The organism is Microbacterium aurantiacum, assembly GCF_031625015.1.
GTDB classification, from domain to species: domain Bacteria; phylum Actinomycetota; class Actinomycetes; order Actinomycetales; family Microbacteriaceae; genus Microbacterium; species Microbacterium aurantiacum.
This window is the reverse complement of sequence record NZ_JAHWXH010000003.1, coordinates 168072-222945: the sequence shown is the minus strand read 5'-3', so window position 1 is coordinate 222945 and position 54874 is coordinate 168072. Positions and strand designations below refer to the sequence as shown.

Below are 54874 nucleotides of genomic sequence, written 5' to 3'. Positions count from 1 at the left end.
CTCGCCCCGCGCGATGTCGTCGCCCGCGCGATCGCTCGCCGAATGGCGGAACAGGACGGCAGGCCCGTCCGCCTCGACGCCGCCCCGGTGCACCCCGGCGACCCCGCCGCACGCGCCGTGCACCTCGCACGGCGCTTCCCCACGATCGACGCGGCGGTCCGAGAGCGCGGACTCGACTGGGCGCGGGAGCCGATCCCGGTGACCCCGGCGGCGCACTACCTGATGGGCGGGATCGCGACCGACCTCTTCGGCCGCTCGAGCCTCCCGGGGCTCTACGCCGTCGGGGAGACCGCGCGCACCGGTGTCCACGGCGCGAATCGACTCGCGTCGAACTCTCTGCTGGAAGGCGCCGTCTTCGGCGCGCGGGCCGGGGACGTGATCCGCACCGATGCCGTCGCCGGCACGTGGGTCGGACCCGCCGTCGAGGCGGGGGCCTCCGCGGCCCCGGCAGCCGACGTCCCCGTGACCACGCCGCTCGACCCCGTCCCGGTCTTCTCCCGCCGGCGACTCCAGGAGGTGATGTGGCAGGGTGCGGGACTCATCCGCGACGAGGACGGCCTCTCGCACACGGAGGCGCTCATCGCGGCGTGGCGCGCGCACACACGGACGCCACGCCGCGAGAAGGAGTACGAGGACGAGAACCTGCTCCTCGTCGCCGCCCACCTCGTCGCGGCGGCGCGGGCGCGCACCCTCTCGGTCGGAGCGCATTATCGTCGCGACACCGCGCCCACGCCCCGATCGCCCGCACCGGACCTCGTCGTGGAAGGAAGCAGCTGATGCTCACCCGATCGGTCATCGACCGCGCCGTCGCCCTCGCCTTGGAGGAGGACGCCCCCTGGGGCGACACCACGAGCGCGTTCCTGATCCCGGCGGACGCGACCGCGACCGCCGAGCTCGTCGCACGGGAAGGAGGCGTCTTCTCGGGTGGAGAAGTCTTCCGCGCCGCCTTCGCCCTGACCGATCCGCGCGTGACGGTCGACCTCCACATCTCGGACGGCGAGGCGTTCGAGGCCGGCGCTCACTTGGCGACCGTGACCGGCCCCGCGCGCGGGATCCTCACCGCCGAGCGCGTCGCGCTCAACTTCACCCAGCGGATGAGCGGCATCGCCACCCTCACTGCGCAGTACGTCGCCGAGACCGCGCTCACCGGCGCGCGGATCGCGGACACACGCAAGACCACTCCGGGCCTGCGGGCATTCGAACGTCACGCGGTGTCGTGCGGCGGCGGCCACAATCACCGCAGGACCCTCTCGGACGCGGTGATGGCCAAGGACAACCACGTCGCCGTCCTCCTCGCGGAGGGCCTGTCGGTCACCCAGGCGCTGCAGCAGATGATCGCCCGCCTGCCGCACACCACGCACGTGGAGGTGGAGGTGGACAGTCTGGATCAGATCGAGGCGGTGCTCGCCGCCGGGATCGGCACGATCATGCTCGACAACTTCTCTCTGGACGACCTCCGTCGGGGGGTCGAGATCGTCGGCGGCCGCGCGACCGTCGACGCGAGCGGCGGCGTGACCCTGGAGACGGTGCGGGCGATCGCCGAGACGGGCGTCGACGTGATCTCGGTGGGGGCGCTCACGCATTCCGCCCGCGCCCTCGACCTCGGGTTGGACGTCCGGGTCGATCGCGCCCCGGAACCGGTCTGAGGTGCTCTACCTCGACAACGCCGCGACGGCTCCCGTCCGCCGTGAGGTGCTCGAGGCGATGCTCCCCCACCTCGCCCACGGATTCGGGAACCCCTCCAGCCATCACACCGTCGGCGAGCGCGCCGCCGGTGTGCTCGCCGACGCCCGCGCGCGGGTGGCCGGGGTACTGGGCGTCCGCGCCGGCGACATCGTGTTCACCTCCGGCGGCACCGAGGCGAACAACCTCGCGGTGAAGGGGATCTCACTCGCCGCCCTCGCGCACCGCGAGCGCCGCCATCTGATCACCACGACGATCGAGCACGAGTCGGTGCTCGCCTCCGCGGATCACCTGCGACGCTTCCACGGATTCGACGTCACCTCCGTCACCGTGGGGGCCGACGGTCGCGTGGATCCTGATGCCGTCCTCGCGGCCGTCCGGGCGGACACGGCGCTGGTCACCCTCGGGTACGCCAACAACGAGATCGGCACCGTGCAGGACGTCCCGTCCGTAGCGTCGGCGTTGGCGGCGCGCGGCATCCCCCTCCATGTGGATGCCGTCCAGGCTGCCGGGTGGCTGCCGATCGACCGCCCGACGACCGGAGCGGACGCCCTGTCGCTGTCGGGCCACAAGATCGGCGCCCCCCAGGGGACCGGGGTCCTGGCGGTCCGCGGGCGTATTCCGCTCGAGCCCGTGCTGCACGGCGGAGGCCAGGAGCGCGGCCGCAGGAGCGGAACGGAGAACGTCGCGGGCGCCGTGGCGATCGCGACCGCCCTGGAGCTCGCCGAACACGACAGGGCGACGGATGCCGCGCGGGTGGGTGCCGCCCGGGACGCCCTCATCGCCGGTGTGCTCGACACCGTGCCGGCCGCGCGCCTCACCGGCCACCCGCACCACCGTCTGCCGGGCACGGCGAGCTTCGTGTTCCCCGGGACGAGCGGGGAGGCGGTCCTGCTCGAATTGGAGCGGCGCGGCATCGTCTCCTCCAGCGGATCCGCGTGCGCGGCCGGCAGCGACGAGCCGTCCCACGTCCTCACCGCGATCGGTGTGGACGCCGATGTCGCCCGTACGGCCGTCCGCATCACCCTGCCGCACGGATTCACCGCCGCGATCCCCCCGATCGTGGATGCGGTGGCGGCGTCGGTGACGGCCGTACAATCGGGCGCGTGAGCCGCCCTCTCGTCACCGTCGTCGTCCCCGGATTCGACGTCGCCGACTTCGCCGCGGAGGCGGTGGCCTCTCTCGAGGCCCAGGAGATGCCCGCCTGGCGTGCGATCCTCGTGGACGACGCCTCCCGCGACGCGACCGGGGCGATCTTCGATGAGGCCGCCGCGCGCGATGCGCGGTTCACCGTGATCCGCCACGCGAGGCGACAGGGCCTGGGTGCGGCGCGCAACGCCGGGATCGACGCGGTGCGCACGCCCTTCCTCGCCTTCCTCGACGCCGACGACCGGATGACCCCGTCCGCCCTCCGCCGGTGGATCGAGACGCTCGAGCGCACCGGCAGCGATCTCGTCGTGGGGGCCTACGTGCGCCTGCGCCCCACCGCCGCCGGCGGATATACGCCGGGCACGGTGCAGCCGTGGGTCGCACGATCGACTGTGCCCGCGCGCGAGGCTGTCAGCCTGCGCGAGCACCCGGACGTCTCGGGCAACATCGTGGCCTGGTCCAAGGCGAGCCGGACGGAATTGTGGCACCGCACCGGCATCCGTTTCCCCGTCGGACGGGCCTACGAAGACCAGGTGGTCGCCCAGCAGCTCTACACGCGCGCGCGGACGATCGATGCGATCCCGGACGTCGTGGTGGAGTGGCGCGAGCGCGCCGACGGGAGTTCCATCACGCAGCGCAAGGACGCCCTGCCGATCCTGCGCGACTACCTCGACGCCCTCGGAGGCGGGCTCGACGTCCTCGCGTCCGCGGGCCAGACGGCGGCGATCCGCGCCCGCGTCGACCTGATCCGGGAGCTCGATCTGCCCCCGCTGATCGAGATTGCGCGCATTCACCCCGATGACGCCTACCGACGGCACCTCGGAACGTTCGTCCGCGCCCTCGATGACCGGATGGCGGTACCGCGGAGCACGGATGCCGCACGCGAGCGCGCCCTCGACGCAGCGCGCCTGTGGTGAGACGCAGACGCGGGAGACGACGAGCGACTCAGGCGCCGGGAACCGCCGGCGGAACCCACGCCGGCTCGGGACCATCCGCCGCGACGGACTCCGGCGCCGGGCGCTCATCGATCGGGCCCTCCGGAGGGCGGTCCGCACGACGGTCCGGATGGTCTGCCGGCGCCTCCGCCTCCTCCGCCGCGAGGATGCGGGATGCGGCGAGCTGTTCCGCGGCGAGCTCGGCATAGAGCCCTCCTGCCGCGATCAGCGACGCGTGCGTTCCCGACTCGACGATCCGTCCCGCCTCGACCACGTGGATCACGTCGGCACCGATCACGGTGGACAGCCGATGCGCGATCGACAGCGTCGTCCGCCCGCGGGCGGCGGCGTCCAACGCCTCCTGGACGACCCGCTCGCTCACCGTGTCCAGCGCCGAGGTGGCCTCGTCGAGGAGCAGCACCGGCGGGTCCTTCAGCAGCACCCGCGCGATCGCGATCCGCTGCTTCTCGCCACCGGACAGCCGGTATCCGCGCTCGCCGACCACCGTGTCGTACCCGTCGGCGAAGCCCGAGATGACGTGGTCGATGTTGGCCGCACGACAGGCCCGGACGAGCTCGTCGTCGGTGGCGTCGGGCTTGGCGTACCGGAGGTTCTCGCGGATCGTGGCGTGGAAGAGGTACGTCTCCTGCGAGACGATGCCGACACTGTCGATGATCGACTCCTGCCGCAGCGCACGGACGTCCATCCCCGCGAAGAGGACCGCGCCCGCAGACGCCTCGTACATGCGGGGCGTGAGGTAGAGGATCGTGGTCTTGCCCGCGCCCGACGGGCCGACGAAGGCGACGTGCTGGCCCGGTTCGGCGACGAAGTCGATGCCCTGGAGCGTCGGGCGCGCGTCGGGAGCGGCATCCGGATAGCGGAAGACGACGTCGCGGAACTCGATACGCCCCACCGGCCCCGGCGCCTCGGCGACGTCACGGGCCTGCGGGGCGTCCCGGATCGCGGGGACGAGGTCGAGATACTCGAAGATCCGGGCGAAGAGCGCGGCCGAGGTCTGGAGGTCCAGCGCCACCCGCATGAGGCCCATCAGCGGCTGGAGCAGGCGGGCCTGCACGGTCGTGAAGGCGACGATCGTACCCGCCGTGATCGTGTCGTCGACGGAACCGGTGACGAGATACCCGGCCACCAGGTAGACCACGGCCGGGACGCTCGCCATCAGCACCTGCACGACCGCGAAGAAGCCCTGGCCGCTCATGGCGCGCCGTACCTGCAGGCGCACCTGGTTGCGGTTCTCCTCGGTGTAGCGCGCCGACTCGGTGCGCTGACGGTTGAAGGACTTCGACAGGAGGATGCCGGACACGCTCAGCGTCTCCTGCGTGATCGCGGTCAGCTCCGACAGCGATTCCTGCGTCTCGGCGGCGATCCGTGCCCGCACCTGTCCGACACGACGCTGGACGATCACGAGGAAGGGCATCAGGACGACGGCGATGATCGTGAGTCGCCAGTCGATGATGATCATCGCCACGAGGGAGGCGATCACGGTGACGACGTTGCCGAGGATGCTGGTGACGGTGTTGGTGAGGACGCCGGACACCCCGCCGACGTCGTTCTGCAGGCGCGACTGGATCACGCCGGTCTTGGTGCGGGTGAAGAAGCCGAGCTCCATCGCCTGGAGATGCTCGAACAGCCGCACCCGCAGGTCTCCGGTCACCCGATTGCCCACGGTCGAGGTCAGCCAGGTCTGCACGACGCCGAGCGCCGCCGACAGCAGGAACATCCCGACCATGATCAGGACCAGCCGCCACAGCAGCGGCACATCGGGTCCGCCGCCGGCGACCGGGAAGAGGGCATCGTCGAAGATCCGCTGCACGATGAGCGGCGGGACGACGGCGATCGCCGCGCCCACGATGACCAGCACTCCGGTGAACAGGATGCTCCACCGGTACGGGCGGAAGAGGGCCACCACGCGCCGGCCGAGGTCGGGGATCTTCGGCGCCTGCGCGTTCGCCCTGCGCTGCGCGTCGGTGTCGATCGGCCGGAAACCCGGTCCGCCGCCCCGCATACCCATACTCACGGCGTCAGCCTAGTCACCGCGGGATCACCCGAGGTCGAGGACGAGATTCACCACCGTTCCGATGATGACCGCGCCGAACATGTACGCCAGCAGCGCCTGCGGGATGACCAGCCGCCGGATCTCGTTCGACCGGACACTCGTGTCCCCCACCTGGTAGCCCATCCCGACCCCCAGCGAGAAATAGGCGAAGTCCGAGTAGGCCGGATCCTCGCTCTGGTTGAAGTCGATGCCCCCCACCGGATCCGAGTAGTAGAGGTGGGCGACGCGCAGCATGTAGTCCGTCTGGATCAGCAGCCACGACGCCGCCACGCTCAGGAGGGCGATCGCCGCGAGGATCCACGAGGTCACCTCCCCCGCGCGATCGGTCTGCACGAGCACGACGGCGACCGCACCGAGACTGGCCACGCTTCCGACGAGGGCGGCGACCCGGGCCACCGACCGACCGGGATCCTCGGTCGTCGCGTGCGCGCGCGTCGCCGCGGCATCCATCGGCCACACGACCAGCACGACCCAGACGACGGCGGTGGCCGCCAGCGCCGCCCACCCGGCGAGGAGCGCGGCGGCGATCCCCAGCACGGGGACGAGGGCGACCGTGATCAGGATGCCGATCCCCGCGGCGGTCGACAGCCGGAGCACCACGGTGTGATGCGGGCGCAGATCGCTCATGGTTCGCATCGTTCCACGGATCCGGGAATGCCGTGTCGGAGCACGCCGTTATCCTGGGGGCTTGCCATCTCCGGGTGGCCCCGACGATCTCGAGGAGTTCCCGATGGCCGCACCCGCGACCGCCCCCGTCGCCGCGCCCGCGTCGGGTGCGACGATCACCCGTGAAGAGTCGCGCGTCATCTGGCTGCTGCTGGCGGCGGCGTTCGTCGCCATCCTCAACGAGACCACGATGGGGGTGGCGATCCCCCACCTGATCGACGACTTCGGGATCACCGCCGTGGCCGCGCAGTGGCTCACGACCGCGTTCATGCTGACGATGGCCGTGATCATCCCCATCACAGGCTTCCTGCTGCGGCGTTTCCCCACGCGGGTGATGTTCATCGCGGCGATGAGCCTGTTCTCCCTCGGCACCCTCATCGCCTTCCTCGCGCCCGGCTTCCCGCTCCTGCTCATCGCGCGCGTCGTCCAGGCCTCGGGCACCGCGATCATGATGCCCCTGCTCATGACGACGATCATGAACGTCGTGCCCGCCCACTCCCGCGGCCGCATGATGGGGCGAGTCAGCATCGTGATCTCGCTGGCGCCCGCCATCGGTCCGACCATGGCGGGGCTCGTCCTCGACACCGTCGGATGGCGCTGGATCTTCGGCATCGTCCTGCCGATCGCCCTCCTGGCGCTGGCGGCCGGAGCGATGTGGATCCGGAACCTGGGCGAGACCACGCGCGTCGCCATCGACATCCCCTCGGTCATCCTCTCCGGCTTCGGCTTCGGCGGTCTCGTCTACGGCCTCAGCCTGCTCGGGGGAGGCGGACACGGCGGAGCGGAAACGGCCGAGAGCGCCGCCGCCGACGCCACGACCGCGTCACTCACCCTCGCCGCAGCCCTCGGAGTCGGCATCCTCTCGCTTGCCGCGTTCGTCTGGCGGCAGATCCGCCTGCAGCGGACCGACGATGCCCTGCTCGATCTACGGGTGTTCCGCTCGCTCAACTTCTCCCTGTCGATCACGCAGATGGCGATCATGTCCCTGGCATTCTTCGGGGCGATCACCGTTCTGCCCCTCTACCTCCAGCGCGTCGTCGGGATCTCCGCCCTCGAGACCGGCCTCATCGTGCTCCCCGGCGCCCTGGCCATGGGCCTCGCCGGGCCGATCATCGGGCGGATATACGACCGCTTCGGCACGCGGATCCTGCTCGTACCGGGGGCCGTCATCACGAGCGCGATGCTGTGGACCTACACGACGTACACCGAGACCACCCCGGTATGGTTCATCGCGGTCGCCCAGACGGTGCTGTCGCTGGGCCTCGCGCTGTCCTTCACGCCGCTGTTCACCGCCTCCCTCGGCTCGCTGCCGCGACGGTTCTACTCCTACGGCTCGGCGATCGTCGGCACCATCCAGCAGGTGGCGGGAGCGGCCGGAATCGCCCTCCTCATCGGGATCATGTCCGCCGTCACCGCCACAGGCGTGTCCGCCGGACTCGAGGAAGCGGCCGCAGGCGCCGCGGGCACGCGCGCGGCGTTCCTCGTGGCGGCGGTGCTCTCGCTCCCGCTTCTCGTCGGCGCATTCCTCATCCGCAAACCCGCGGACGAGATCGCGGAGGACGCCCCCGTCATCGCCACGCACTGATCCGGTCTTCGCCGGCCCGGCGGATCGCGCCGGCCGGGGATCAGTGATGGATGATCGCCTTCAAGAGGATGATCGCGCCACCGAAGCCCGCTGTGATGGTCGCGCTCAGAAGACGCGTGTACCAGTGGTGGGTCCATTTGGCCACCGCGAGCCATCCCAGGATGCCGAGGATCACGGCGCACATCACGAGTGCCGTCCAGATGGCCAAGGTGTCATCGATCACTTCGGTGACACCCAGCAGAAGCACCACGAGCGGTCCCGCGGATGCGACCAGCATCCCCGCTGACTGTCGCGCCGCGGCTCGCAGGCTCCGGCGCATTCCGGAACGTCCGTCGGTCGCGGCGAGCCGTCCCAGCGTCCCCGCGTACACGTGGGCGATGTAGAAGACGACGACCGTCACGGCGACGGTGAGGAAGGCGTTCACCGAGGTTCCGATCACCGACCCGCTGACGACGATCATCCCGGAGACGAGGATCAGTCCGTAGATGGCCTCCTCCGACATCAGAACGCGCGCGAGGCGCGGAGTGATCTGCAGCTGCGCGTCGGTCATCGCCGGAAGGCGGAGAAGGTCAGTCGCCGCTGGTGCCGCAGGCGCTTCCGCCGCAGCATCCGCCGCCGCCGGAGATGACGGCGAGGGGGGTCTTTTCATCCGCGTCGGTCGACGGGACGGAGGTGGTGGGGGTGGTGTCAGCACGCATCCCGCCATGCTACCCGCGGTCCCGGCGATCTGCATCCGTACCCCTTGATGTGGTCTGACCACAGGAGTAGCCTCCGATCAGGACGGCATCCGACCGTCGGAGGATGTGGGTGAAATGGCCACCATGACGCCCCTGACACCCCGCGCCGAGCGAGGGGTGCACCCCCTGGGCACGATGCGCGCCGCCGTGGTCGTGGCACTGGACGCACCACTGGAGATCCGCGATGTGCCGATCCCCCGGCCCGGACCCGGCGAGGCGCTCGTCCGGGTCCTGACAAGCGGCGTCTGCCACACCGACCTCCACGCCGCGCGCGGAGACTGGCCCGTCGCCCCGAAGGCCGACCTGATCCCCGGACATGAGGGGTGCGGCATCGTCGTCGAGCTCGGCGACGATGTCGACAGCATGCGCGTGGGCGACCGTGTCGGCAACGCGTGGTTGTGGAGCGCGTGCGGCGCGTGCGAGTTCTGCCGGACGGGAAGGGAGACCCTCTGCCCGCACCAGCGCAACGGCGGCTACTCGGTGGACGGGAGCTTCGGCGAGTACATGCTCGTCGATGAGCGGTTCGCAGCGAGGATTCCCGACGGCGTCGACAGCGCCGATGTGGCGCCGATCCTGTGCGCCGGTGTCACGGTGTACAAGGGACTGAAGATGACCGACACCGCGCCGGGCCAGTGGGTGGTCATCTCGGGGATCGGTGGACTCGGACACATCGCCGTGCAGTACGCCCGTGCGATGGGGTTGCGCGTCGCCGCCGTCGACGTCGACGAGGCGAAACTGACCCTCGCGCGACACCACGGCGCCGAGGTCACCGTCGATGCCCGCCACACGGATCCGGTCACAGCGATTCAGCAACAGACGGGTGGAGCGCACGGAATCCTCGTGACCGCCGTGCACCCCGGCGCGTTCGCTCAGGCGACAGGGATGGCGCGCCGTGGCGGGACGGTCGTCTTCGTCGGACTTCCTCCGGGTGATTTCCCCGCGGACATCTTCGATACGGTGCTGCGCGCCATCACGATCCGCGGATCGATCGTCGGAACGCGCCAGGACATGGTCGAGGCACTGGACTTCTTCGCGCGCGGCGAGATCCACCCGACCGTGAAGACCGAGCACCTGGAAGACGTCAACGACATCTTCGCGCGCATGGAACGCGGTGCGATCGACGGGCGGGTGGTGATGCGCTACGCCGAGGACCGACCCCGAGCATTCAGCCCTGCCGCCCCTTGAACCGGGGATTCAGCTTGTTGATGACGAAGACGCGACCCCGGCGGCGCACGACCTGCGCCCCGGGTTGTGCCTTCACGGGAGGCGAGACGCATGCCGTGGCAGACGATCACGGTGATCGGGGTGTGTGCTGCGGAGCGGCGCGCCTACGCGAGCGAGCTGGCCGCCGCGACGGCCAGACGAGCCGTGACGATCGAGGCGCACGACGGAGCCGAGATCACACGCGCCGTCGACCGGGGCGAAGCGCTGGTCCTCGACCTCGAGACCGACGTGGACCCCGCACCGATCCTCGACATAGCGGGCGATCGCGTGGTGTGCGTGGTCGACGCCCGTCACATGTTCGACGATCTCAGCGACCTCGCGCCCGTGTACGAGCGTGCACTCCCCGGCGACCCTCGCGGAGACATCGGAGCGCGAGCCCGCCGCGCGGTACGCGCGCTCGAATGCGCGCACCTGATCATCCTGGTCGAGTGGCGGCGGTCCTCGACGACGGAGCTGTCGATGATGATGGCCCTGGCCTCGCACCTCAATCCGGGCGCTCGTATACGACTCTCGCGCGGAGCCCTGGCGGATCTCCGGGCGAGCGGTGTCGACGAACCCGTCGGACCGTGGCGGGATCGCGCCGGATGGGTGCTCGCCCTCAACGGCGAACACGATCCCTACATGACCGACCCGCGCGTGCGCACTCTGCGCTACGAGCAGCTGCGTCCGTTCCACCCGACGCGGCTCGTACGCGCCCTGGACGATCTCGAGAGCGGACGGCACGGTGTCCTCCTGCGATCCGCCGGGCTGTGCCGGCTCGCGACGCGGCCAGGCGTCCTCGCACGCTGGGAGCAGGTCGGGTCGGCGATGTGGATCGACCCGCTCGAGGAAGACGAGGGCTGGTTGACGACCGGACAGGAGCTCGCCCTCATCGGCGTCGATCTGCACGGCACACGGATCTTCTCCGCACTGGATGACGCGGCACTCACCGACGACGAACTGGCGGCAGGTCCGCGCGCGTGGGAGGGCTACGACGACCCGCTGCCGGTCTGGCCGGCCCGCGTCGACGAGCGTTGATCCGACATGAGCCCAGGCCGTCGGGAAGACTCTAGGCTGAAGCCGGGCGCCGCCGGACAGGTGACGCTCGTTCCGATGACGGGAGAACGACGATGCGCGCAACGATGAACGGTGTCGTCCTGGCGGACGCGCCCGAGGACCGGCTCCTCAAGATCGAGGGCAACTGGTACTTCCCGCCGGACACCGTGGATTTCTCCCTCCTCGCCGAGAGTCCGACGCCGTACACGTGCGCGTGGAAGGGCGAGTGCCAGTACTACTCGATCGTCCACGGCGACGACGTCCTCGCCGACAAGGCGTGGGCCTACCCGCATCCGTACCCGAGCGCGTTCGACCGCGTCGGGACCGACTTCTCCGGCTACGTCGCCTTCGACCGGAGCGTGTCCGTCTCCGAGTGAGTCATCCCGACGCATCGTCGGCGGTGCCGGAGCGCACGTCGCCGTCGAGGTAGTACCAGCGGCCGGCTTCACGGACGAACCGCGAGCGCTCGTGGAGGACCCCGACGCGCCCCGCCTCGAGATAGGTGGCGCGGAACTCCACGATCCCTTCGTGGTCGTCCGCGCGCCCGCCCACCGTGTCGACGATCTGCAGACCGCGCCACCGCGGATTGCCATCGAGGTCGAGGGACGCGGGCCTCGTGGAGGGATGCCAGGTCCGCAGCAGCCAAGGCACGTCGCCGGCGTGGAATGCGGCGAAGCGCGAGCGCATCAGCGCCTCCGCCGTCGTAGGCTCCTCCTCGTCCACACGACCACTCTCGCACGTTCGCCTTACACGTTCTGCCGCTCGGGCGCATCCCGTTGACCCTGCCGGATCAGGGTGGTGGTCTGGTCGGGACAGAGGCGTCCACGCGTGCGACGTCCGGAGAAGGAGCTTCCATGCCAGACCTGCCCCGCCCCGCGGACGACGAGACCGTGGCGACCGCCCCGTCCGCCGAAGCCGCCCTCGGTTCCACGACGGACACCGGAGCACCGGCGCCGAGCGACCGCAACAGCCTCACCGTCGGAGCCGACGGCCCGATCGTCCTGCACGACGTCCACTTCCTCAACCAGATGGCGCACTTCAACCGCGAGCGCATTCCCGAGCGGAACGTCCACGCGAAGGGATCCGGCGCCTTCGGCACGTTCGAGACGACCGAGGACGTCAGCGCCTACACGAAAGCAGGGCTGTTCCAGCCGGGCGCGACGACGGACATGCTCGCGCGCTTCTCCACCGTCGCCGGGGAGCAGGGCTCCCCCGACACATGGCGCGACCCCCGAGGCTTCGCCCTCAAGTTCTACACCGACGAGGGCAACTACGACCTCGTCGGCAACAACACCCCGGTGTTCTTCATCCGCGACACGATGAAGTTCCCGCACTTCATCCGCTCGCAGAAGCGACGCGGGGGCAACGGCCTCCGCGACAACAACATGCAGTGGGATTTCTGGAGCCTCAACCCCGAGTCCGCGCACCAGGTCACCTACCTCATGGGCGACCGCGGCATCCCCGCCTCCTACCGCCACATGAACGGATACGGCTCGCACACCTACATGTGGGTCAACGCCGCCGGAGAACGGTTCTGGGTCAAGTACCACTTCCACACCGCGCAGGGGGTGAAGGGGCTGACGGATGCCGATGCGACGAAGATCGCCGGAGAGGATGCCGACTTCCATCGTCGGGACCTGTTCGAAGCGATCGAGCGTGGAGACTTCCCGTCGTGGCGCCTGTCGGTGCAGGTCATGCCGTACGAGGAAGCCGCCGGCTACCGGATCAATCCCTTCGATCTCACCAAGGTGTGGCCGCACGCGGACTACCCGCTCATCCCCGTCGGCACGATGACGCTGAACCGCAACCCGGAGAACTTCTTCGCCCAGATCGAGCAGGCCGCATTCGAGCCTTCGGCACTGGTTCCGGGCATCGGCTTCTCGCCCGACAAGATGCTCCTCGGGCGCGCCTTCGCCTACGCCGACACCCACCGCCATCGCATCGGCGCGAACTACCTGCAACTACCGGTCAACCGGCCGCGCGTGGAGCTGAACTCCTACACGCAAGACGGCCCCATGGCCTACGAGCACCGCGGAGACGACCCGGTGTACGCGCCGAACTCCTTCGGTCGCGGCTACGCCGACAACGTCGGCGTCGTGGATCCCGGGTGGGAGTCCGACGGCCCGATGGTCCGGGCCGCCTACACGCCCCGTTCCGACGACGACGACTTCTCCCAGGCCGGCGCCCTCGTCCGCGACGTGTGGGACGACGCGCAGCGGCAGACGTTCGTCCGCACGGTCGCGGGCCACCTCCTCGGCGGTGTGAAGGGCGACGTCCTTCAGCGGGCGTTCGCGTACTGGAAGGCCGTCGACGAGAAGACGGGTGCCGAGATCGAACGCCTCGTGCGCGCGGATGCGGACCTCGGCGGTCCCGGCGGCCAGGACGATGCCGCGAAAGCGGACGCCGCGGCCCCCGTCGTCGAGCACGATACGCACGCGCGCGACTGATTCGAGCACGGCACTGCGCGCGGATCCGCCGTGAACGGTCCCCGGCGGGTCCACGCGCGCCTACCATCGGGCTGTGGGCATCGATGCGCGGGACGAACTCGCGGTGCTGCGTGCACGGGCGTACGGACCGGATGCGGACATCGCAGAGGACCCGGAGGCGCTCGCCCGGCTTCGCGAGCTCGAAGACGGTCGCGTCGGCCCTGCGGCGCCACCGACCTCACCCGAGCACGCATCCTCCGACCGGGAGCCCCCTCCGGATGCGGACGTCCCGCGGCCGGAGGGGACGACCGAGCACGACGACCCCCACGAGCTCGGTCCAGGCGTCCGCGCGGTCCCCGAGGAAGAACCTTCGACGGAGGAGGGCCACCCGCGCACGCGTCGGCGCCGCGTCGCCCTGATGTGGACGGCATCCGTCATCGTGGCGGCGATGGTCTCCGCTGCCGTCGCCGTCTTCGCCACGAGGCAGTTCCAGGACGACACCGGCGGCGTCGCGACCCTCGGCGCGGACACCGAGTTCGTCTGGCCGCGGGCGTTCGGCGGCCCCGAACGCGCCGGCGATGCGTACGAGGTGTTCCACGGCATCCGTCCCCTCACCACGGACGACGCGCGGCGCACCGGCGCGAGCGACGAGTGCTTGTTCCTCCTGAGCGACGATCTGATCGACGACTCGGACTACTACTCCGGATCGATCTGGGGTTCAGGGTGCGGTGCCGGCGCCTTCCCCGCCGTGGTCGCCATGAAGGTCACCGCCGGCATGCCGGAGGAACTTCGGGCCCGATTCCCCATCGGCACGTCCCTGCAGTTCACTCTCCTCGATGGCGAGATCTCGGTGCAGCGGGCCTGGGGTCCGGTGTCCTACTTCGGCGACCCGGATCCCGCCGAGACCCGCTGAACGGTCACCCGTTGTCCGACGACCCCGAGGACCTGTCGGGCAGGTACGGCTCGATCGCCGCGGCGAGCTTCGCCGGCGTCATGGACTGCAACCACACGTGACCGGGACCGTGCAGCTGCGCAAGGAAGAGCGAGTCGCCGAAGACCCGGAGTTCGCGGATCGTGCCGGGCAGCTGTGCGGCGAACGCGACGAATCCGCCGCCCGCACCGGCGGTGTACTGCGTGAGGAAGAGCTGACCGCCGCCGACAATGCGTTTGAGCCCGCTCAGGAACCCGCCTCGCCCCCGGATCCGAATCCCGTCGAGGTTTCGATGTCGAGGCCGGGGGTGAGCCAGGCGACGTCGCCACGCCGATCTGCGGACGACATCACGACGGGTCGGGATCATCCCCTCTCGACCACGCGATGGCGATCAGGCGACGGAGGACGTCGAGGTCGATGTCGTCGAGTCGTCGGACGTAGACGCACCCGGCGCCCTCGGTGTATCGGCCGAGGGCGGGCAGGAGCCGCTCACCGTCCGGGAGATCCTTCAGCCCGTAGAGGGAGAGACTCGCCTTACGGGGCGAGAACGCGACCTTCGGCCAGACTCCACGGGTGCGCGGGTTGACGGGCGAGCGATAGGCGAAGCTCCCGAAACCGATCATCGACGGTCCCCACATCACCGGAGCGACGCCGGTCACCTCGGCGAAGATCTCCACGAGCTTCTCGCCGTCCTCGCGTCTGCGCACGGGGGTGACACGTCGGAGGAAGTCATCGACAGGTTCGTCGGTCGGTTGCGTCGGCATGCCTCGACAGTAGAGGCTCCGGCCGACACTCCCCCTCCCTTCCGACTAGCCTGGGAGAGCCCGCCCGGGCGACCACGACGACGGCAGGACGGCATCCGTGAAGCTCACCGATCTTCGACGATTCGTCGCTGTCGCCGAGACGCTGCACTTCCCGCGGGCGGCCGAGAGTCTCGGCGTCGGACTCCCCGCGGTCTACTCGGCCGTGGACCGGCTCGAGGAGGAGATCGGGCATCCGCTCTTCGAACGGAACGTCACGCCGACGCGGTTGACGGCGGCGGGGGAAGCGCTGTTTCCGGAGGCACGCGCTCGAATCGCGGCGGCGCCGACGGCTCCATCGACACCTGCTCCCGCGGGAGGGAAGGCGAAGGCCTCGAAGGGCAAGGGGCGCGCGCCGATCGTCAAGGGCCAGCCGAAGCCGTACAAGAAGCGCCAGGGCCGCTGAGTCGGTTTCCCGAGGGGCCCCGCGACGCCGCCCCTCCGCTGAAGCCCGAGCGATTCGTCGCGTTCCTCCGCAACGTCAACCAGGGACAACGTGGGCAGCCCACGACCGACGACATCCGCGGCGCATTCGACGACGCCGGATGCCGCGACATCCGCACCTTCCAGAGCAATGGAACCGTCCTGTTCGACGCGGACGATCCGGCGAGCGTCGCGCAGGTCGCCGAGGTCGCCGTCGCAGAGCGGTCGGGTCACGCGCGCGAGATCTTCTGGATCCCGCTCGCGCGGCTCGCCGAGATCGCCGAGATTCCGCATGCCGATACGCCCGGGCTCTACGAGGTGACCCTCCACGACGGTGGGACCATCACCGCGGACTCGGGCGAGATCGCCGATCAGGCCGGGCGACGTCGATGCGCCCTCGTCGCCAGCGGTGACGGGTGGGCGCTCGTCCGCAACGACGTCGCTCAGCAGGGGAACGCGACACCGCTCATCGAGACGCTCACGGGCGGACGGGCGTCCTCGCGCGGGCTGCCGACGGTCATCCGTCTCATCGACCGCTTCGCCCGGTGAATCCGCTCGGCAGTCCGCTCAGTCCCAGTCGAGGTACTCCTCGATGATGACCGCCGTCTCGACGGGCTCCATCATCGGGAAGAGGTGCCCGGTGCCCGGCAGCGTCTTCACGCTGGCCCGCTCCGGCGCCGTGGCCTGCAAGGTCTCGCCCGCTGAGGGCGGCGTCACGTCGTCGTCGGCACCCTGGATGATGAGGACCGGGATGACCGGCGCCAGCGCGACGTCGACGTCTTCGACGCCGAGGAGGAGGAGCCCGTTGAGGCGATCGGAGTGCGCCGCCGCGATCCGGCGAGCCAGCGTGCCACCCGCCCCGTGACCGCCGATCCACGTGCGCTCCAGCCCCACGTGGTCGATGACCGCCAGCGTCGACGCCACAGCGTCGGGCGCTTCGGGGTCGACGCCGATGCGGACGATGTGGAAGCCCGCCTCCTCGGCGAGGTAATGCGAGACCACACCGAGCGGGTTGCCGTCGAGTCCTCGTTCGGGGATCAGGACGAGCGAGACGGGCCCGTCGCCCTCGACGGCGAACGGGATCGCACGCCCCTCGGGATCGAAGATCTGGGTGTCGCTCACGGATGGTCCTCTCGGTGGGTGTGGATCTGGACGGGAGAAGGCCACGTCAGTTGTTGAAGCGGAACTCGACGACGTCGCCGTCCTGCATGACGTAGTCCTTGCCTTCCAGGCGCGCCTTGCCCTTCGCCCGGGCCTCCGCGACCGATCCCAGGGTCACGAGGTCGTCGAAGGAGATCACCTCGGCCTTGATGAAGCCCTTCTCGAAGTCGGTGTGGATGACGCCCGCCGCCTGCGGAGCCTTCCAGCCCTTGCCGATCGTCCACGCGCGGGATTCCTTCGGACCGGCCGTGAGGTAGGTCTGGAGGCCCAGGGTGTCGAAGCCGATGCGCGCGAGCTGGTCGATCCCCGACTCCGTCTGCCCGGTCGAGGCCAGCAGCTCAGCGGCGTCCTCGGGGTCGAGACCGATCAGCTCGGATTCGATCTTGGCGTCGAGGAAGACGGCGCGGGCCGGCGCGACGAGCGCTTCGAGCTCGGCGAGGCGCGCGGCATCCGTCAGCACCGCTTCGTCGACGTTGAAGACGTAGATGTAGGGCTTCGCGGTCATGAGACCGAGCTCCTTGATGGGGGCCAGGTCGAGACCGGCCTGCGAGAGCAGGACGCCGCGCTCCAACGCGTCCTTGGCCGCACCCGCGGCCTCGAGGACGGCCGGATCGGCTTTCTTCGTCTTGACCTCCTTCTCGAGGCGGGGGATCGCCTTCTCGAGGGTCTGGAGATCCGCGAGCATCAGTTCGGCGTTGATCGTCTCGAGGTCGTTCTTCGGGTTGACCGCGCCGTCGACGTGCACGACGTCGTCGTCGGAGAACCCGCGGACGACCTGCGCGATCGCGTCCGCCTCGCGGATGTTGGCGAGGAACTGGTTGCCGAGCCCCTCCCCTTCGCTGGCACCACGGACGATGCCGGCGATGTCGACGAATGACACGGTGGCCGGCAGGATGCGCTCGCTGCCGAAGATCCCGGCGAGCGTCGTCAGCCGCGGATCGGGCAGGCTCACGACCCCGACGTTCGGCTCGATCGTCGCGAACGGGTAGTTCGCCGCGAGTACGTCGTTCTTGGTCAGGGCGTTGAAGAGGGTGGACTTGCCGACGTTGGGCAGGCCGACGATGCCGATAGTGAGAGCCACGGGCGTCAAGTCTACGTGCGACTGGCGCCCGCCCCCGTGTCGGTCACGCGCGGATGCCGCGGAAGGCCTCCGTCCGGTACGGGAGGTCCACGGCCTCGATCCCCGCTTCGCGGCGGCACTGCGAGTCGAACAGGTCGCTGACGCGATCGAGGATCGCCGTGCGCTCCTCCACGGATGCGGCGATCACGCGGCTCCGGGAGGCGACCATGTCGAGGAGCGTCTCACGGGTGAGGGTGCGCTCCCACTGCCACGTCCGCCGCTTCCACGGCCCGATGGGCGCGCCGGCGCGGACGTCGCCGGTCGCCAGCATCTCCTCCGCGTGGCTCCCGCCCATCGCCGCGGTGAGGGCGGCGACCCAGGCCACGGCATCCTCTCGGATGTTCCAGACCAGCCCCAGGACTCCGCTGCTCCGCAGGACCCGTCCCACCTCCGCGGCGGCCTCCGCCGGATCGACCCAGTGCCATGCCTGGGCCACCACCACCGCGTCGACGGAGGCGTCGGGCAGCGGCATCCGCTCGGCGGCGCCCTGGAACGTGGGGACCCCGGGCACGCGGACACGCAGCTCGGCGAGCATAGCCGCGTCCGGGTCGACCGCGACGACATCGGCACCCGCCTCGCGCAGCACGCGGGTGAGCTTGCCCGTGCCGGCACCGAGATCGACCACGCGGGCGGTCCGCATCGGGCTCACGACCGGCTCCAACAGCCACTGCGCGACCTCGAGCGGGTATCCCGGGCGACCGGACTCGTAGACGCCCGAGACCGCGCCGAAGGAACGGGCGAGCGCATCATCGGTCATCCACCGAGCCTACGGGTGATCCCCGGGACGGTTCGGCCCGGCACGGCGCGCCTGTCGGGAACCGGCCGTCCCGCCGGAGAGGGTGGGGACGTGCCCCTGGACTTCACCGCGATCGACTTCGAGACGGCGAACTCCTCGAATGCGTCCGCGTGCGCCGTCGGCCTCGTCCGCGTGCGGGACGGCGAGGTGGTCGCGCAGACGGGATGGCTCATCCAGCCCCCGCCGGGACATGAGCGGTTCTTCGAGCTGAACATCCGCATCCACGGGATCACTCCGGAGGACGTCGTCGACGCTCCGACGTGGAGCGCGCAGCTGCCGGCGCTCGCGTCCTTCATCGGCGACGACGTCGTGGTGGCCCACAACGCCGGATTCGACATGGCCGTCCTCCGGCGTGCGTGCGAGGCGACCGGAGACGACTGCCCGCCCCTGCGCTACGCGTGCAGCCTCCAAGTCGCCCGCAAGGTCTACCGGCTGGATTCCTACCGCCTGCCGTTCGTCGCTGCGGAGGCGGGATTCGCGGAGTTCGCGCACCATAACGCCACCGCGGACGCGCTCGCCTGCGCGCACGTCATGATCGACGTCGCCCGTCGCGTGGGAGCCGACGACGTCGAGGGTCTCGCCGTCGGTGCCGGCGTGTCGCTCGGTCGGATCGACCCGGCCCCGCGCACTCCCGTCCTCGCGCCCGTCTGACCCGCGGATGTCGGACCCCACGGCCACGCTGGAACCATGGACGCATTCCTGATCTCCGCGGCGATCCTGATCGCCGTCCTCGTCGGCGCCGCCGTGGGATGGGCGGCCGGCGCCGCACGCGCCCGAGACATGCTGCGCACGCGCGTCGCGACGGCGGAGGCGGAGGGATCCGCCACCCGTGCACAGCTCGAACATCAGACCCGCCTCTACCGGGATCTCCTCGCTCAGGCCCGGACGGACCACGCGGCGCGCGAGGAGCGCGAACGGCGCGAGCAGTCGGTCCTGCGGGCCCTCGCCCCGGTCCAGGACACCCTCACCAGCATGCAGGCCAAGGTCGACACGCTCGAACGCGACCGCCAGGAGCAGTTCGGTGCCCTCGCCGAGCAGCTGCGGCGCGCTCATGAGTCCGATGAGGCCCTGCGAGCCACGACGGAGTCGCTCGCCGGGGCGCTCCGCTCCGGCGCCACGCGCGGTGTCTGGGGCGAGACGCAGCTGCGGCGCGTGGTGGAGGCGGCGGGACTGACCAGGCACATCGACTTCGATCTCCAGGCCTCGACGGACACGGATGCCGGAGCGGGGCGCCCCGACATGATCATCCGACTCCCCGGCGACAAGGCGATCACGGTGGACGCGAAGGTTCCGCTCGACGCGTTCCTCGAGGCCACCGCGCTCCCGGTGACCGCGACCGGTGACCAGGCCGCGCAGCGTCGACGCCTCATGGCCGCCCACGTGCGCGCCGTCCGGGCGCACGTGGACGCACTGTCGAAGAAGACGTACTGGGCGGGGGTGTCCTCCAGCCCGGAATTCGTCGTGTGCTTCCTTCCCAGCGAGTCGCTTCTCGCTACGGCGCTGGACGAAGACCCGACGCTGTTGGAGTACGCCTTCGGTCGACGCGTCGCCCTGGCCTCCCCGGTGAACCTCTGGGCCGTGCTCAAGACCGTCGCCTACACGTGGACGCAACAGGATGTCTCGACCGAAGCGCGTGCGCTGTTCGATCTCGGCACCCAATTGCACGAGCGACTGGGTGCACTCGCCGGCCACAGCAACGACCTGCGCCGCGCCATCGAGCGCACCGTCGACAGCTACAACCGATTCGTCGGTTCGCTCGAATCGCGGGTACTGGTCACCGCCCGGAAGTTCCCCGGCATCGACGAGACCAGACTCGAGGCGCTGCAGGCGCCGCCGGTCGTCGATGCGTCACCGCGGCGCTTCACCGCGCCGGAGATGCTCGACGACGTGCCGTCTGCCGAGTCGGCGGCGGCCGTCGCCGACCTCGGAGACCTCCGCAGCCGACTGGCCGTCGACGGCGAATGATCCGGCGACCACGCCCCGGACGATGTCCTCAGGCGCCGCCGGGGACGAAGCTCAGGAGAGCGACCACGGCGAGAGAGACGCCGACGAAGGCACCCACCATCCACCACGGGCTGATCTCATGCCCCTCGGCGCGACGCACCCGCAGCAGGACATCAGGGCGACGCGCCGGATCGACGGCGTCGGCGATGACCGCGTGAGCGCCGGTCTGCGGCGCAGAACTCCCGGTCTGGATCGACATCGGCAACTCCCTCTGGGCTGTGAAAGATCGTTGCGTCCCCTTTGACACCGATCCCCATTGTTCCAGACGAGTCTGTGCGTCGCCGTCACGAAACAGTCACGACTGCGAGATCGCGATCAGAGCCACTTCGAGACGAGGTGCTCCGACGAGATCCGGCGGAGGGTCCCGGAGGTCCCCCGCAGCACGACGCTCTCGGTATAGACGTAGCCGCCCTCGCGGCGGACGCCCTTGACCAGCTCACCGTTGGTCACGCCGGTGGCCACGAAGATGGTGTTGCTGCCGGTGACGAGCTCATCGGCCTCGTAGACATGGTCGTCGAGCTTCAACCCGGCATCCCGTCCCTTCTGCTTCTCCTCGTCGTCGCGCGCCCACAGGCGTCCCTGCATGTGACCGCCGAGGGCTTTGATCGCGCACGCGGTCACGATCCCCTCCGGGCTGCCGCCGATACCGACGCACATGTCGGTCCGCGCGTTGTGACGAGCGGCGTTGATGCCGCCTGCGACGTCGCCGTCGCTCATGAGTCGCGTCCCCGCGCCCGCGTCGCGGATGTCCTGGATGAGCTGCGCGTGGCGAGGTCGATTGAGGACCGAGACGACGAGTTCGTCGACGGGCTTGCCGAGGGCCGCGGCCAGGCGGCGGATGTTCTCTCCGATGGGGAGCCGGATGTCGACGACGCCCACACCGGCCGGACCGGTCACGAGCTTGTCCATGTAGAACACCGTGGAGGCGTCGAGCATCGTCCCGTGCTCCGAGACGGCGATGACCGACAGCGCGTTGTTGCGGCCCTCCGCGGTGAGGGTGGTGCCGTCGATCGGATCGACGGCGACGTCCGCTCGGGGCCCCGTGCCGTTGCCGACGCGCTCCCCGTTGTAGAGCATCGGAGCCTCGTCCTTCTCACCCTCGCCGATGACGATCCGGCCGTCGAAGTTGACGGTGGTGAAGAACGCGCGCATCGCATCGACGGCCGCCTCGTCGGCGGCCTCCTTCGCACCACGCCCGATGAACGGGACGGCGCGGATGGCGGCGGCCTCTGTCGCACGTACGAGTTCCAGCGCGAGGTTGCGGTCGGGATGCAGCGGGCTCATGTCAGCGGTCAGACTCACCATGGGTTCACCTTAGTCAGCGGGATGCTCGGAATCGGGGGCGGATCGACCGCGGGAGCACGAAGGATCGGCGATTCTTACGCAATCGCTCATTCTCGTGTTCCGCGGCCGTCCTGGCTCAGCCCGTCGCGGAGACCACGGCCCAGACGACGCTCGCCCCGGCGAAGCCGGCCAGTCCCAGCACCGTGGTGAGCACGGTCCAGCTGCGGAGCCCATCGGCGACGCTGAGACCGAGGTATCGGGTCACGACCCAGAAGCCGGAGTCGTTCACGTGAGAGAGCCCGAGCGCGCCGAACGCGATCGCCAGGGTGATGGCGACCACCTGGAGCGGCGAGAACCCGCCGTCGACGACGGCCTCGGAGAGCAGACCCGCTGTCGTCAGGATCGCGACCGTCGCCGAGCCCTGGGCGGCACGGAGGGCGAGCGACACCAGGAACGCCAGCAACATGATGGGCAACCCCGTCGCCAGAAGCGTGTCGGCCAGGGCGGTGCCGATGCCCGACTCCGTGAGGATTCGCGCGAAAGCACCACCGGCACCGGTGACGAGGATCACGATCGCCGCGGGCGGGAGGGCCGACTCGAAGACCTCGGAGAGGTGGGCGCGGGACCAGCCCTTGCGCACTCCGAGGAAGTAGCCGGCGAGGAGCACCGTGACCAGGAGCGCGAAGATGGGCGCACCGATGAACCCGAGCACGTTCCGGATCGGGTCGCCCGCGGGGAGGATCGTGGCGGCCGTCGTGCCGAGGCCGATCATCACGAGCGGAGTGATGATGAGGGTGAGCACCATCGCCGCCGAGGGAGGCGCGACCGTCCGCGTGGACGTGCCGGTCATCGTGGTCACGGGAGCGTCCGCACCGCCGAACGACTCGAACATCTCCCTCGTCGAGGCCAGCATCGGGAAGTCGCGACGGTTGAGCCACTTCGAGAAGAAGTGGGAGATGACGCCGAGCGGCAGGGCGATGAGGATGCCCAGCAACGTCAGCCAGCCGACGTCCGCCCCGAGCAGAGCTGCGCCGCCGACGACCCCGGGGTGCGGCGGGACCGCCACGTGCACGGCGAGCATGATGCCGGCGATCGGAAGGCCGAACTTCACCGGATTCAGGCCGGCCGCGTGGCTGAACCCGTAGATGATCGGCACGAGGATGATGAAGCCGACGTCGAAGAAGACCGGGATCGCGAGCACGAGTGCCGCGGCCGTCAGAGCTCCGGACACCCGGCGGGGGCCGAGGATCTTGGTGAAGCGTCCGGCGAGGGAGGACGCCCCTCCCGACAGCTCGATGATCCGTCCGAGCATCGCCCCGAGGGCGACGAGGATCGCGACCGAGCCGAGCGTGCCGCCCATCCCTGCGATGATCGCGGGGATGATCCCGAGGCGCTCGGGGCTGTCGTCCGTGGCGGGGATGGTGGCCAGAGGGATTCCCGCGGCGAGGCCGACGAGGATGCTGGTGATCAGCAGAGCGAGAAAGGCGTTGACCTTGAATCGCACGATCAGCAGGAGCAGGAGCAGGATTCCTCCGACGCCGATCGCGAGCAGGACAGGGGTGGACATGATGCGGTCTCCTTTGACGAACGAACGGGGGGTAGGGGGAGAGTCAGGTGGTGCGGCGTCGTGGCGCCACGACGCGGATGACGGCGGAGTCGTCCTCGGCACCGAGTCCCTGCGCCTCGCCGAGGAGATACAGCTGCTCGGCGGCGGCGGCGACAGGAGTGGCCAGATGAGCAGCGCGCGCCGCCTTCCCCACGATCCCCATGTCCTTCACGAAGATGTCGAGCCGGCTGAGCACCTCGGCTCCATCCTCGTCGTAGGCCTGGAGCGCTCGCGGCCCTCTGTTGGCGAGCATGAATGACGCGGCGGCGCCGGCGCCGAGCGCGTCGAGGGTCCGCTCGGCGTCCAGTCCGAGAGCGTCGGCAAGGGCCAGTGCCTCGGCTGCAGCCGCGATGTGGACTCCGCACAGCAGCTGATTCACGGTCTTGAGGGCCTGACCGTCACCGGGGCGGTCGCCGACGACGGTGAGCGTGGACGCCAAACGGTCGAGGATGGGTTGAGCCTTGATGCGAGCGGCCGGGGACGCGCCGACGACGATCAGCAGGTCCCCCGCGCCGGCTCGTGCGGGCCCGCCGGAGAGCGGCGCATCGACCAGCTCGACGCCCGACTCCGCCAGACGCGCGGCGACGTCCGCGATGCCGTCCACACCGACCGTGCTGGTGAGCACGACGATCGAACCGGAACGGAGGACCTGCGCGATCCCCTGCTCCCCGAACAGCACGTCGTTCAGCTGCGCCGCGTCGCGCACGGCGAGGAGCACGGCGTCCGCGGACACCGCGGCATCCCGCCCGGAGGCGCACCGGACGATGCCGGACTGCTCGGCGAGGTCCAGGCGTGCCTCGGCGATGTCGAAGCCGCGGACGGGGAGGGTCTCGGCCAGGCGCTGCGCCATGGGCAGGCCCATGGCGCCCAGCCCCAGGACGGCGACGGTGGGAGGGGTCGAGGTCATCACAATGCCTTTCGTGCCGCGAGCTTGGCCACGGCTTCGGTGAGGGTGGTGTCTCCGCCGACGTTTCCGGCGAAGACGACGTAGGGGATGCCGGCGGCGGGGCCGGCGACCGGCTCCCACAGCGAGACGATGCCCGGGAAGAGCGACCCGCGCACCATGGCACGGTCGATTCCGAGGCCCCGTGTCGCGATGTCGCTGGAGGTGATCCCGCCCTTCGCGATGACGAAGCGCGGCGGGCGCGCCCGGACCGTACGCTGGACGACCTCCACGAGCGCGTCTGACACCGCACGCGAGATCGCCAGGCTCTCGTCCGGATCGTCGGTGCGGATGAGGGTGCGACTGGAGTGGACGATGACATCGGTCGCGTCGAGGGCGCCGACGATGCGCGAGACAGCATCGTCCAGGACCGAACCCGCCCGCGCGGGATCGAGGATCGAGGGCACATCGAGTTCGACCACCACTGCGTCCGGGCGCCGGAGGGTGAGGTCGTGCAGCTGGCGACTGGTGAGGCCCACGTGCGACCCGACGACCACGAGGCCTCCGACGGCGAGGTCGGTGCGAGTGGTCTCGGGCGCGGTCGCGAGCGCCGGTCGGGGCGACAGTCCGATCCGCGCGCGGACGAAGGGCGGCCCCACCCGGTAGACGTAGCTTCGTCCGTCGGACTCGGCGATCTCGAGACCGAGGGCGAGCTGGCGGAGGTCGTCTTCCTCGACGGCGTCGACCACGACGACGGCGCCGTCGGGTGCGGCCAGGAGCGCGTCCGCGACCACGATCCCGCCGGCGCGCAGGGTGTCGAGCGTGATCTCCACGACGGACTCGGCCGCGACCTCACCCGCGGTCTTCTCCTGCACCCAATCCGCGAGACGGGACTCCCGGTAGCCGAAGCTCGAGTCTCGGGCGAACTCCGTCTCGCCGATCGGAGTGAAGGCGCCGCCGTCGACCATCCCGTGGACGCCGCCGACGGTCACACGACCGGCGTCCGGGAACGCGGGGACGACGATCGTGGCCGAGGGGGCGGCACGCCCGAGGGAGCGCAGCGTCGCCGAGATGACCTCCGGCTCGAGTGGAAAGTGGCCGCGCAGGGTCGAGTCGCCACGGCTGACGAAGGCGACGGGCATGCCGCGGGTATCGGCCGCAGCCACGGCGGCCTCGACCACCTCCCGGTTGATGCGGGCGGCCGTCTCGGCATCGTGGCTGCGGGTGTTGGTGAGGACGTAGACAGCGGCCGCACCCGTGTCCAGTGCCCACCCGAGGTCATCGACTCCCCACCGCGACAGAACGGGGAGATCGGCGACGGACTGCGTGCCGGTCGGATCGTCGTCGAGCACGATGAGGACCCGACCCGAACGACGCACGGCCTCGGCGATCGCGGCGGGATCGGCAGCGCGCGCGCCCGGGTGTCGGCTGAGCATCGTCGCGAAATCCATGGCAACTCCGTTGTCGGTGATGAGATCTGCCCTGTGAGACGCCCCCTCGGGGCATCAGGTATCAGGTGTCATACAGGTTAGAGTCCACGGCGAGGCGTGTCAATCTCCTCTCCTGCCTCTCGCAGCGGCTCAGCGAGCGAGGACGAAGGCGTGCAGGTCGTCCATGGTCTGCTGCATGTGATGGTCCATGGCCGATCGGGCGCGATCGGGGTCTTCCGCGCGAAGCGCCTCGAGGATCGCGCCGTGTTCCGCGATCGCATGGCGTTGGATCTCCGGCACGCGGGACGTCTGGGCGCGCCGCTCGGCCAGGACCCGCGTGAGCGGATCGAACAGCGCCGCGAGGAAGACGTTGCCCGAGCCTCGGAGGATGATGTCGTGGAACCGGAGGTCTGCGGCGACGAAGACGTCCACGTCGTCCCCGTCGTGTCCGTTCCGCATCCGCTCGATGCACTCCGCCAGCTCGTCCAGAGCGGCCGAGGTGAGGCGCCCCGCCGCCAATGCGGCAGCCTCGGTCTCGAACATCCGCCGCACCGACACCAGCTGGGTGGCGACTTCGCCGTCGTCCCCACGCGCCGAGCGGTACCGCAGGATCGCCGGGAGCGACTGCCACTGATCGAGCGGAGTCACGATCGAACCGATCCCGGACGTCACGCGGACGATCCCCTGGGTGGTGAGCACCCGCAGCGCCTCCCGAACGGTGACCCGACTCACGTCATAGGTCTCCCCGATCTCCGCCTCGCTGGGCAGAGCCGCTCCCACTTCGAGGTCGCCGGAGACGATGCGATCCAGCAGCGCGTCGGCCACTTCGGCCACGAGCGACTTCCGAGCCATCCGGTGTCCCCTCTCGCCCGATCCGGTCGTCGTAGCCTACTGCCCGCACGCCGGACGCCGCGGTCGCGCGGTCGGGATCGCTACACTCGGGACCGTACCCTCACCTGCCGCACCCTTGAAGGAGCCGCCATGCCCGTCGCCACCCCGGAGCAGTATGCCGAGATGCTCGATCGCGCGAAGTCCGGTGGCTTCGCCTACCCGGCGATCAACGCCGCGAGCTCCCAGTCCGTCAACGCCGTCCTCCAGGGCCTGACCGAAGCGGGCTCCGACGGCATCCTGCAGGTCACGACCGGCGGTGCCGACTACTTCGCAGGCCACACCGTCAAGGCGCGCGCCACCGGCGCGCTCGCCTTCGCCGCCTACGTGCACGAGGTCGCCAAGAGCTACCCGATCACAGTGGCCCTCCACACCGATCACTGCCCCAAGCCCGCCCTCGAAGACTTCGTCCTGCCGCTCATCAAGGCCTCCGAGTCGGTCGTCGCGGACGGTGGGAACCCGATCTTCCAGTCCCACATGTGGGACGGCTCGGCCGTGCCGCTGGACGAGAACATCGAGATCGCCAAGGAGCTCCTCCCGCGACTCAAGGCCATCAACGCCATCCTCGAGGTCGAGATCGGCGTCGTCGGCGGCGAGGAGGACGGTGTGAAGCACGAGGGCTCCAACGACGCCCTCTACACCACCACGGCCGACGTCGAGAAGGCTGTCGACGCCCTCGGCCTCGGCGACCAGGGCCGCTGGATCGCCGCGCTCACCTTCGGCAACGTCCACGGCGTGTACAAGCCCGGCAACGTCAAGCTCCGCCCCGAACTGCTCGGCGAGATCCAGGAGGGCATCGCCGCGAAGTTCGGGACCGGTCCCAAGCCGCTCGACCTCGTCTTCCACGGCGGCTCCGGCTCGACCGATGAGGAGATCGCCCTCGCCGTCGCCAACGGCGTGGTGAAGATGAACATCGACACCGACACGCAGTACGCCTTCACGCGCTCGGTCGCCGGGTTCATGTTCCAGAACTACGACGGCGTCCTCAAGGTCGACGGTGAAGTAGGCAACAAGAAGGCCTACGACCCCCGCGCCTGGGGCAAGATCGCGGAGTCCGCGATGGCCGCGCGCGTCGTCGAGGCCACCCAGCAGCTCGGCTCGGCCGGCAAGAGCCTCGCCGCCTGACCGCGTCTGAAGGCTGATCGACCCGCGGCGCGCTTCAGCGCCGCGGGTCGATCATCGTCAGCCCCGCGGGCCGCGCATCCGGCATCCGCGGAAGGAGCTGTGCCGCCTCCTCGAGACCGACGGTGCGCTCGATGAGGTCCTGCGGGCGCAGCCGCCCGTCGCGGATGAGGGCGAGCATGCCCGGGTAGTCGGCGGCCGCCATCCCGTGGCTCCCCAACAGATCGAGCTCCCACGCGATCGCGCGTGCCATCGGCACCGCGGAGAGTCCGGATTCCGACGGGAGCAGCCCGATCTGCACGTGCCGTCCGCGCCGGCGGAGGCTGAGCACGGCGGCCGCGCACGTGGTCTCGCTGCCCACCGCGTCGATCGACACATCCGCACCTTCGGGGACGATGGCGCGCACCGCATCCGGGATGCTCCGCCCGTCGGCGCGCACCGTGTGTCGCGCACCGAAGCGGGCGGCTGCGGAGAGCGCCTCCTCCGTGCGGTCCACCGCGATCACGTGCGCCCCGAGGGCGCGCGCGATCATCACCGCGCTGAGTCCGACGCCTCCGGCGCCGACCACGACCACCCACTCTCCCTCCGTGACGCGCGCACGTGCGGTCAGCGCGCGATACGCGGTGGCGAAGCGGCATCCGAGCGCTGCGGCGGCCTCCATCGACACACCCTCGGGCACCGCCACCAGGTTCGTGTCCGCGGCGTGCAAGGCCACGCGCTCGGCGAAGGAGCCCCAGTGGGTGAATCCCGGCTGCTCCTGCTCGGGGCAGACCTGGGCATCACCCGCCCGGCACCAGCGGCACCGCCCGCACCCGCAGACGAACGGGACCGTCACGCGGTCCCCCACGCGCCATCCGCGAACCCCGGGTCCGACCGCGCCGATGACGCCGGCCAGTTCGTGCCCGGGGACGTGCGGGAACCGGATGTCGTCGTGACCCGCCCACGCATGCCAATCACTGCGGCAGAGACCCGTCGCGTGCACGTCGACGACGACACCGTCGACCGGCGGCGCCGGCTCTTCGACGTCACGCACGGCGGGGGCGACACGGACGTCGTCGACGACGACCGCCCTCACGGCGCGCGGTAGATGTCGAGCACCGTCGGCGCCCCCGCGGGCCGATCCAAGACGACGATCTCGTCGCCCGCCGTGATCGACCCCGTCCGTCTCACCAGAAGGTAGACGCCGAGTCGTCGCTCGTCGGAGAACCGTCGGACCCAGCCCCGCTCGTCGGCACCACCCACCCAGCGGGCGAACGTCTGACAGGGCGTACGAGGCGAGGTGACCTCGACCTCGACCCGGTCGCCGATGCGCCACCGCTCCCCCACGACACTGGCGTTCACGTCGATGCCTTCGGTGCGGAGGTTCTCTCCGAAGAATCCGGGTGGGAGGTTCCGGCCCAGCGCATCCGCCCAGTAGGCGGCATCCTCGTCCGCATACGCGTACAGCGCCTTGTCGAGCCCACCGTGATGCTTGCGGTCCACCTGGACATCTCCGCGCACGCCGTAGGAACCGATCTTCACCGGACCGGGCTGCGCGGTCTTGTCGATGGCGGTGACTCCCATCGGGCCGGCATCGCGGCGGAGTTCACGGACGGCACAGACGGCGAGCAGACGCGGCATGCGCCCAGCCTACGGTCAGGGGCCAGCTGCGCCCATTAGCGAGGACCAGAGGGCGGTGTCCGACATCAGAGGGATCATGACGAGAGCGCCGGCGATGAGGCTGAAGACCACCCCGCCGACGAGCGGAATCCACCACGACACCCGTCCTCGACGCATGGTCGCCCACGTCACGGCCGCCGTCAGCAGCCACCCGCCGATGAGGACGACCGCCGCAGCGATCCCCCAGGGCCGACCGGCATCCGCGTCACCGATCTCGGCGTCCACGCCCATCAACTCGAACACCGACGTCATGTACGCGGCGTAGTCGACGAGGGCCGGCGCCGCCGAGACCACGTTGACGAGACCATAGGCCAGCAGGGCGAACGCCACGATCCGGTCGACGAGGCGTCCTCGCCCCGGCGGCGTCGCCGTCGCGCCTGTGATCGGGGCCACCTGAGCCGCCGCAGCCGACTCGGCGCCCGCCGGAGCCACTCCCGCGTCGAGACGTTCGGTCACGTCGGGCTGGCGGATGCGCGCGCGCTGCTCCTCGGCGGAGGCGTACTCTCCGAACTGCGGTCGGGGGCGTTCGTCCGTCACGCGCGCGTCCGACCGCCCAGGGCGCGCGGGTCGCGTTCGCCCTTCAACGGGGTCCGGAGCTCCTTGGGGAGGGAGAACATGAGGTCCTCCTCCGCGGTGCGCACCTCTTCCACGTCGCCGTAGCCGGCCAGGGCCAGATCGCGCAGCACCTCTTGGACGAGCACCTCGGGGACCGAGGCGCCACTGGTCACGCCGACGGTCTCGACCCCCTCCAGCCACGCCTGCTCGATCTCGTCGGCGTAGTCGATGCGATAGGCCGCCTTCGCGCCGTACTCGAGGGCGACCTCGACCAGGCGGACGCTGTTGGAGGAGTTCGCCGAACCGACGACGATGACGAGATCGGCATCTTTGGCGACCTTCTTGATCGCGACCTGACGGTTCTGCGTCGCGTAGCAGATGTCGTCCGACGGCGGATCCTGCAGCTGCGGGAAGCGTTCGCGGAGCCGACGCACCGTCTCCATCGTCTCGTCGACGGACAGGGTCGTCTGCGACAGCCACACCACGCGGGACGGGTCGCGCACCTCGACGGTGTCGGCCTCCTCGGGCGAGTTCACCACGGTGACGTGATCGGGCGCCTCGCCGGCCGTCCCCTCGACCTCCTCGTGACCCTCGTGGCCGACGAGGAGGATCTCGAAGTCGTCGCGGGCGAAGCGCACGGCTTCACGGTGCACCTTCGTCACGAGAGGGCAGGTGGCGTCGATCGCCTGCAGATTCCGATCCGCAGCCCCCTGCACAACCGCGGGAGAGACACCGTGGGCACTGAACACGACATGCGCGCCCTCGGGGACCTCGTCGACCTCCTCGACGAAGATCGCCCCCGCCTGCTCGAGCTCGGTCACCACGTGGATGTTGTGGACGATCTGCTTGCGGACGTAGACCGGAGCCCCGTACCGCTCCAGCGCCTTCTCCACAGCGATGACCGCGCGGTCGACCCCGGCGCAGTATCCCCGAGGAGCGGCCAGGACGACGCGTTTGCGCCCGGGCACGGCGATATCCTGAAGCGGTTCCCGCCTCCGCGGTATGCGTGGGACGGGCATGCTCACAGGGCTGCGGCCGACGGTGCTGGTGCTCACCCCATGATTCTACGGGGACCGCGTCTGCACGGACCCCGAACGGATGCCGCACACCGGCGGAAGGACCCCATGACGAGCTTTCAGGCAGCCGACGCGGTACGGCCTCGCGACTCCTCGGCGGAGGCGCCCACCTCCGTCGCCCGCCTGAACGAGACGATCCGCGACTTCATCGCCTCCTGGGGCTCGGTGTGGGTCGAAGGAGAGATCACGGCGTGGAACGTCCGCGGCGGCGCGGTGTTCGGCCGCCTGAAGGACCTCTCCGGCGACGCGCAGATCTCCTTCCGCATCTGGTCGTCCACGCGCGCCCGCCTGCCCGCGGATCTGAAGGTCGGCGATCACGTGGTGGCGTGCGTCAAGGCCGACTACTACCCCAAGGGCGGCGACCTCTCCTTCGGAGTGTCGGCCATGCGGCACATGGGGCTCGGCGATCAGCTCGAACGGCTCGAACGCCTGCGCGCCACCCTGCGGGCCGAGGGGCTGTTCGATGCCGCACGCAAGAGGCCCCTTCCCTTCCTTCCGCATGTCGTGGGCCTCATCACCGGCGAGCGGTCGGATGCCGAGAAGGACGTGCACCGCAATGCCGAGCTCCGCTGGCCACAGGTCCGCTTCCGCACGCGCCATGTGGCCGTCCAGGGGGATCGGTGCGTCCCCGAGACCATGGCAGCACTGGCGGCGCTGGATGCCGACCCGGACGTGGACGTCATCATCATCGCCCGCGGCGGCGGCGACCCGCAGACGCTGCTCGGATTCAGTGACGAGCGTCTCGTGCGTGCGGTCGCCGCCGCGACGACCCCGGTGGTCAGCGCCATCGGGCACGAGAACGACCGACCGCTCCTCGACGATGTCGCCGACCTCCGCGCCTCGACACCCACCGACGCGGCCAAACGGGTGGTTCCCGATGTCTCAGAACAGCGCGCTCTGGTGGGCCAGCTTCGGAGTCGACTGACGTCGCGCCTCACCCAGCGCATCGGGCACGACATCGCCCAGCTCGAGCAGCTCCGCTCCCGTCCGGTGCTGCGCGATCCGGCGGGCATGCTCGCCGGACGGGCGCACGACGTGGAGCTCCAGGTCGCGCGCGGTCGTGATCGGGTGCAGCGCGGCATCGACGTGCACGCACGGCGGATCGCGGAACTGCGGGCCACGTTGCGGGCCCTCTCCCCCGCGGCCACCCTGGCGCGGGGCTACGCCATCGCACATCGCGACGACGGCGTGATCATCCGCGACGCGGCGCAGGCTCCGAGCGGATCGACGATCGCCGTCACCGTCGCCCGCGGCACCTTCCGGGTGCGCTCGGAGGGTGAGATCCCGGAGGCGTCGTCGGCGGACATGAGTGACCGGGAGCGGATTTAGGATGGACCCCATGACCGAGACCACCGTCGCCGACGTGGCCGAGCTCTCCTTCGAACAGGCCCGAGACGAGCTGGTTCGCGTGGTCGCAGAGCTCGAGCAGGGCGCGCCGACGCTCGAGAAGTCCCTCGCGCTGTGGGAGCGGGGCGAAGCCCTCGCGGCCCGCTGCGAAGAATGGCTGATCGGTGCGAAGCGCCGCCTGGACGCGGCGCGCGACGGCGCGGACGCGGAAGGGGCCGCGTGATGGCCGGCCGCCCGAATCGAGTGGTCGCCGAGATCGGCCGCCCCGAGACCCCGCAGGAGACCGCGGACCGCAAGGCGGCGGCGTCGCGCACCTACCGCGCCAGTCAGACCACCCGGAATCTGATCGCCGCACTGCTGGTCACCCTGGCGGTGGTGGCGGTGATCATCTTCATCGTCCCCCGTGGGCAGGTCCCCGAGCGACCGCCGATCGACGTCGCCGCCGCCGCCGCGAGCGCGTCGGCTGCAGAGGAGCGGCCCGTGATCGCTCCCGTCACGCCGCAGGGCTGGCGGGTCAACGTCGCCGCCGTCGAGGGGAACCTCCCCCGCGCGTGGACGATCGTCTACGCCACCGAGACCGGCTTCGTCCGCGTCGAGCAGGGGTTCGACGCCGATCCGGCCTGGCCGTCCCGCGAGCTCGCCGGTTCCGCCGTTGACGGCACGGTCGACATCGGCGGCATCACGTGGGATCGCTACGTCATCCGCAACCCCGAGCGCGCGGGGAACATCACCTCCGCGATCTCGACCTCGGTGGGCGACGACGTCGTGATGGTGTTCGGCGCCGCCGACGACGAGACGGTCCGCGTCGCGGCCGAGGCGGTCGCCCCCGAGATCCTCACCCTTGCCGAGGAGGCGCAGTGACCCAGCTCGACCCGTCCCCCACCCCCCGGCAGGTGTGGCGGGAGATGAAACGCGGAAACGCCCGGTTCGTCGCGGGCGAACCGCGGCACCCGCGACAGGACGTCGACCGTCGGCATGAGCTGGAAGGCGGACAGCGGCCGCGCGCAGCCCTGTTCGGCTGCTCCGACTCGCGCCTGGCCGCGGAGATCATCTTCGACAAGGGTCTCGGCGACCTGTTCGTCGTCCGCAATGCCGGTCAGGTGATCTCCGACTCGGTCGTGGGGAGCCTCGAGTACGCCGTGGCGGTCCTCGAGGTTCCGCTGATCGTCGTGCTCGGCCACGACGCGTGCGGCGCGGTGAACGCCGCGATCGAATCCACCGCCGCCGACGCGCCCGCCCTCCCCGCGCACATCTGGCGGCAGATCGCCCCCATCGTCCCCGCGGTGCGTCGCGTCATCCGCAACAGCGCCGGTGATCCGCATAAGCCGACCGGGATCGACGCGGAAGAGGTCGGACGCGAACACCTGAAGGACACGATCGGCGAGCTCCTGCATTCCTCCGAGTTGATCAGCCTCGCCGTGGCCGACGGCCGGCTGGCCATCGTCGGCGCCAATTACCGACTCGGGGAGGGCACCGCCGTCCCCTCCGTCATCGTCGGCGACGCCGGCGACGGCGACGGCGACGAGTGACCTACCGACCACCGACCACCGACCACCGACGACAGGAACAATGACGTGACCGACCTCGACTACCGCATCGAGCACGACACCATGGGCGAGGTGCGCGTGCCCAAGAACGCGCTCTACGCCGCGCAGACCCAGCGCGCAGTGGAGAACTTCCCGATCTCCGGCGACAGCCTGGACCCGGCGCAGATCGGGGCGCTGGCCCGCATCAAGAAGGCCGCCGCGCTGGCGAACAAGGAGCTCGGAACCCTGGATGCCGCAATCGCCGACGCGATCGCCGCATCCGCTGACGAGGTCATCAGCGGAATCCACGCCGATCAGTTCCCGATCGACGTCTACCAGACCGGCTCGGGCACGTCCTCGAACATGAACATGAACGAGGTGCTCGCGACGCTCGCGTCGGCGCGCCTGGGTGCCCGCGTGCACCCCAACGACCACGTCAACGCCTCGCAGTCCTCCAATGACGTCTTCCCGACTTCGGTCCACGTCGCCGTCACGCAGGAGCTCATCGACGATCTCATCCCGTCGCTCGACCACCTCGCCGTCGCGCTCGAGGAGAAGGCGGAGCTGTGGAAGGGCGCGGTCAAGGCGGGTCGCACTCACCTGATGGATGCCACACCCGTCACGCTCGGGCAGGAGTTCGGCGGGTACGCCCGTCAGATCCGTCTCGGCATCGAGCGGGTGCAGTCCGTGATCCCGCGGGTCGCCGAGGTGCCGCTCGGCGGCACGGCGGTGGGCACGGGCATCAACACCCCGCCCGGGTTCCCGCAGAAGGTGCTGGAGATCCTGGTCGCCGAGACCGAGCTGCCGATCACCGAGGCGAAAGACCATTTCGAGGCTCAGGCGAACCGCGACGCCCTGGTCGAGGCATCCGGCGCGCTGCGCACGATCGCGGTGTCCTTGACGAAGATCAACAACGACCTGCGCTGGATGGGCTCCGGACCCAACACCGGCCTCGGCGAGCTCCACATCCCCGACCTGCAGCCCGGGTCCTCGATCATGCCCGGCAAGGTCAACCCGGTCGTCCCCGAGGCGATGCTCATGGTGTGCGCGCGCGTCATCGGGAACGACGCCACCATCGCCTGGTCCGGCGCCTCGGGAGCCTTCGAGCTGAACGTCGCCATCCCCGTCATGGGGACGGCGCTGCTGGAGTCCATCCGGCTACTGTCGAACTCGATGCGCGTCCTCGCGGACAAGACCGTCCGCGGCCTCGAGGCGAACCTCGAGCGCGCCGCCGCCTTCGCCGGAATGTCGCCGTCGATCGTCACCCCGTTGAACAAGCTCATCGGCTACGAGGCGGCAGCGGCGATCGCGAAGCACTCGGTCGCGCGCGGGATCACCGTGCGCGAGGCCGTGATCGACCTCGGATACGTGGAGCGCGGGGAGCTCACGCTGGAGCAGCTGGACGAGAAGCTCGATCTGCTGTCGATGACGCACCCCGGGTGAGCCGCCCATAATCGGGACATGCGCCGTTCACGACGCCCGGTATCGGCCCGCGTCAGGATCCTCACCGCGATCCTGACGGTGGCCGGTATCGGGCTCGCTCTCGTCGGCGGGGTGACCTTCCTCGTCCAGCGGCAGCAGGTCCTCGCGGAGATCGACGATCGGCTCGGGAATCAGGTGGAACGGCTGCACTCGATCGCCGCGGACGGTGATCCGGACGCGCCCTCGGGACCCGTCTCGCTCACCGTCGACCGGTACGCCGACGTCGATGCCTACCTGCAGGAGGTCGTCGCGCGCCTGGTCCCGGCCCGGACCGAGGCGTCGTTCGCCGTCGTGGACGGAAGCGCGCCGATCGCGTCGTCCACCCTCTCGGGATTCGACGTCTCCGACGACGAGGCGTTCGTCACCCGGGTGCGGGAGGATACCGCGGACGGGGGCATCCGCCGCGGTACTGCGCTCACGGATGCCGGGACCCTGCGCTACATCGCCATCCCGGTCTCCGTCGAGGGCGACACCCGCACGGGCGTGTACGTGCGCGCCGTCGACCTCGACGCCTCGTTGGCGCCCGTCACGACCGCGATGACGACCTACGTCGTGGCAGGGATCGTCGTCCTCGGAGTCATCGGAATCGTCGGCTGGTTCGTCACCGGCCGGCTCCTCTCCCCCATCCGCCACCTGCGGGAGACGGCCGCGGCGATCTCCCTGGAAGACCTCTCCGCGCGCCTGCCCACTGCGGGCAACGACGACATCTCCGATCTCTCGCGCACCGTGAACTCGATGCTCGATCGCCTCGAGGGATCCGTCGACACCCAGCGGCAGCTCCTGGACGACGTCCGCCACGAGTTGAAGACGCCGATCACCATCGTCCGCGGCCACCTGGAGCTCATGGATCCGCGGGATCAGGCCGACGCCGCCGCCGCCCGCGAGATCGGCATCGCCGAGCTCGACCGTCTCGCGCGGCTCGTCGAGGACATCGACCTCCTCGCCGCCGCGGAGGGCGAGCAGTACGCGATGGCATCCGTGAGATTGGACCAACTGACCGCGCGGCTCGGCGAACTGATCGCCGTCATCCCCGACCACCGCTGGAGCCTCGCGCACGTGTCGCGGGGACGGATCATCGGGGACGCGGACCGTCTCCTGCAGGCGTGGCTGCAGCTGGCCGACAACGCCGCGAAGTACACGCCACCCGGATCGCCGATCGAGGTGGGCAGTGTCCTGGACGAGCGGGGCGCGCGCCTGTGGGTTCGCGACCACGGTCCCGGCATCCCCCGAGCCGCTCGGCATCGCATCTTCCGACGGTTCGATCGCGCCGACACCAAGCGCGCCGTGGGAGGCTCGGGTCTGGGCCTGGCGATCGTGGATGCGATCGCCAAGGGCCACGGGGGCTCGTGCAGCGTCGACGACACCCCCGGCGGCGGGGCGACGTTCACCATCCATCTGCCGCAGACAACCGTCGACCTGCCCGCACCGGTGCGAGCAGGAGACGTCGTGATGCAGCGAGAGGCCACCGCATGACGAGGATCCTGATCATCGAGGACGAACCCCGTATCGCGGCTTTCGTCAGCCGCGGGCTCGCGAATGCCGGATACGAGACCACCATCATCGACGACGGCGTCGAGGGGCTCGCGGCCGCACTCCGCGGCGACGGCGACCTCGTGCTCCTGGACGTCGGCCTCCCCGGCATCGACGGCTTCGACGTGCTGCGCGAACTGCGCGCGCGAGGATCGCTCGTCCCCGTCATCATGCTCACGGCGCGCTCCAGCACCAGAGACACCGTCGACGGCCTCGACGCCGGCGCGAACGACTACGTCGCGAAACCCTTCACCTTCGAGGAGCTCCTCGCGCGCGTCCGCTCCCGCCTCCGCGAAGCCGCACCCACGACGGGGGTGTCCGTCGGACACGGCGACGTGCACCTCGACATCCTCGCCCGCCGAGCCACGGTTGCCGGCCGGGAGGTCGATCTCTCGGCCCGCGAGTTCGCCCTCGCGGAGCAGTTCTTGCGCAACCCGGGCCGCGTCCTCACGCGGGAGCACCTTCTCCGCAGCGTCTGGGCCCTGGATTTCGATCCGGGCTCGAACGTCGTCGACGTGTACGTCCGGTACCTCCGCGGCAAGCTCGGGAGCGCGCGCATCGTGACCGTTCGCGGCGCGGGCTACCGCTGGGAGTGAGCGCGCCGGCGAGCCGACGGGTGGGGCGCGACGGAGCGCGACCCCACCCGTCCGGCCTCAGGCGAGCTCGCCCGCCTCGAGGAGGTCGGTGACGAGCGCGGCGATCGCCGAGCGCTCCGACCGGGTGAGGGTGACGTGGCCGAACAGCCCGTGCCCCTTGAGGGTCTCGATAACCGAGGCGATTCCGTCGTGGCGGCCGACCCGCAGGTTGTCCCGCTGGCCGACGTCATGCGTCAGCACAACGCGGGAGTTCTGGCCGATCCGGCTGAGCACCGTGAGCAGGACGTTCCGCTCCAGCGACTGCGCTTCGTCCACGATCACGAACGCGTCGTGCAGCGAGCGCCCGCGGATGTGGGTCAGCGGCATCACCTCGAGCAGACCCCGCTCCACCACCTCTTCGAGGACATTGGCGGACACCACCGAGCCGAGCGTGTCGAAGACCGCCTGCCCCCACGGGTTCATCTTCTCCTGCGCGTCACCGGGAAGGTATCCGAGCTCCTGGCCGCCGACGGCGTACAGCGGCCGGAAGACGATGATCTTCCGCTGCTGCTGCCGCTCGAGCACCGCCTCCAGGCCGGCGCACAGGGCCAGGGCGGATTTGCCCGTCCCGGCGCGACCCCCGAGCGAAACGATGCCGACATCGGGGTCGAGCAGAAGATCGATCGCGATGCGCTGCTCCGCCGAGCGTCCGTGGAGGCCGAACACCTCACGGTCGCCGCGCACGAGCCGGTACTCACCCGGACCGCTCACCCGGCCGAGGGCCGAGCCTCGCTCCGAATGGATGATGAGGCCGGTGTTCACCGGGAGCCCGCGCACGTCGTCTCCCGTTGCAACCTCGCTCTCGTAGAGGTCGCTGATCTCGTCGCCGGACACGTCGATGGTCGCGATGCCGGTCCACCCGGAATCGACCGCCTGTTCGGCGAGGTACTCTTCGGCGCTGATCCCGAGGGATGCGGCCTTCACGCGCATCGGGAGATCCTTCGAGACGACCGTGACCTCCTGGCCGTCCCCGGCCAGATGCAGCGCAACGGCGAGGATCCGCGAATCGTTGTCCCCCAACCGCATCCCGGCGGGAAGGACGGTGGGATCGGTGTTCCCCAGCTCGACGCGGAGCGTGCCGTCCTCGCCGACGGGGACGGGGAAGTCGAGGCGTCCGTGCTCGATGCGCAGCTCGTCGAGGTGGCGCAGAGCCTGACGGGCGAAGTACCCGATCTCCGGGTCGTGCCGCTTCCCCTCCAGCTCGGTGATCACGACGACGGGGATGACGACGCTGTGCTCGGCGAAGCGGAAGAACGCCCGCGGATCGCTCAGCAACACGGAGGTGTCCAGGACGTAGGTGCGCAGGTCCTGCGCCTCGTCGATCTCGTGTGCGCTTTCGTGCTGCCTGTGTGGTGCTCGTGTGGTCACAACCGACTCCCGCCCCGGGTGGGTTCCCACCCGGTTCTTCACGAGTCGACCGGAGGTCACGAGTCGCGATCCGAGAGGCCGACCCGATCGGGCGCCTTGCCCGATGCGATGAACGTACGACGTGCGGCCGCGCGCCTCCGCATCCGACACGCGGACGATTCGTTACGCGCAGATGAACTTCGCCGCACCGGCCGCGACGCGCCTCAGCTGCCGTAGCGGCGGTCGCGGCTCGCGTAGTCGCGGATGGCCCGGAGGAAGTCGACCTCGCGGAGATCCGGTCCGAGCGCCTCGACGAAATAGAACTCCGAATGAGCGCTCTGCCACAGGAGGAAATCGCTCAGGCGCTGCTCTCCCGAGGTGCGGATGACGAGGTCCGGGTCCGGCTGCCCGCCGGTGTACAGATGCTCGCCGATCTGCTCCGGAGTGAGACTCTCCGCGAGGTCCTCGAGGGAGCCGCCGGAGGTGCCGTGCTGGGCGATGATGCTGCGGACGGCGTCGACGATCTCGCCGCGCCCGCCGTACCCCACGGCGAGGTTGACGTGCAGGCCCGAGTGACCGCGGGTGCGCGCCGACGCATCGGCCAGGACGCGGGCGAGATCGGGCGGGAGCCCGTCGGCCCGTCCGACGTGCTGCACGCGCCAGTCGCGCTCGCGCGAGAGCTCCTCGGCAAGCTCGGCGATGATGTCGATCAGGTCGGACAGCTCACCGGAATCGCGCTTGCGCAGGTTGTCCGTGGAGAGCAGGTACAGCGAGACCACGCGGATTCCGACGTCGTCGCACCACCCGAGGAACTCCCGCATCTTCGCCGCGCCGGCGCGGTGTCCGTGGGCTGCCGAGTCGTACCCCAGCTGCCGCGCCCAACGACGATTGCCGTCGATCATCATCGCGAGGTGATGCGGAACGGTCTCGGGATCCAACCGCCGCCGCAGGCGGTTGATGTACAGCCGGTAGAGGGGCCCTCTGCCCTCGTTCGACGGGGTACGCGTCACCCCCCTACGCTACCCCGAGCGGGCGGGCACCGCAGTGTGGCACTCCATCCCACGAGCGCCGGAACCGGGTATGTGCCGCCCGAGGAATGCGGGCGCGCCGTACCCTGTTCCCATGAGTCGTCGATCGCGCGTTCCCGCCGCGCCTGAGGTTCCCGTCCTCCCCCTCATGGACGCCGCCGCCGTCGACGCGTCGTCGGAGGCGAAGCCCACCTGGCGCGGCTGGATCCATGCCGGGACGTTCCCCGTCGCGATCGCCGCGGGGATCGTGCTGATCGCGCTCGCACAGGGTCCTGCGGCCAAGTGGTCCTCGGCCGTGTTCATGGCGACCTCGCTCCTGCTCTTCGGCAACTCGGCCCTCTACCACCGCTTCTCGTGGGGTCCGAGGACCCGGGCGACGCTGAAGCGCATCGACCACGCCAACATCCTCCTGCTGATCGCCGGGACCTACACGCCCATCGCGGTACTCGCGCTCCCGCCGCAGCAGGGGGTGCTGCTGCTCTCGCTCGTCTGGGGCGGCGCCCTGCTCGGAATCCTCTTCCGCGTCTTCTGGCTGCACGCCCCGCGGTGGCTGTACGTCGCGCTGTACCTGCTCCTCGGCTGGGCCGCGGTGATGTACCTCGGAGACCTCTTCCGCGCCAATCCCGCGATGATGATCCTCGTCGCCGTCGGGGGGCTCCTCTACACCGCCGGGGCCGTCGTCTACGCGCTCAAGCGTCCCAACCCGTGGCCGGGCCACTTCGGCTTCCACGAGATCTTCCACGTGTGCACCGTCCTGGCGTTCCTCTGCCACTGGACGGCGTGCCTGCTGATCGCGTTGCAGCCGGCCTACAACGCCTGATCGTCGCGGTCTCCGCGCTCTCGGGCGCGCGCATCCCGCTCCGCTTCCTCGGCATCCAGTTCCTCCTGGATGTCGGCGCGCACGCGACCGCGGCGGATCCGTCGGGTCATGTCCGCCGCGAGGAGCACCACCGCGACGGTGACGAACACGATGATGCCGAAACCCCAAGGACCGGGCGTCACCAGCTCGGGGTCGACCGTCGGCACGGGGATGGGGGTGACGGAGGTGCCCGCAAGGAGGGCGAGCGGGAGATGCATGGGAGTCCGTTTCCGTCCGGGCAGATGCTGTGCCGCGGACCCGGGTGCGCAAGAGCGCCTAATCTGGAAGTCCCAGCCTATTCTTCCGACGGACCCCCATGACCACTCAGGAACAGCTCGACCAGCGCTACGGACGCCGCCGCACGGCATCGGCCCGGTGGGCCATCGGCGGCGCCGCCGCCGTCGGGGCGATCCTCGCGGGTCTGCTCGGATGGACGGTGGTGGCCGGCAGCATCGATGCGATTGACGTCCGTTCGACCGGCTTCGTCGTCGAGGACGACGGCCGGGTCACCATCGACTTCCAGCTCACCTCGCCCCCCGGCCGCTCCATCGCGTGCGCCCTCGAGGCGCAGGACGAGGAGCACGGCGTCGTGGGCTGGCGCATCGTGGAGTACGCCGCCACAGAGGACCACGCGCGGGCATTCCGCGAGAGCGTCCGGACGGTGTCGGAGGCGACGACGGGTTTTGTAAACGACTGCTGGGTGACGTAGTCTGGCGGCGTTGTGCTCCACCCACGCCCCGGCCGGTCCGGGGCGTTTGACATATCGCACAGCCACCGCTTACCGAAGGAGTCAGACGTGTCCAGCGATGCCCCCGTGACCTTCCTCACGCAGGACGCCTACGACCGTCTCGTCGCCGAGCTCGAACACCTGTCGACGACCGGCCGCGAAGAGATCGCCAAGCGCATCGAGGCAGCCCGCGAGGAGGGCGACCTCAAGGAGAACGGCGGATACCACGCCGCCAAGGACGAGCAGGGCAAGCAGGAGGCGCGCATCCGCACCCTCCAGTGGCTTCTGAAGAACGCCACCGTCGGCGATGCGCCGGAGAGCACCGGCACCGTCGAGCCCGGCACCGTGGTGACGGCGACCGTCGCGGGTGGGGAAGAGGTCTTCCTCCTCGGCAACCGCGAGATCGCCTCCGGGTCGGATCTCGACGTGTACAGCGAGGCGTCGCCGCTCGGGGCCGCGATCCTCGGATTGAAGGAGGGCGACACGACCTCCTACACCGCGCCCAACGGACGCGAGATCGCCGTCGAGATCGTCAAGGTGGAGACCTATACCGGCCAGTGAGCCCGAGGACGGGGCAGGATGACCCCACCCGCGCTCAGTCCGGTACGACGATCGGATCGAAGCCCGCCTGACGCAGCGTGTCCATGACGTGCGCCCGGTGCTCCTCGCCGCGTGTCTCAACGCTCAGCTGCAGGATCACCTCGCTGATCTGAAGCCCCTGACCGTGGCGCGTGTGCAGCACCTCGGTCACATTGGCGCCCGCGAGGGCGAGGAGCTCCGACACGCGGGCGAGCTGTCCCGGGCGATCGGGCAGGGGGATGCGCAGGGTCATGTAGCGTCCGGAGGCGGCGAGCCCGTGGGCCACGACTCGCTGGAGGAGGAGCGGATCGATGTTCCCTCCGGAGAGTACGACGGCGGTGGGACCGGCGGCGCGGATCTTGCCGGCGAGGATCGCCGCGACCCCGGCCGCCCCAGCGGGCTCCACCACCTGCTTCGCACGCTCCAGCAGCACGAGGAGGGCGCGGGCGATGTCATCCTCGGAGACGGTGACCACTTCGTCCACGTGATCGCGGATGATCGAGAACGGCAGCTTCCCGGGACGGGCCACGGCGATCCCGTCGGCGATCGTCGGACGGGTCTCCACGTCGACCGGGTGGCCGGCGGCGAGCGAGGTCGGGTAGGCGGCGGAGTTCTCGGCCTGCACGCCGATGATGCGGATGCTGCGCCCCTCCGCCGCGGCGCGCGCCTTCACGGCGGCCGCGACACCGGCGACGAGGCCTCCCCCGCCGATGCTCATCACGATCGTGTCGAGATCGGGCAGATCGTCCATGAGTTCCAGCCCGAGGGTCCCTTGCCCGGCGATGACGTCCGGGTGGTCGAACGGGTGGATGAACACCGCGCCCGTACGCTCGGCGAAGTCCGCGGCGAGGCGGAGCGGCGTCTCGACCGTCGCCCCCTCGAGGATGACGTCGGCACCGTAGCCGCGGGTGGCCAGCAGCTTCGGCACCGGCACCCCGAGCGGCATGAAGATCGTGGCCGGGATTCCGAGCGCCTTGGCGGCGAGGGCGACGCCCTGGGCGTGGTTCCCCGCCGAGGCGGCGACGACACCGCGGGCGCGCTCCTCGGCCGTGAGGCGGGAGAGGCGGTAGGTCGCTCCGCGGATCTTGAACGACCCGGTGCGCTGGAGGTTCTCGAGCTTCAGGTGGACGGGCACACCCAGGAGGTCGCTCAGGTGCAGGGACTCGTCGAGGGGGGTGCGGGCGATGACGCCGTCGAGGACGCGCGCGGCATCCGCGAAGTCGGCGAGCGACGGGATCGTGGCGTTCACGAACGGCCCTTCTTGGTTCGGGGGACGGTGCTCCAGATGAGATCACCCTGGGGCGCATTCCCAGACTCCCAGGCCCGCGAGCCGAGATACACGGCCACGACGTTGACGAACGCAGCGAGGGGGACGGCGAACAGCGCGCCCGGAATGCCGGCGATCATCGCGCCGCCCGCGACCACGAGGACGACGGCAAGCGGGTGGACCTTCACCGCGGCACCCATGAGGATCGGCTGGAGGATGTGGCTCTCCACCTGCTGCACGACCAGCACGACGACGAGCATCCACAGCGCGATCCACGGCCCGTTGTACACGAGGGCGATGAACACCGCGATCGCCCCCGTGACGATCGCACCCACGAACGGGACGAACGCGCCGAGGAACACCAGGACCGCGATCGGGATCGCCAGCGGCACCCCGAGGAGGAACGCTCCGAGACCGATGCCGACCGCGTCGATCGTGGCCACCAGAAGCTGGGTGCGCGCGTACATCACCACGGTCCGCCACCCCGCGCGTCCGGCACCGTCCACGGGACGGCGCGCGCGGCGGGGGAACAGGCGGAGCGTCCACTTCCAGATGCCGCCGCCGTCGGCGAGGAGGGTGATGAGGATGAACAGGGCCAGGAGCGCTCCGGCACCGACGTGCCCGATGGTCGTTCCGAACGCGAGCGCTCCCGACCAGACGACGGAGGCCTGATCCTGCAGGAACTGCCATCCCTCGCCGAGAAGGACGTCGATCTGCTGCGAGGTGAGGTGGAGAGGACCGTCGATCAGGTACTGCCGGAACCGCTCGAAGGCCTCCACGGTGCGCGTCTGCACCCGGGGAAGCTCTCGGCTGATCTGCCACACCACGAGCCACACCAGCGCGGAGACGACAGCCATGGTCGTCAGGAGCGAGATCACGATCGCGAGCCAGCGCGGGAAGCGGTGACGGAGCATGAGCGTGAAGAACGGCCACAGGAGCGCGCTCAACAGGATCGCGACGAGGAGCGGGATCACCAGGAGCTTCAACTGGATGACGAGCCAGATGCCGACGCCGATGGCGGCGGCGATCAGCAGGAAACGCCAGGCGTAGGCCGTCGCGATGCGGAGACCTCGCGGAATCGAATCGGTCAGATCCGTGGAGACCACCCGACGTCGATCCCGGAAGGCGTCGAACAGCGAACCGCGTCGCGGGTCCTCGGAGCCGTCCATCCGGCCAGTCTAAGCGCGCCGCATACCGGATCAGACATGCGCACGTCCCTCGCGGGCGGTTGCTAGCGTGAAGCCGTGCCACGCAGATCCGTCGTCGCGCTCCTCGTGAGCGGCGCCGTCGCGCTCGCGATCACCGGAGCCGTCCTCCTCGTCGTCCTGCCGCCGCGTGCGGAGACGGCGGAGGACACCGCGCAGGCGTTCGCGGAGGCGCTGATCGCCGCAGACGGAACTGCGGCCGTCGCGCTCGTCGCCGATGCCTCGACGGCCTCCGCCATCGCCGCCGCAGCGCTCGACGGCGCCTCCGCCGTGGACACCGCAGAGGTCGTGCTCACCGAGCAGACGGCCGAACGGACGACGTTCGACCTCACTCTCGGCCTGGCCGGAGACACCGCGACATCCCGCCTGGTCCTCGTCGACGTCGGCGAGGGGTGGCGGGTCGCCGACGGGATGTGGGGCACGCTCCGCGTGGAGACGACGCACGGAGACGCCGTGCGCGTGGGAGGAACGCGTGTCCCCGCCCCCGGTGAGGTGCTGCTCCTTCCCGGCCGCTACCCGGTGACGGCGGACCCCGCCGATCTCTTGGACGGTGCGACCGAGACGACGGTGTTCCCGGGGACGGATCAGGACGTCGCGATCGAAGCGATCCCGAACGAGGCTGCCCTCGAGGCCGCCCAGGGGGCGATCGCGGACTATGCGGCGGCGTGCACGGTGCCCGCCACGGGCACCCCCGCGAACTGCGGGATGCGCATCCCGTGGCCCGCCGACCTCGTCGCGCTCGAGGAGCTGCGGTTCCGCATCGACCGGATGCCGCGCGTGGAGGATCTCGACGCCGGGACCTTCGTCGCGTCGGACGGCGAGCTCGTCGTCACCGCACGCGGCACGGATCGTGGGGGTGATCCGCGGGACGTCACCTACCGCTCGGACACCTGGACGCTCCGCGGCTCCTTCGCCGTCGGCCCGAACGGCATCACCCTCACCGTGTGGTGAGCCGCCGACGACGGAGCGAGGTCTTCCCGACGGCTCAGAACTGCACGCGGGGAGGCTCGGAGATGGCAGCGCCGTCGACCACCTCGAAGAACTCCCGCTCGTGGAAACCCAGGTTGCGGGCGAAGAGATTGTTCGGGAACACCTTGATCTTCGTGTTCAGTTCGCGCACACCGCCGTTGTAGAAACGGCGCGACGCCTGGATCTTGTCCTCGGTGTCCACGATCGCCTGCTGGAGCTGGAGGAAGTTCTGGCTCGCCTGGAGCTGCGGATAGGCCTCCGCGACCGCGAACAGCGACTTCAACGCCTGCTGCATGTGCCCCTCGGCGACACCGGCATCCGCCGGGCCCGACGCGGACAGCGTCTCGGCGCGCGCTCGCGTGACGTTCTCGAAGACCGCCTTCTCGTGGGCGGCATACCCCTTCACCGCCTCGATCAGATTCGGGAGGAGGTCGGCCCGGCGCTTCAGCTGGACCGTGATGTCACTCCAGGCTTCGTCGACGCGCACGTTGAGCTGGACCAGCGAGTTGTAGGTCGCCCACAGGTAGATGCCGGCGATGACGACGAGCGCCACCACGATCAGCACGGGGATCAGCCATTCCCACATAGCGCGAGACTCCGTTCGAGGTTTCCCTTCATCCTAGCCAGGCGCTTCTCGGGGCCGAAGTGCGCGGCGCGACTCCCAGCCGTTACCCACCGAGGACGCGCTCGAGGTAGGGGTTGGCGAACACCCGATGAGGATCCCACTGGTCGCGCAGCGCGACGAAGTCGGCGAACCGGGGATACCGCGATGCCAGCACCGCCGCATCCTGCGCGTGCATCTTCCCCCAGTGCGGGCGTCCACCCTCGGCGAGGAGGATCTCCTCGACCGCATCGAAGTAGGTGCCGGGATCCTCTCGCCAATACCGATGCACGGCGATGTAGCCGCTCTCGCGCCCGTGCGAGGTGGACATCCACGCCGCATCCGCGGCGGCCGTGCGCACCTCGATCGGGAAGGAGATCCGCCATCCGCGCCGCCGGATCAGATCACGCACCGCCTCGAACGCGGGCACGAGCCGCTCGACCGGGACGGCGTACTCCATCTCCGCGAAGCGGACCGACCGACGGGTCGCGAACACCGCCGCGGAGGCGTCGGAGAAGTCCCTGCCACCCCACACCCGCGTCGACACACGGTTGAGGGAGGGGACGCTCGCGGGAAGCAGCGCTCCCGTCGCGCACGCCGCCCGGTGGAGCACCCCGCCGACCACGACGTCCTCGAGGAACCGCGCTCCGGCCGACAGCGGGCGGGTGGGCGTGTCAGCGGGGTGCCGCTGCTGGGACTTGGTCAGCGCGAGGTCCGTTCCCGGAAACCAGTAGAACTCGAAGTGGTCGTCCCGCTCGGCGCGTGCCGCGAGGTCGTCGCAGACCTCCTGCAGGGGCTCAGGACGCTCCCGCGCGGCCAGCACGAACGCGGGGACGCACCGCAGCGTCACCTCGACGATGACACCGAGGGCGCCCAGCGAGACGGCGACCGCATCGAGCAGTTCTCCGTCCTCCTCCGTGACCGTGACCCGTTCGCCGTCGGCAGTGACGAGGGTCGTCCCTGCGACCTGGCTCCCCAGGCCCCCGAATCGGATGCCGGTGCCGTGGGTGCCGGTGCTGATGGCGCCGGCGAGGCTCTGCCGATCGATGTCGCCCAGGTTCTCCATCGCGAGACCGTACGGCGCGAGGAGCGCCGGGATGCGGTGGAGGCGCGTGCCGGCCGCGAAGGTCGCGAGGCCCCGTTCGCGGTCCACGTCCACGAGCCCCGAGAGTTCGTCGAGATCCAGCAGGATGTCGGGGGCGAGGGCGATCGCCGAGAAGCTGTGGCCCGCGCCTACCGCCTTCACACGCAGCCCCCGCCGGGCCGCGGCATCGACCGCGCGGCGCACCGCGTCCACCGACGGCGGGCGCTCGACGCGACGGGGGCGCACCTGCTCGGTGCGACCCCAGTTCTGCCACCGACCGCCCGGGCGCGTCATGCGAACGACCGTCCCTCTCCGCGGTAGGTCGGCACCTCGCCGACCACCCGCCCCTCCGAGACGACCTGCAGTCGCTCGGTGTGCTCGCACAGCTCTCCGCTCTTGGCGTGGCGGAACCACACGCGCGAGCCCACACGCAGGGATGCGGTCCCCCGCCCCGCGACAGGGGTCTGGACCTCCCCCGCGCCCTCCCGCGGGAGGAGATGGAGGCCGCGGGGCCACACCGGCGTCGGGAGCCGCGAGGATCCTGCAGGCCCCGACGCCACCCATCCGCCCCCGGACGCCGTGACGACGCCCGGCGTCGGCATCCGGACGATGTCGACGGCGAAGGCGGAGGCGGGCGCGGGACGGAAGCGGCGGTAGCCGTCGAAGAGGTGGCCGGCGAGCAGTCCGCTCCCCGCGGTCACCTCGGTCACGGCGGTGTCGGCTGCCGACGTCTCCAGCGACCCGGTGCCGCCGGCGTTGACGAACTCCAGCGGCGCCCACGCCGCGACCGCGGCGACCACCGCCGCGCGTCGTTCCCGCAGCTCAGCGACACTTCGACGTTGCATCCACCGGATCGCCGCCGAACCGGCATCCGCGACACCCGCCACCTGCGCCTCGTACATCATCACGCCGACGAGGCGGAACCCCGGCCGCGCGACCACGGCCCGCGCCAACCGTGACGCCTCAGCCGGCTCGTGGACGGGCGAGCGCCGCACGCCCACGTGTCCGAGCGCGGGCACACGCCAGGACGCGTCCACATCGATCGCGAGGCGAATCTCCGGGCGCGCGGCCGGGGATGCCACCGCGTCGATGAGGTCGAGCTGTGCCTCGTCGTCGATCATCAGCGTGATCTTCGCCGCGGCGTCCGGGTCGCCCGCGAGTCGGGCGAGGGCCGTGCGATCCGCCGTCGGATACCCCAGCACGATGTCGTCGTGGGACTGGGCGAGCCACAGCGCTTCGGCCAGGGAGTACGCGAGGAGCCCGCGATACCCGGGGAGCGCGAGCACGGCGTCGAGGATGGCGCGGGAGCGGACGGACTTCGTCGCGATCCGGACGGGCACCCCCGCCGCGCGGACGACGAGATCCAGCGCGTTGTGCCGGAGGGCGCCCAGGTGCACAGCCGCCAGAGGGGCGGGAAGTTCCTCCACCGCATGGGTGAGGTCCGCCCAGTAGCGCGGGGCGTCCTCCCACACCGGATCAGCGGATGCCGCGGCGTCGAGGTCGAGTCTCATCGGACCCACCCTAGAGCCGCAGGCCTCCCGAGTGTGCCCCCGGTGGGACTCGAACCCACACTGCAGCGATTTTAAGTCGCCCGCCTCTGCCGATTGGGCTACGGGGGCGCCGGCGCACCGACGCCGTCACGCTCCCCTCAGCGTCCCGCGGCGGCGGCGGCCTTGTCGGCCTCGACCTTCTCGGGCTGATCGGCGATCTTCCCCTGCTCGCGGGGCTCGGCGGGCGGCGTCACCGCGGGCTGGGCCGGCCGCGGACGGGCCGCGAACTCCTCGAAGACGTAGCGCGGGTTCTGGACCGTGGAGAGGTTCACGATGTCGCGACCAAGCCAGAAGTTGTTCCACCAGCCCCACAGGACGCGGAACTTCCGCTCCCACGAGGGCATCGCCAGGCCGTGGTAGCCGCGGTGCGCGAACCATGCCGGAAGCCCCTTGATCGCGATCTTGCCGGACTGGAACACCCCGATGCCGAGGCCGAGACCGGCCACCGCGCCGAGGTTCTTGTGGACGTACTCCTTCGGCTCCTCGCCGCGCAGGACCGCGACGAGGTTCTTCGCGAGCAGCTTCGCCTGGCGCACCGCGTGCTGGGCGTTGGGCACGCAGTAGCCGCCGACCCCACCGCCGGAGAGGTCCGGGACCGCGGCGACGTCGCCCGCGGCCCATGCTCCCTCGAGGGGCGCCTCCGCCGTGCCGACCCGCAGGTCCGCGCGCGCACGGATGCGACCGCGCTCTTCGACGGGCAGGTCCCCGCCGCGCACGACCGTCGGGTTCGCCATGACGCCGGCGGTCCAGATGATCAGGTCGCTGGGGATCGTCTCCCCGGTGGACAGCTCGATGTTGCCGTCGATCGCTCCGGTGACCTGGGTGTCCAGGTGGACCGCCGCACCACGCTCGGCGAGGTTCTTCAGCACCCACTCGCTCGTCTTCAGCGACACCTCGGGCATGATGCGCCCCATCGCCTCGACGAGGTGGAAGTGCGTGTCCTCGAAACGCAGCTCGGGGTACTTCTTCAGGAGAGCAGAGGCGTAGGACCGCAGCTCGGCGAAGACCTCGATTCCGGCGAAACCGCCTCCGACGACGACGACGGTGAGGAGGCGGTCGCGCTCCGGACCCGCCGGGACGAGCGCGGCCTTGTCGAAGTTCGCCGTCAGACGGTCGCGGATGGCGACGGCCTCCTCGATCGTCTTCAGACCGATCGCGTTGTCGGCGATCCCCGGGATGGGGAACGTGCGGGAGACGGCGCCGGCGGTGACGACGATCTGGTCGTACCGGACCTGGTAGGGCTCCCCCACCGACGGGGTGATGGTGGCGGTCTTGTCGGCGTGGGTGATGCCGGTGACCTTGCCCGCGACGACCTTAGTCTTGGAGAGGTGCCGACGCAGCGCCACGACCGAGTGGCGCGCCTCGATGGAGCCGGCCGCGACCTCGGGGAGGAAGGGCTGGTAGGTCATGTAGGGCAGCGGGTCGACGACGGTGACCTCGGCTTCGCCCTTGCGCAGATGCTTCTCGAGCTTCCACGCCGTGTAGAAGCCCGCATATCCGCCGCCGACGATCAGGATCTTGGGCACAGTGTTCGTCACGGTGGGAAGTACTCCTCGGGTGTCAGCGGCTCGGCGTCCGGGACGCCAATCGGATGCGTCGGACAGCTGCAGTGACGCCGAGCGTGAACAGTATAGCGGTGGTGGTGAAAAGCGTCAGCGGAAGCGTCCCGTAGAGCACGGTCTCTCCCGTCGGGAGAAGGGGCGACACCGCGCGCCCCGCGGCATCCGCCGGAGGCAGCGGCTCGATCTCCACCGGTTCGCTGGGCACGCTCGGGGCCGGCCCACTGTCGGCGCGTCGATAGAGCCGGATCCACTCCGACAGGCTCCCCATCGGGTTCGCCGTCACCGCGGGGACGTCGGCTCGCACGGCGGCGGCCGCGTCCACGAGGCCGCGACCGTAGAGCGGGTCCACCGGCTGCTCGGCGCCGGCGACCGGACGGGCGGTCGAGACGATCCGGTTGATGACGTTCGCCGCGTCGAGGTCGGGGTGAGCGGCGCGGACAAGGGCCGCGACACCCGCCACGATCGGCGCGGCACCGCTGGTGCCGTCCCAGACGACCACGCGTCCGTCCGCGGAGACCCCGAGCAGCCGTTCGCTGGGCGCCGCCACCCCGATGGTGATGCCCTGGGTGGACGCTTCCACGCTCGCTCTGCCGCGGGGGTCCACCCCGCCCACGGTGAGGACACCCGGGATGGTGGCGGGCGCACCGACGGCGGTCGTGCCGCTGCCTCGGTTGCCGGCGGCCACGACGACGACGACGTCGTTCTCGAACGCGTACAGGAACGCGTCGTCCCAGCTCGGATCCCAGTCCGGGGTGTTGGTAGTGAGCGACATGTTGATCACGTCGGCCCCGTTGTCGACCGACCAGGTGATCGCCTCGGCGATCTGCTCCACGAACGGCACCGTCGCGGCCGAGCCGAAGCCGACCGACACGGCCATGAGCTCGGCCTCGGGCGCGACGCCGATCATTCCCGTTCCAGGTCCCGTCCCGCGTGCCGCCGCGAGCGAGGCCACCCAGCTGCCGTGATTGCCGTCGACGGCGCCGATGGGAGTACGTCCGTCCGCCGACCCGATCCCGGACACGTCGGTGCCGGCGACGACGGCGCCCTGGAACTCCACCGGGCCGCGGCCGATGCCGGTGTCGATGACGGCGATGCGCACGCCGGCTCCGCGGGTGGTCCGCCAGGCATCCTCGATCCCGTAGTCGGCGAGCCAGTACTGCGCGTCGCGGACAGGGTCCACGGACGACGGAACGGGCGACGGGGTGGGGTCGGTCGCCGCGGACGCCGGTGCGACGCCGAGCGTGACGGCGAGTGCGGCCGCGGCCAGGCCGCCGCCGATCCGCCGCCCGAGCGCGATCATCCGCCCGGCCCCGGTTCTGCGCACACGCACACATCCGGCGACCAGGAGGACCGCTCCAGCGCGAGGTCGCCGATGGGGTTCACACCCGGGCCGGCGGCCAGCGCGTGGCCGGCGAGGGCGTGCAGGCACTTCACCCTCGTGGGCATCCCCCCGGCGGAGACGCCCTCGATCTCGGGAACGTCGCCGAAGAGGGTCCGATCCTCCAGATACGCGCGGTGCGCGGCCCGGTAGGCCTCGGCGACGCCCTCGTCGTGAAGCATCTCGGCGAACGCGGGCATCACCTGAGTCGCCTCGAGGGTCGACATCGCGGCCGTCGCCGCCGGATGGGTCAGATAGTAGAAGGTCGGGAAGGGCGTGCCGTCCGGGAGCCGCGGCGAGGTGGCCACCACCGTGGGATTTCCGCAGACGCAGCGTGCGGCGACACCGACGACGCCGCGCGCCGGGCGTCCGAGCTGCGCGCGGAGGACGTCGAGGTCGCGGTCGCTCAGGGGTGCGAAGGGAGGCGTGGTCACGTCTTCGAGGGTAGCCGGGGGCGCCGGCGTCGACGAACCCCGACGCGTGTCACGGCTCCGTCGTCCCGGTCACCGTGCGCGAGAGACCCGCTTCGGTGATCGACCGCACCATCTGCCCCATCCAGTCGGTCCGGGTCGTCTGCACCTCGTCGCTGACGGCCGCGGGCTCCTGCGGCACATCCTGCGGCGGAAGATCGTTGTCGATGAGGTAGACCACCTCGCCCGGCGCCACGAAGTACAGTCGTTCCCGCGCCTGGGTGGTGATGTAAGCCGGGTCGGTCCAGCGCTCCCGCTGCGCCTCGAGGTCGGCGACGCGCTCCTCGCCCACCTCGACCGCCTCCTCCAACGCCGCCACGCGCTGACGCTGGTCGAGGTAGGTCCCGATGGTCGGCACCAGCACGAAGGCTGCGAGCACGACGAGTCCGAGCATGATGGCGGCGAAACCGGACGACCGGATGCCGGTGAGCCACGCCCGCACGTCCGGCGCCGATCGTCCCTCTCGTCGCGGACGTCGGGGGGGACGGGAAGGGGGAGCCGTCGTGTCCACCACGGCTCCCCCTCTCCTACGCTGTCCGGCGCGTATCAGCCCTTGAAGCGGGGGAACGCTCCGCGCCCGGCGAAGACCGCCGCGTCGCCGAGTTCCTCTTCGATACGCAGAAGCTGATTGTATTTCGCGACGCGCTCGCTGCGCGCAGGCGCACCGGTCTTGATCTGACCGCAGTTGACCGCGACGGCGAGGTCCGCGATCGTGGTGTCCTCGGTCTCGCCGGAACGGTGCGACAGCATGGAACGGTAGCCGTTCTGGGTCGCCACGGCGATCGCGTCGAGCGTCTCGGACAGGGTTCCGATCTGGTTGACCTTCACCAGCAGCGCGTTCGCGACGCCGAGGTCGATGCCGCGCTGCAGACGCTGCGGGTTGGTGACGAAGAGGTCGTCGCCGACGAGCTGGACCTTCGATCCGATCGCGTCGGTCAGGCCCTTCCACGCGTCCCAGTCGTCCTCGGCCAGGGCGTCCTCGATCGTGACGATCGGGTAGTTGGCGACGAGGTCGGCGAAGTAGTCGGTGAGCTTGTCAGCCGACCAGGCCTTGCCCTCGACGGTGTAGACACCCTCCGAGAAGAACTCGGTGGCGGCGACGTCGAGGCCGACGGCGATGTCGGTGCCCGGGGCAAACCCGGCCTTCTCGATCGCCTTCATCAGGAAGTCCAGGCCTTCGCGGTTGCTGGGCAGGTCGGGCGCGAAACCGCCCTCGTCGCCCAGCGCCGTGTTGAAGCCGGCCGCCTTCAGCTCGCTCTTGAGCACGTGGTAGATCTCCGTGCCCCACCGCAGGGACTCGGAGTAGGTCTCCGCGCCGATGGGGGCGAGGAAGTACTCCTGGAAGTCGATGCCGTTGTCGGCGTGCTCGCCGCCGTTGATGACGTTGAACAGCGGAACGGGGAGGACGTGGGCGTTGGGGCCGCCGAGGTAGCGGAACAACGGCAGGTCCGCGGCGTCCGCGGCGGCCTTGGCGACGGCGAGGGAGACGCCGAGGATGGCGTTGGCCCCGCACCGCGACTTGTTCTCGGTGCCGTCGGTCTCGATGAGGATCTCGTCGACGACGCGCTGCTCGCTCGCCTCTACGCCCTCGATGGCGGGGCCGAGCTCGTCGATGACGGCCGCGACGGCCTTGAGCACGCCCTTGCCCGAGTACCGGCTCTTGTCGCCGTCCCGCAGCTCGTACGCCTCGAAGGCACCGGTGGATGCGCCCGAGGGCACCGCGGCACGCTGGACGACACCGTCATCGAGGAGCACCTCCACTTCGACGGTCGGGTTTCCGCGCGAGTCGAGGATCTCGCGTGCGCCTACAGCCTCGATCAATGCCACTGGGTGACTCCTTGTGTCGTGGAGGGGTGATGTCCGGGGATGAGTGGATATCGGGAGCGTCGTCGGTCCGAGACCACTCTAGAGGCGCGGGGCCGTCGCCGCAGGAGGGTCACACCACCACGGCGACGGCGAAGCCGTCGTAGCCCTTCGCGTCGAGCGTCTGGAGGGCGGTGGCCTCGAAGCGCGGATCGCGGGCGAGGACTTCCAGACCCTGCCGCGTCCCCACCACATCGGGTCGGGAGTTCGTCGGATCGGCGACCGCGCCGCCGCGGCCGATGTTGTCGACGATCACCACGGTGCCCGGGCGGCCCAGTCGCGCGGCCCAGTCCAGGTAGGCGGCGTTGGACTCCTTGTCGGCGTCGATGAAGACGAGGTCGAACGGAGCCTCACCGGACAGGGTGGGGAGGACGTCGAGCGCGCGCCCCTCGCGGATCTGCACGCGCCCACCGAGGCCGGCACGATCGAGATTCGCCCGGGCGAGTCGTGCGTTCGCGGGCTCGGCCTCGATCGAGATCACGAGACCGTCGTCGGGGACCGCGCGGGCGAGCCAGATCGCCGAGTACCCCCCGAGCGTGCCGATCTCGAGGATCCGCCGGGCTCCGGAGATCCGCGCGATCAGATGCAGGAACTTCCCGTTGACCGGCGCGAC

At 70.4% G+C, this 54874-nt stretch carries 61 protein-coding genes, 1 tRNA gene and 1 pseudogene (2 of these 63 only partly in view); 27 read left to right on the top strand and 36 right to left on the bottom strand.

Annotated elements, in window-relative coordinates; genetic code table 11:
• The 4 genes in view from nadB to KZC50_RS13860 are tightly spaced (at most 1 nt apart) and all read left to right on the top strand, a layout consistent with a single transcriptional unit that may run on beyond the window.
• Nucleotides 1–777, top strand: partial view of an L-aspartate oxidase gene (gene nadB / locus KZC50_RS13875; protein WP_310892059.1) — the end only. It extends 831 nt beyond the left edge of the window; only the last 777 of its 1608 coding nucleotides appear in the window; the start codon falls outside the window, past its left edge; the stop codon is at nt 775–777.
• Nucleotides 777–1646 (top strand): carboxylating nicotinate-nucleotide diphosphorylase, encoded by an 870-nt coding sequence (gene nadC, locus KZC50_RS13870; RefSeq protein ID WP_310892058.1) that lies wholly within the window; start codon nt 777–779, stop codon nt 1644–1646. Before nadB ends, nadC begins: the two co-directional genes overlap by 1 nt.
• Nucleotide 1647: 1 nt before the next feature.
• Nucleotides 1648–2793: a cysteine desulfurase family protein gene (locus tag KZC50_RS13865; protein ID WP_301133468.1), complete on the top strand. Its 1146-nt coding sequence runs from the start codon at nt 1648–1650 to the stop codon at nt 2791–2793.
• On the top strand, nt 2790–3749 hold the full coding sequence (locus KZC50_RS13860) for a glycosyltransferase family 2 protein (protein WP_236968782.1): 960 nt from the start codon (nt 2790–2792) through the stop codon (nt 3747–3749). The genes KZC50_RS13865 and KZC50_RS13860 overlap by 4 nt, the downstream gene beginning before the upstream one ends.
• 28 nt (nt 3750–3777) lie before the next feature.
• Here KZC50_RS13860 and KZC50_RS13855 read toward each other — a convergent pair whose 3' ends face one another.
• Both KZC50_RS13855 and KZC50_RS13850 read right to left on the bottom strand, forming a co-directional pair.
• Complete coding sequence (locus KZC50_RS13855; protein ID WP_301133644.1) at nt 3778–5796, bottom strand: ABC transporter ATP-binding protein; 2019 nt, start codon at nt 5794–5796, stop codon at nt 3778–3780.
• Nucleotides 5797–5826: 30 nt separating this feature from the next.
• Entirely contained in the window at nt 5827–6468 is a 642-nt protein-coding gene (locus KZC50_RS13850) for a DUF1345 domain-containing protein (protein WP_053548908.1), read from the bottom strand.
• 103 nt (nt 6469–6571) lie between these two features.
• On the opposite strand from KZC50_RS13850, the gene KZC50_RS13845 reads away from it, so the two are divergent.
• Entirely contained in the window at nt 6572–8092 is a 1521-nt protein-coding gene (locus KZC50_RS13845) for a DHA2 family efflux MFS transporter permease subunit (protein WP_310892057.1), read from the top strand.
• Nucleotides 8093–8132: 40 nt separating this feature from the next.
• Here KZC50_RS13845 and KZC50_RS13840 read toward each other — a convergent pair whose 3' ends face one another.
• Together KZC50_RS13840 and KZC50_RS13835 are read right to left on the bottom strand one after the other, a co-directional pair.
• Nucleotides 8133–8642 (bottom strand): hypothetical protein, encoded by a 510-nt coding sequence (locus tag KZC50_RS13840; protein WP_236968785.1) that lies wholly within the window; start codon nt 8640–8642, stop codon nt 8133–8135.
• A 19-nt stretch (nt 8643–8661) separates the two neighbouring features.
• Entirely contained in the window at nt 8662–8790 is a 129-nt protein-coding gene (locus tag KZC50_RS13835) for a hypothetical protein (RefSeq protein WP_257730661.1), read from the bottom strand.
• 114 nt (nt 8791–8904) lie between these two features.
• Here KZC50_RS13835 and adhP point away from each other — a divergent pair, with 114 nt between their 5' ends.
• Nucleotides 8905–10014, top strand: coding sequence for an alcohol dehydrogenase AdhP (adhP, locus tag KZC50_RS13830; protein WP_310892056.1), 1110 nt, complete (start codon nt 8905–8907; stop codon nt 10012–10014).
• On the opposite strand, the gene KZC50_RS13825 is transcribed toward adhP, so the two are convergent.
• Nucleotides 9995–10090 carry a 50S ribosomal protein L36 gene (locus KZC50_RS13825; RefSeq protein ID WP_310892055.1) on the bottom strand — a complete coding sequence of 32 codons (96 nt, stop codon included), beginning with the start codon at nt 10088–10090 and terminating at the stop codon, nt 9995–9997. The genes adhP and KZC50_RS13825 overlap by 20 nt on opposite strands.
• Nucleotides 10091–10104: 14 nt before the next feature.
• Here KZC50_RS13825 and KZC50_RS13820 point away from each other — a divergent pair, with 14 nt between their 5' ends.
• Nucleotides 10105–11070 carry a GTP-binding protein gene (locus KZC50_RS13820; protein WP_310892054.1) on the top strand — a complete coding sequence of 322 codons (966 nt, stop codon included), beginning with the start codon at nt 10105–10107 and terminating at the stop codon, nt 11068–11070.
• 92 nt (nt 11071–11162) lie between these two features.
• On the top strand, nt 11163–11465 hold the full coding sequence (locus tag KZC50_RS13815) for a DUF427 domain-containing protein (RefSeq protein WP_053548905.1): 303 nt from the start codon (nt 11163–11165) through the stop codon (nt 11463–11465).
• A 1-nt stretch (nt 11466) separates the two neighbouring features.
• On the opposite strand, the gene KZC50_RS13810 is transcribed toward KZC50_RS13815, so the two are convergent.
• On the bottom strand, nt 11467–11811 hold the full coding sequence (locus KZC50_RS13810; protein WP_310892053.1) for a YchJ family protein: 345 nt from the start codon (nt 11809–11811) through the stop codon (nt 11467–11469).
• A gap of 131 nt (nt 11812–11942) precedes the next feature.
• Between KZC50_RS13810 and KZC50_RS13805 the strand changes: the two genes are divergently transcribed.
• Complete coding sequence (locus KZC50_RS13805; RefSeq protein ID WP_310892052.1) at nt 11943–13535, top strand: catalase; 1593 nt, start codon at nt 11943–11945, stop codon at nt 13533–13535.
• 73 nt (nt 13536–13608) lie between these two features.
• Nucleotides 13609–14427: a hypothetical protein gene (locus KZC50_RS13800; protein WP_310892051.1), complete on the top strand. Its 819-nt coding sequence runs from the start codon at nt 13609–13611 to the stop codon at nt 14425–14427.
• Nucleotides 14428–14431: 4 nt separating this feature from the next.
• On the opposite strand, the gene KZC50_RS13795 is transcribed toward KZC50_RS13800, so the two are convergent.
• Both KZC50_RS13795 and KZC50_RS13790 read right to left on the bottom strand, forming a co-directional pair.
• Nucleotides 14432–14812 (bottom strand): AIM24 family protein, encoded by a 381-nt coding sequence (locus KZC50_RS13795; protein ID WP_310892050.1) that lies wholly within the window; start codon nt 14810–14812, stop codon nt 14432–14434.
• Nucleotides 14793–15209 (bottom strand): DUF1801 domain-containing protein, encoded by a 417-nt coding sequence (locus KZC50_RS13790; RefSeq protein ID WP_236968789.1) that lies wholly within the window; start codon nt 15207–15209, stop codon nt 14793–14795. Before KZC50_RS13790 ends, KZC50_RS13795 begins: the two co-directional genes overlap by 20 nt.
• Before the next feature lie 97 nt (nt 15210–15306).
• Here KZC50_RS13790 and KZC50_RS13785 point away from each other — a divergent pair, with 97 nt between their 5' ends.
• The 3 genes and pseudogenes from KZC50_RS13785 to KZC50_RS13780 all read left to right on the top strand — a co-directional run bounded on the left by KZC50_RS13785 (nt 15307) and on the right by KZC50_RS13780 (nt 16217).
• Complete coding sequence (locus KZC50_RS13785) at nt 15307–15651, top strand: LysR family transcriptional regulator (RefSeq protein ID WP_310892049.1); 345 nt, start codon at nt 15307–15309, stop codon at nt 15649–15651.
• Nucleotides 15543–15941: pseudogene (locus KZC50_RS15690) on the top strand (DUF1697 domain-containing protein); the annotation flags it as partial. The gene KZC50_RS13785 and the pseudogene KZC50_RS15690, both read left to right, overlap by 109 nt.
• A gap of 45 nt (nt 15942–15986) precedes the next feature.
• Nucleotides 15987–16217: a hypothetical protein gene (locus KZC50_RS13780; protein WP_310892048.1), complete on the top strand. Its 231-nt coding sequence runs from the start codon at nt 15987–15989 to the stop codon at nt 16215–16217.
• Nucleotides 16218–16235: 18 nt separating this feature from the next.
• Here the strand turns inward: KZC50_RS13780 and KZC50_RS13775 are convergent, their stop codons facing one another.
• Genes KZC50_RS13775 through KZC50_RS13765 form a run of 3 tightly spaced genes read right to left on the bottom strand, consistent with a single transcriptional unit; the run spans nt 16236 to nt 18706 of the window.
• Nucleotides 16236–16790: an alpha/beta fold hydrolase gene (locus KZC50_RS13775; RefSeq protein WP_310892047.1), complete on the bottom strand. Its 555-nt coding sequence runs from the start codon at nt 16788–16790 to the stop codon at nt 16236–16238.
• Between the two features lie 46 nt (nt 16791–16836).
• The gene (ychF, locus tag KZC50_RS13770; protein ID WP_310892046.1) at nt 16837–17910 is read right to left on the bottom strand and encodes a redox-regulated ATPase YchF; all 1074 of its coding nucleotides are present in this window, start codon (nt 17908–17910) and stop codon (nt 16837–16839) included.
• A 43-nt stretch (nt 17911–17953) separates the two neighbouring features.
• Nucleotides 17954–18706 carry a class I SAM-dependent methyltransferase gene (locus KZC50_RS13765; RefSeq protein WP_310892045.1) on the bottom strand — a complete coding sequence of 251 codons (753 nt, stop codon included), beginning with the start codon at nt 18704–18706 and terminating at the stop codon, nt 17954–17956.
• 90 nt (nt 18707–18796) lie between these two features.
• On the opposite strand from KZC50_RS13765, the gene KZC50_RS13760 reads away from it, so the two are divergent.
• Both KZC50_RS13760 and KZC50_RS13755 read left to right on the top strand, forming a co-directional pair.
• On the top strand, nt 18797–19396 hold the full coding sequence (locus tag KZC50_RS13760) for a 3'-5' exonuclease (protein ID WP_053548921.1): 600 nt from the start codon (nt 18797–18799) through the stop codon (nt 19394–19396).
• Between the two features lie 36 nt (nt 19397–19432).
• A complete protein-coding gene (locus tag KZC50_RS13755; protein ID WP_053548896.1) occupies nt 19433–20710 on the top strand; it encodes a DNA recombination protein RmuC in 1278 nt (425 codons plus the stop codon).
• 28 nt (nt 20711–20738) lie between these two features.
• Here KZC50_RS13755 and KZC50_RS13750 read toward each other — a convergent pair whose 3' ends face one another.
• The 6 genes from KZC50_RS13750 to KZC50_RS13725 form a co-directional block, all read right to left on the bottom strand.
• Entirely contained in the window at nt 20739–20948 is a 210-nt protein-coding gene (locus tag KZC50_RS13750; RefSeq protein ID WP_053548895.1) for a hypothetical protein, read from the bottom strand.
• Nucleotides 20949–21064: 116 nt separating this feature from the next.
• Nucleotides 21065–22054 carry a class II fructose-bisphosphatase gene (gene glpX / locus KZC50_RS13745; protein WP_053548894.1) on the bottom strand — a complete coding sequence of 330 codons (990 nt, stop codon included), beginning with the start codon at nt 22052–22054 and terminating at the stop codon, nt 21065–21067.
• A 115-nt stretch (nt 22055–22169) separates the two neighbouring features.
• Complete coding sequence (locus tag KZC50_RS13740) at nt 22170–23600, bottom strand: GntP family transporter (protein ID WP_310892044.1); 1431 nt, start codon at nt 23598–23600, stop codon at nt 22170–22172.
• Nucleotides 23601–23643: 43 nt separating this feature from the next.
• The gene (locus KZC50_RS13735; RefSeq protein WP_310892043.1) at nt 23644–24546 is read right to left on the bottom strand and encodes an NAD(P)-dependent oxidoreductase; all 903 of its coding nucleotides are present in this window, start codon (nt 24544–24546) and stop codon (nt 23644–23646) included.
• Nucleotides 24546–25973: a four-carbon acid sugar kinase family protein gene (locus KZC50_RS13730; RefSeq protein ID WP_310892042.1), complete on the bottom strand. Its 1428-nt coding sequence runs from the start codon at nt 25971–25973 to the stop codon at nt 24546–24548. Before KZC50_RS13730 ends, KZC50_RS13735 begins: the two co-directional genes overlap by 1 nt.
• A gap of 129 nt (nt 25974–26102) precedes the next feature.
• Nucleotides 26103–26804 (bottom strand): FadR/GntR family transcriptional regulator, encoded by a 702-nt coding sequence (locus KZC50_RS13725; protein WP_310892041.1) that lies wholly within the window; start codon nt 26802–26804, stop codon nt 26103–26105.
• Between the two features lie 129 nt (nt 26805–26933).
• On the opposite strand from KZC50_RS13725, the gene fbaA reads away from it, so the two are divergent.
• Complete coding sequence (fbaA, locus tag KZC50_RS13720) at nt 26934–27965, top strand: class II fructose-bisphosphate aldolase (protein ID WP_053548893.1); 1032 nt, start codon at nt 26934–26936, stop codon at nt 27963–27965.
• 34 nt (nt 27966–27999) lie between these two features.
• Here the strand turns inward: fbaA and KZC50_RS13715 are convergent, their stop codons facing one another.
• Genes KZC50_RS13715 through KZC50_RS13700 form a run of 4 tightly spaced genes read right to left on the bottom strand, consistent with a single transcriptional unit; the run spans nt 28000 to nt 31195 of the window.
• Nucleotides 28000–29037: a zinc-binding dehydrogenase gene (locus KZC50_RS13715; protein WP_310892040.1), complete on the bottom strand. Its 1038-nt coding sequence runs from the start codon at nt 29035–29037 to the stop codon at nt 28000–28002.
• Nucleotides 29034–29582, bottom strand: a complete 549-nt coding sequence (locus tag KZC50_RS13710) for an MOSC domain-containing protein (RefSeq protein ID WP_310892039.1) — start codon at nt 29580–29582, stop codon at nt 29034–29036. Before KZC50_RS13710 ends, KZC50_RS13715 begins: the two co-directional genes overlap by 4 nt.
• Before the next feature lie 15 nt (nt 29583–29597).
• Nucleotides 29598–30158, bottom strand: a complete 561-nt coding sequence (locus tag KZC50_RS13705; protein ID WP_310892038.1) for a DUF6264 family protein — start codon at nt 30156–30158, stop codon at nt 29598–29600.
• Nucleotides 30155–31195, bottom strand: a complete 1041-nt coding sequence (locus KZC50_RS13700) for a 4-hydroxy-3-methylbut-2-enyl diphosphate reductase (RefSeq protein WP_301133648.1) — start codon at nt 31193–31195, stop codon at nt 30155–30157. The genes KZC50_RS13705 and KZC50_RS13700 overlap by 4 nt, the downstream gene beginning before the upstream one ends.
• 105 nt (nt 31196–31300) lie before the next feature.
• Here KZC50_RS13700 and xseA point away from each other — a divergent pair, with 105 nt between their 5' ends.
• From xseA to KZC50_RS13665, 7 genes are read left to right on the top strand one after another with little or no spacing between them, the layout of a single operon-like run.
• Nucleotides 31301–32581 (top strand): exodeoxyribonuclease VII large subunit, encoded by a 1281-nt coding sequence (gene xseA, locus KZC50_RS13695; protein WP_310892037.1) that lies wholly within the window; start codon nt 31301–31303, stop codon nt 32579–32581.
• Nucleotide 32582: 1 nt separating this feature from the next.
• Complete coding sequence (locus tag KZC50_RS13690) at nt 32583–32822, top strand: exodeoxyribonuclease VII small subunit (protein WP_082334804.1); 240 nt, start codon at nt 32583–32585, stop codon at nt 32820–32822.
• Nucleotides 32822–33460 carry a DUF4245 family protein gene (locus tag KZC50_RS13685; RefSeq protein WP_310892036.1) on the top strand — a complete coding sequence of 213 codons (639 nt, stop codon included), beginning with the start codon at nt 32822–32824 and terminating at the stop codon, nt 33458–33460. The genes KZC50_RS13690 and KZC50_RS13685 overlap by 1 nt, the downstream gene beginning before the upstream one ends.
• Before the next feature lie 44 nt (nt 33461–33504).
• The gene (locus tag KZC50_RS13680; protein WP_310892086.1) at nt 33505–34128 is read left to right on the top strand and encodes a carbonic anhydrase; all 624 of its coding nucleotides are present in this window, start codon (nt 33505–33507) and stop codon (nt 34126–34128) included.
• Nucleotides 34129–34173: 45 nt separating this feature from the next.
• Nucleotides 34174–35568 carry a class II fumarate hydratase gene (locus KZC50_RS13675; protein ID WP_301133525.1) on the top strand — a complete coding sequence of 465 codons (1395 nt, stop codon included), beginning with the start codon at nt 34174–34176 and terminating at the stop codon, nt 35566–35568.
• Nucleotides 35569–35586: 18 nt separating this feature from the next.
• Nucleotides 35587–37080 (top strand): sensor histidine kinase, encoded by a 1494-nt coding sequence (locus tag KZC50_RS13670; RefSeq protein ID WP_310892035.1) that lies wholly within the window; start codon nt 35587–35589, stop codon nt 37078–37080.
• A complete protein-coding gene (locus KZC50_RS13665) occupies nt 37077–37733 on the top strand; it encodes a response regulator transcription factor (RefSeq protein ID WP_053548884.1) in 657 nt (218 codons plus the stop codon). The genes KZC50_RS13670 and KZC50_RS13665 overlap by 4 nt, the downstream gene beginning before the upstream one ends.
• 57 nt (nt 37734–37790) lie before the next feature.
• Here the strand turns inward: KZC50_RS13665 and phoH2 are convergent, their stop codons facing one another.
• Together phoH2 and KZC50_RS13655 are read right to left on the bottom strand one after the other, a co-directional pair.
• Nucleotides 37791–39140 carry an RNA 5'-3' helicase PhoH2 gene (gene phoH2 / locus KZC50_RS13660; protein ID WP_301133531.1) on the bottom strand — a complete coding sequence of 450 codons (1350 nt, stop codon included), beginning with the start codon at nt 39138–39140 and terminating at the stop codon, nt 37791–37793.
• Nucleotides 39141–39343: 203 nt separating this feature from the next.
• Complete coding sequence (locus tag KZC50_RS13655) at nt 39344–40129, bottom strand: isoprenyl transferase (RefSeq protein ID WP_053548883.1); 786 nt, start codon at nt 40127–40129, stop codon at nt 39344–39346.
• A gap of 112 nt (nt 40130–40241) precedes the next feature.
• Between KZC50_RS13655 and trhA the strand changes: the two genes are divergently transcribed.
• Entirely contained in the window at nt 40242–40967 is a 726-nt protein-coding gene (gene trhA / locus KZC50_RS13650) for a PAQR family membrane homeostasis protein TrhA (RefSeq protein ID WP_301133534.1), read from the top strand.
• Here trhA and KZC50_RS13645 read toward each other — a convergent pair.
• The gene (locus KZC50_RS13645) at nt 40955–41224 is read right to left on the bottom strand and encodes a hypothetical protein (protein ID WP_053548881.1); all 270 of its coding nucleotides are present in this window, start codon (nt 41222–41224) and stop codon (nt 40955–40957) included. The genes trhA and KZC50_RS13645 overlap by 13 nt on opposite strands.
• Nucleotides 41225–41322: 98 nt before the next feature.
• Here KZC50_RS13645 and KZC50_RS13640 point away from each other — a divergent pair, with 98 nt between their 5' ends.
• Nucleotides 41323–41715 (top strand): DUF4307 domain-containing protein, encoded by a 393-nt coding sequence (locus tag KZC50_RS13640; protein WP_053548880.1) that lies wholly within the window; start codon nt 41323–41325, stop codon nt 41713–41715.
• A gap of 87 nt (nt 41716–41802) precedes the next feature.
• Nucleotides 41803–42294, top strand: coding sequence for a transcription elongation factor GreA (greA, locus tag KZC50_RS13635; protein ID WP_301133537.1), 492 nt, complete (start codon nt 41803–41805; stop codon nt 42292–42294).
• A 34-nt stretch (nt 42295–42328) separates the two neighbouring features.
• Here greA and ilvA read toward each other — a convergent pair whose 3' ends face one another.
• Nucleotides 42329–43561: a threonine ammonia-lyase gene (gene ilvA, locus KZC50_RS13630; protein WP_310892034.1), complete on the bottom strand. Its 1233-nt coding sequence runs from the start codon at nt 43559–43561 to the stop codon at nt 42329–42331.
• Nucleotides 43558–44748: an AI-2E family transporter gene (locus KZC50_RS13625; RefSeq protein ID WP_310892033.1), complete on the bottom strand. Its 1191-nt coding sequence runs from the start codon at nt 44746–44748 to the stop codon at nt 43558–43560. Before KZC50_RS13625 ends, ilvA begins: the two co-directional genes overlap by 4 nt.
• 75 nt (nt 44749–44823) lie before the next feature.
• On the opposite strand from KZC50_RS13625, the gene KZC50_RS13620 reads away from it, so the two are divergent.
• Nucleotides 44824–45735: a hypothetical protein gene (locus KZC50_RS13620; RefSeq protein ID WP_310892032.1), complete on the top strand. Its 912-nt coding sequence runs from the start codon at nt 44824–44826 to the stop codon at nt 45733–45735.
• A gap of 34 nt (nt 45736–45769) precedes the next feature.
• On the opposite strand, the gene KZC50_RS13615 is transcribed toward KZC50_RS13620, so the two are convergent.
• From KZC50_RS13615 to KZC50_RS13570, 10 genes are all read right to left on the bottom strand, one after another.
• Nucleotides 45770–46339 carry a LemA family protein gene (locus KZC50_RS13615; protein ID WP_053548714.1) on the bottom strand — a complete coding sequence of 190 codons (570 nt, stop codon included), beginning with the start codon at nt 46337–46339 and terminating at the stop codon, nt 45770–45772.
• Nucleotides 46340–46421: 82 nt separating this feature from the next.
• Entirely contained in the window at nt 46422–47732 is a 1311-nt protein-coding gene (locus KZC50_RS13610) for a D-arabinono-1,4-lactone oxidase (protein WP_310892031.1), read from the bottom strand.
• Nucleotides 47729–48949, bottom strand: coding sequence for an alanine racemase (locus KZC50_RS13605; RefSeq protein ID WP_310892030.1), 1221 nt, complete (start codon nt 48947–48949; stop codon nt 47729–47731). Before KZC50_RS13605 ends, KZC50_RS13610 begins: the two co-directional genes overlap by 4 nt.
• Nucleotides 48950–48983: 34 nt before the next feature.
• A tRNA-Leu gene (locus KZC50_RS13600) sits at nt 48984–49057 on the bottom strand.
• Nucleotides 49058–49086: 29 nt separating this feature from the next.
• The gene (locus KZC50_RS13595; protein WP_310892085.1) at nt 49087–50514 is read right to left on the bottom strand and encodes an NAD(P)/FAD-dependent oxidoreductase; all 1428 of its coding nucleotides are present in this window, start codon (nt 50512–50514) and stop codon (nt 49087–49089) included.
• A 34-nt stretch (nt 50515–50548) separates the two neighbouring features.
• Nucleotides 50549–51850, bottom strand: coding sequence for a S8 family peptidase (locus KZC50_RS13590; protein ID WP_310892084.1), 1302 nt, complete (start codon nt 51848–51850; stop codon nt 50549–50551).
• Complete coding sequence (locus KZC50_RS13585; RefSeq protein WP_310892029.1) at nt 51847–52362, bottom strand: DUF501 domain-containing protein; 516 nt, start codon at nt 52360–52362, stop codon at nt 51847–51849. Before KZC50_RS13585 ends, KZC50_RS13590 begins: the two co-directional genes overlap by 4 nt.
• Before the next feature lie 49 nt (nt 52363–52411).
• Nucleotides 52412–52840 (bottom strand): FtsB family cell division protein, encoded by a 429-nt coding sequence (locus tag KZC50_RS13580; protein WP_301133551.1) that lies wholly within the window; start codon nt 52838–52840, stop codon nt 52412–52414.
• A 104-nt stretch (nt 52841–52944) separates the two neighbouring features.
• A complete protein-coding gene (gene eno / locus KZC50_RS13575) occupies nt 52945–54225 on the bottom strand; it encodes a phosphopyruvate hydratase (RefSeq protein ID WP_053548718.1) in 1281 nt (426 codons plus the stop codon).
• A gap of 109 nt (nt 54226–54334) precedes the next feature.
• Nucleotides 54335–54874 carry the 3' portion of an O-methyltransferase gene (locus KZC50_RS13570; RefSeq protein WP_310892028.1) on the bottom strand. 132 nt of this gene lie beyond the right edge of the window, so only the last 540 of its 672 coding nucleotides appear in the window; the start codon falls outside the window, past its right edge; it ends in the stop codon at nt 54335–54337.

What these genes read in the sequence shown, in the direction of transcription:
- KZC50_RS13605 (WP_310892030.1), bottom strand. Translation starts at nt 48,949, where the DNA reads ATGAGACTCGACCTCGACGCCGCGGCATCCGCTGATCCGGTGTGGGAG.
- KZC50_RS13680 (WP_310892086.1), top strand. Translation starts at nt 33,505, where the DNA reads ATGAAACGCGGAAACGCCCGGTTCGTCGCGGGCGAACCGCGGCACCCG.
- KZC50_RS13670 (WP_310892035.1), top strand. Translation starts at nt 35,587, where the DNA reads ATGCGCCGTTCACGACGCCCGGTATCGGCCCGCGTCAGGATCCTCACC.
- KZC50_RS13850 (WP_053548908.1), bottom strand. Translation starts at nt 6,468, where the DNA reads ATGAGCGATCTGCGCCCGCATCACACCGTGGTGCTCCGGCTGTCGACC.
- KZC50_RS13750 (WP_053548895.1), bottom strand. Translation starts at nt 20,948, where the DNA reads ATGTCGATCCAGACCGGGAGTTCTGCGCCGCAGACCGGCGCTCACGCG.
- KZC50_RS13835 (WP_257730661.1), bottom strand. Translation starts at nt 8,790, where the DNA reads ATGCGTGCTGACACCACCCCCACCACCTCCGTCCCGTCGACCGACGCG.
- xseA (WP_310892037.1), top strand. Translation starts at nt 31,301, where the DNA reads ATGACGAGCTTTCAGGCAGCCGACGCGGTACGGCCTCGCGACTCCTCG.
- KZC50_RS13685 (WP_310892036.1), top strand. Translation starts at nt 32,822, where the DNA reads ATGGCCGGCCGCCCGAATCGAGTGGTCGCCGAGATCGGCCGCCCCGAG.
- KZC50_RS13755 (WP_053548896.1), top strand. Translation starts at nt 19,433, where the DNA reads ATGGACGCATTCCTGATCTCCGCGGCGATCCTGATCGCCGTCCTCGTC.
- KZC50_RS13805 (WP_310892052.1), top strand. Translation starts at nt 11,943, where the DNA reads ATGCCAGACCTGCCCCGCCCCGCGGACGACGAGACCGTGGCGACCGCC.
- KZC50_RS13700 (WP_301133648.1), bottom strand. Translation starts at nt 31,195, where the DNA reads ATGCCCGTCCCACGCATACCGCGGAGGCGGGAACCGCTTCAGGATATC.
- fbaA (WP_053548893.1), top strand. Translation starts at nt 26,934, where the DNA reads ATGCCCGTCGCCACCCCGGAGCAGTATGCCGAGATGCTCGATCGCGCG.
- trhA (WP_301133534.1), top strand. Translation starts at nt 40,242, where the DNA reads ATGAGTCGTCGATCGCGCGTTCCCGCCGCGCCTGAGGTTCCCGTCCTC.
- KZC50_RS13790 (WP_236968789.1), bottom strand. Translation starts at nt 15,209, where the DNA reads ATGCCGACGCAACCGACCGACGAACCTGTCGATGACTTCCTCCGACGT.
- KZC50_RS13765 (WP_310892045.1), bottom strand. Translation starts at nt 18,706, where the DNA reads ATGACCGATGATGCGCTCGCCCGTTCCTTCGGCGCGGTCTCGGGCGTC.
- KZC50_RS13845 (WP_310892057.1), top strand. Translation starts at nt 6,572, where the DNA reads ATGGCCGCACCCGCGACCGCCCCCGTCGCCGCGCCCGCGTCGGGTGCG.
- nadC (WP_310892058.1), top strand. Translation starts at nt 777, where the DNA reads ATGCTCACCCGATCGGTCATCGACCGCGCCGTCGCCCTCGCCTTGGAG.
- KZC50_RS13725 (WP_310892041.1), bottom strand. Translation starts at nt 26,804, where the DNA reads ATGGCTCGGAAGTCGCTCGTGGCCGAAGTGGCCGACGCGCTGCTGGAT.
- KZC50_RS13815 (WP_053548905.1), top strand. Translation starts at nt 11,163, where the DNA reads ATGCGCGCAACGATGAACGGTGTCGTCCTGGCGGACGCGCCCGAGGAC.
- KZC50_RS13855 (WP_301133644.1), bottom strand. Translation starts at nt 5,796, where the DNA reads ATGGGTATGCGGGGCGGCGGACCGGGTTTCCGGCCGATCGACACCGAC.
- glpX (WP_053548894.1), bottom strand. Translation starts at nt 22,054, where the DNA reads ATGGTGAGTCTGACCGCTGACATGAGCCCGCTGCATCCCGACCGCAAC.
- KZC50_RS13740 (WP_310892044.1), bottom strand. Translation starts at nt 23,600, where the DNA reads ATGTCCACCCCTGTCCTGCTCGCGATCGGCGTCGGAGGAATCCTGCTC.
- KZC50_RS13820 (WP_310892054.1), top strand. Translation starts at nt 10,105, where the DNA reads ATGCCGTGGCAGACGATCACGGTGATCGGGGTGTGTGCTGCGGAGCGG.
- KZC50_RS13610 (WP_310892031.1), bottom strand. Translation starts at nt 47,732, where the DNA reads ATGACGCGCCCGGGCGGTCGGTGGCAGAACTGGGGTCGCACCGAGCAG.
- KZC50_RS13735 (WP_310892043.1), bottom strand. Translation starts at nt 24,546, where the DNA reads ATGACCTCGACCCCTCCCACCGTCGCCGTCCTGGGGCTGGGCGCCATG.
- KZC50_RS13730 (WP_310892042.1), bottom strand. Translation starts at nt 25,973, where the DNA reads ATGGATTTCGCGACGATGCTCAGCCGACACCCGGGCGCGCGCGCTGCC.
- KZC50_RS13710 (WP_310892039.1), bottom strand. Translation starts at nt 29,582, where the DNA reads ATGCCGCGTCTGCTCGCCGTCTGTGCCGTCCGTGAACTCCGCCGCGAT.
- KZC50_RS13615 (WP_053548714.1), bottom strand. Translation starts at nt 46,339, where the DNA reads ATGTGGGAATGGCTGATCCCCGTGCTGATCGTGGTGGCGCTCGTCGTC.
- KZC50_RS13840 (WP_236968785.1), bottom strand. Translation starts at nt 8,642, where the DNA reads ATGACCGACGCGCAGCTGCAGATCACTCCGCGCCTCGCGCGCGTTCTG.
- KZC50_RS13645 (WP_053548881.1), bottom strand. Translation starts at nt 41,224, where the DNA reads ATGCATCTCCCGCTCGCCCTCCTTGCGGGCACCTCCGTCACCCCCATC.
- KZC50_RS13795 (WP_310892050.1), bottom strand. Translation starts at nt 14,812, where the DNA reads ATGATCCCGACCCGTCGTGATGTCGTCCGCAGATCGGCGTGGCGACGT.
- KZC50_RS13625 (WP_310892033.1), bottom strand. Translation starts at nt 44,748, where the DNA reads ATGGACGGCTCCGAGGACCCGCGACGCGGTTCGCTGTTCGACGCCTTC.
- KZC50_RS13690 (WP_082334804.1), top strand. Translation starts at nt 32,583, where the DNA reads ATGGACCCCATGACCGAGACCACCGTCGCCGACGTGGCCGAGCTCTCC.
- KZC50_RS13590 (WP_310892084.1), bottom strand. Translation starts at nt 51,850, where the DNA reads ATGATCGCGCTCGGGCGGCGGATCGGCGGCGGCCTGGCCGCGGCCGCA.
- KZC50_RS13665 (WP_053548884.1), top strand. Translation starts at nt 37,077, where the DNA reads ATGACGAGGATCCTGATCATCGAGGACGAACCCCGTATCGCGGCTTTC.
- KZC50_RS13640 (WP_053548880.1), top strand. Translation starts at nt 41,323, where the DNA reads ATGACCACTCAGGAACAGCTCGACCAGCGCTACGGACGCCGCCGCACG.
- adhP (WP_310892056.1), top strand. Translation starts at nt 8,905, where the DNA reads ATGGCCACCATGACGCCCCTGACACCCCGCGCCGAGCGAGGGGTGCAC.